Raw genomic sequence first — 55,915 nt, 5'->3', positions numbered from 1 at the left:
CCAGCCGATTCTGATTCAGGATCCTCATTCAAAGAATGGAAACAAGAGCATGCAAAAGAAATTGAAGGCATGAAAGATCAGCTTAGACAAATGCCAAAACCTAAAAAAAGTAAACCAAAAAAAGCTAAAAAAGGTAAAAAGCATTAATATTAAAAACCACAAGTTTGATTGTGGTTTTTTTATTAAATAATTGTACTAAACAAAAAAGCACCACTCAATCAAATGAGTGGTGCTTTTTTGTAGCTGCTGTGGCTGGGCTCGAACCAGCGACATCTTCATTAACAGTGAAGCGTTTCTACCAACTGAACTACACAGCAATAATGAATTACTTAATTTGTTGTTCACAAGTATACACAGTTATGAATTACTTGTCTACTGTTTTAGCAAATTATTTTAAATAAAAAAAGTCCTGCGCCAAATAAACGCAGAACTCAACTCTAATCTATTTTCGCAGCTGTTCGTTAGGGTAAATAATAACCTTTAAAGAATTCGATTTATCCGTTCTTGATTTTTCTAGTGCCGCTTTCGTTTCATCTAATGGATAGAAGTTAGTTAATAGGTTATCAACCTTATCGGTGTTTTTAGCTAAAATCTTTAATCCGGTCTTGTAGTTGTTACAGTATCTAAAGATCCCCATGATGGTGGTTTCGTGATCAGTCATAAACGGAACATCAAGTGGCGTTTGATCAGTTGTCGGAACACCAATGTAGGCGACTTTACCGCCCCGCTGCAGCGCGTGAAGTGAAGTTTGTTCACCTGGAACTGACCCCGAAGCGTCAATGGCATAGTCAACGCCCTTACCATTTGTGATCGTCTTAACTTCATCTAAAACATCCGCATTTTTAATGTTAATGGCATGAGTAGCGCCTAGCTTCTTAGCGGTATCAAGTCGAAGTTGCTCGGTATCACTGACAATGATGGTGTCAGCACCATGAGCCTTGGCGGCTAAGATTGCTAGCAATCCAACTGGTCCCATCCCTGAAATCAAAATGGTGGAACCAACGTCAACGCCCAATTTTTGAGTAGCGTGAACACCAACTGATAACGGCTCATTTAAAGTCGCCTCTTCATAAGAAACGTTTTCCGGAATGTGGTAAACAAAGTCTTGCGGATAGACGATGAATTGAGTCAAATCACCATCAACTGGTGGGGTCGCCATGAATTGCATGTTAGGACAGAGATTATAGTGACCAGTTCGACAAGCCTCACAGTGACCACAGGGAACACCTGGTTCCATCGCAACCCGGTCACCACGTTTAAAGTCGGTCACTTGATCACCTACCGCTACAATCACACCAGAACTTTCGTGTCCTAAGATTAAAGGCTTTTTAACCACAAAATCACCAATGTGACCTTGGTCATAGTAGTGAACATCTGAACCACAGATTCCAACTGCCACAACTTTAATCAAAACATCGGTTGGACCCATCTTCTTTAACTTAGTGTCCTTCATATCAATATCAAACATTTTTTCTAGGACCGCACTTTTAGTGGTCTTAGGCATATTATTTTTGTCATAGTCGGGAATTTTTACATCAGTCATGATTTTCAGTCTCCTTTATTAAAAACTCATTTACCAAAATCATTTTAGGTTAGAAACCTACAACTCCCATTTTTATCATCCCGTTCCCATAATTTTCACCATCATTATCACACCTTGCTCAATGGTTATCAAAGAAAAAGCACAAAAAAATAGACCTCTAATTATCAAAATAAATCAATAACCAGACGTCTAGTAAAAGTTAATTAGTTCAATTATTTAGCAGGTTTTTGCTTCAAAAACTTTTGTAAATCTGCTACTTCTTTTTGTTTTGCTTTACGTTTTTTAGTGTCGATCGGACGACGACCTTGGACACCATTTGGATGACAAATTCTCATGATGAAAAACTCCTTCCAATTAAGTCTAATTCCTTAAATACATCAGCTCTTAGTATTATAATACATAGAACAGGTAAAAATCAAATCAAACTAGAATGGAGACGCAAAAAATGGCTAAAGATTATCCACAAGCAGTAACGATTGCTGGAAGCGATAGCGACGGTAGTGCTGGCGTCCAAGCTGATTTAAACACTTTCTTCGCTCGTCGGGTCTACGGAGCATCGATTATCACGGCATGTGTATCAGGTAATTCATATGGGATTCACGATAGTGTTAACATGCCGACTAGTTTTATTGACCAAGAATTTAAAGACCTAGGTGACGATTTCCACATCTTAGCTGCTAAAACCGGCATGCTATCAGACGCTAACATCATCAACACGGTGGTCAAAGATTATCAGCTCTATGACTTTGGTCCGCTGGTGGTTGATCCGGTGATTACCACCAAATTTGGTACCATGCTTTTAGAAGAGGATGCTTTTGACGCCATGAAAAACCAACTGGTTCCCATGGCAACCGTCCTCACGCCGAACTTTTTTGAAGCGCAAAAGTTGACTGGTTTAGACGTTGATGATCCTGACTTCATGGCAAAATCAGCTCAAGCCATGCAGGACATGGGTGCTAGTAACGTAATTGTCAAGGGACGCCATGACGACCCTAGTCAGACCAAGGTTTCTGACTACGTCTTACTTGAAGACGGCAAACATTTTAATATCGACGGTCCCTACTTCACCACCGACCGTAAAAACGGAACAGGTGATACCCTTTCAGCTGGCATTACCGCTGAACTAGCGAAGGGACACACCGTTGCCGATTCCATTAAGATAGCCAAACAATATGTTGATGGCGCAATCGAAGACGAGATCCAAGTTGGTCATAAATATGGTCCAATCAATCATTGGGCTAGATAATTTAATAATTAATAATTGTAAGACGCAAATTCATCATTTGAGGGATGAGTTTGGGTCTTTTTTGGATTGGACTCAATTTTCATTTGAGGCAAATTAATCATAATGTGGTATGTTCTAATTATCCAAGCTTAAATAATTTTGATTATTAATTTATTGATCAAAAAGGAAAGGAATCTTATGTTTCATGAAGGCAAACAAACCAATAAAATTATTTTTAGACATGGATAACGTGTTAGTTAATACCATCCCTGTTCTAAATCAACGGGCAAAATCATTACCGACGGGAGCTCGTCCTGATCGGATCCCTGGCATCTTTAAGGATCTTGATCCGACCGAAAATGCGATTGAAAGCGTTAATCAACTAGAAAAATACTATGATTTATACATCCTCACTACTGCTCCATGGAGCAATCCAAGTGCTTGGCAGGATAAGGTAGCGTGGATTCAACGTTACTTTGGTCAAGAAAAGGGAAGTCCCTTTTACAAAAAAATCACAATGACTCATGATAAAAGTCTCGTTCACTACGTTGGCGGAATTCTGATCGATGATCGTCCGTATCACGGTGCCAGTGCTTGGAACGACGCCAAAACCAACAGTGTGTGGATCCAATACGGATTTGATAAGCGATTGACTTGGAAGGATGATCTAGTTCCATTCTTGATTAAAATTGCCCAATACGGCAATCAAACTAACCAGCTCATTGATGCCGTCAATCAGGCTAATAATCAGGATCCAAAGTACATGGTTCACGGAAATGTAAGTACGTTTCAAAAAGAAAATTGGGAATAAGGGAGAAGATAAAATGATTACAAACAGTACTGAAATGTTAGACAAAGCTCGAAAAGAACACTATGCCGTTCCGGCATTCAACGTCAACAACCTAGAATGGGCGAAAGCCATCTTAGAAGCATGTGAAGAAGCCAAGTCACCGGTCATTATGCAGGTTACTTCTGGTGCAGCCAACTACATGGGCAGTTTTAGATTGGCCTATGATTTGATTGTGGACATGCACAACGCACTAAACATCACCGTTCCCGTCTCAATCCATCTCGATCACGGAAACTACTACGACTCCATTAAAACCCTTGGAATCAAGTTCACTTCAATCATGTTCGATGGATCTGCCCTCCCGTTAGACGAAAACCTTGAAAAAACCAAGACCCTAATTAAGTTAGCACACGCAGAAGACGTTAGTGTCGAAGCTGAAGTTGGAACCATTGGTGGTGAAGAAGACGGCGTAATTGCTGATGGTGAAATTGCACCAGTTGATTCAGCCGTTAAAATGGCCGAGACTGGGGTCGACATGCTGGCAGTTGGTATCGGTAATATCCACGGTAAGTATCCCAAAGACTGGAAGGGTCTCAACTTTGATCATCTAAAAAAGATCGACCAAGCTCTTTATGATAATACTGGAAGACAAATCCCACTGGTTCTCCATGGTGGTTCCGGGATTCCTGATGACCAAATCAAAAAAGCCATTCAATTAGGTATCTCTAAGATCAACGTCAATACTGAGGGACAATTAGCTTTCCACCAAGCAATGCGTGACTACGTCCACTCCGATAAAGACCTCGAGGGTAAAAATTATGACCCACGAATCTTCTTAAAGGCTGGAACCGACGCACTTAAGAACATGTGCCTGGACCGGATTAGAGTCTTTGGATCAGAAAACAAAGCTTAATTCATACCAATTATCAAAATAATTAATTCATCTGGATTCACATTTATACAAAAATGTGAATCCTTTTTTTATTTCATCAGTCCATTTCATCAACTACATACAATAAAATGAATAAAATTTAACGAACGTTAACCCACGTGATTACTCATTTTCTTACTCAAAGCCGGATATTCTCCAGGATGTTTTTATTGTGAAATTAAATATTGGTAGTATACTAACCGTTAAAGAAAACGTTTTCTTTAATTTATGAACGCTGCCATCATGCGAATCCTAGGAAAATGGCACATTTAATAATTATGTGAAATATGATTTATTTGTGAAAGTAAGAAGTGATAGACAAAATGAAAAAATATATTTTAGTAATTGATGAAGGAACCACCAGTGTTCGCGCTATCATTTACGATAAAAACGCGAATGTGGTATCTAGCGATCAAAAAGAATTAACCATGTATTTTCCGGAACCCGGGTGGGTAGAACAAGATGCTAACGAAATTTGGTTAACCGCCCAAGCCGTGATGGCAACCGCCATTATCAAGGGCCGGATTAATCCGAATGAGATCGCTAGTATCGGAATTACTAACCAACGAGAAACCACCGTGATTTGGGACAAAGAAAGTGGATTGCCCATTCACAAGGCCATCGTGTGGCAATCACGTCAAACTGCCCCACTAGCCAAAACAATGATTGATGCCGGATATAAGAGCATGGTGCAAAAGAAGACCGGTCTAATTATCGATGCGTATTTTTCCGCCACTAAAATCAGATACATTTTGGATCAAGTCTCTGGTGCTCAGGAACGAGCCGAAAATGGTGAACTTCTATTTGGCACGATTGACAGTTGGTTGCTTTGGAAACTAACTGGCGGCGAAGTCCACGCGACCGATTATTCGAACGTTTCTCGAACCATGTTATATAACATCGAAAATCTCGACTGGGATCCCGAATTACTGAACATTCTCAATATTCCTAAAGTCATGCTTCCAGAAGTTAAAGACTCATCAGGGGTCTTTGGTAAAAGTCTTCCGGAAAACTTTTTTGGTGCTTCGGTTCCCATCTCGGGGATTGCAGGCGATCAACAGGCCGCTTTGTTCGGTCACTTAGCGGTTAATTCCGGTGACGTTAAAAACACTTATGGCACCGGTTCCTTTATTGTAATGAACACGGGGAAAAAGCCCAAATATTCACACAACGGCTTATTAACCACGATTGGCTACGGAATTGGTGGTCAAATTACCTACGCTTTGGAGGGATCCGTGTTTATTGCTGGGTCCGCCATCCAGTGGCTAAGGGATCGCATGCAGTTAGTTAAAACGGCTCCCGATACCGAAAACCTCGCCAACAAATCTAATAATCACAATGAGGTTTATGTCGTCCCAGCATTCACTGGATTAGGTGCTCCGTACTGGAATCCAGACGCGCGTGGTGCAGTCTTCGGCTTATCACGTGGAACCACCAAAAATGACTTTGTTAAGGCCACTTTACAGTCCATTGCCTATCAAAGTCGGGACGTTGTGGGTGCCATGGTAAATGATACTAATATGCCAGTCACCAATCTCCACGTTGATGGTGGAGCATCGTTAAATAACTATTTAATGCAATTTCAATCAGATCTCCTAGAAACCTCGGTCGTACGATCAAAAGACATTGAAATGACCGGACGCGGTGCCGCCTATTTAGCCGGACTAGCCATTGGATTCTGGAAGAGTATTGACGAACTTAAAAAACTTCAGCCTGAGCCAACCATTTTCAATCCCAACATGGAAAAAGATGAAGCAGAAAGCTTATATTCAGGCTGGAAACAAGCAGTTAAGGCAACTGAATCATTTAAGCCTCAGGAGAATGAAAATGAATAACTTTTCGTATAAAAACCGAAATCAAGATATTGATCAACTTAAAAATAATGATTTTGACGTCACAATCATTGGTGGTGGCATCACTGGAGCAGGCATTGCCGTTCAGGCCGCTGCTTCGGGCCTCAAAACCGCTTTAATTGACATGCAGGACTTTGCTGAAGGAACCAGTAGTCGTTCGACTAAACTCGTTCATGGCGGAATTCGATACCTCAAGACTTTTGATATCGACGTCGTAAACGACACTGTGAAGGAACGAGCCATTGTCCAGCATATCGCTCCACACATCCCTCGTCCTTCTAAAATGCTACTGCCACTTTACGATAATAAAGACGACACCTTCACCCCTTTAAGCGCAGAAGTCGCCATGGCCATTTACGATCATTTAGCAAACGTTCCAAAAGACAGTCCATTTGCACACCAAACGCTTTCAAAAGCGGATGCAGAGGAAAAATTACCCAACCTAAACCACAATCATTTAGTTGGGATGGGAGTCTATCTTGATTACAAAAATAACGACGCGCGCCTCACAATCGAAAACATTAAACAAGCAGTCAGTGATGGCACCGTCGCGGTTAGTCACGTTAAAGCAGTCAACATCGAAAATGATCACAACCAAAAGATCGTAAACGTGATTGATAGAGAAGATAACACCGAATTTCCAATTAAATCCAAAATTGTCATCAATGCGGCGGGGCCTTGGTACGATGGCATTGTTAAAATGTTTGATTACGATCATAAGCAAAAAATCAGACCCACTAAGGGAGTTCACTTAGTAGTTGATCAAAGCAAACTTAAGGTTCCCCTTCCCGTTTACCTAGACTCTGGCTTAGACGATGGTCGGATGATTTTTATCATTCCAAGATTTGGAAAAACTTACTTTGGAACGACGGATACGGATTACGATGGTGATTACAGTAACCCAACCGTTAATCAAAAGGATGTTGACTATCTCTTAAAGGCCGTTAACCAACACTTCCCAAACGCTAACTTAACGACTAACGATATAGAAGCAAGCTGGGCTGGCATTCGTCCCTTAATTGAATCCGGTGATTATAACGGGAACACCACGCACAAAAACTTAAATGACGACGATCTGCACCACTTGGACACTAAAATCAATCAATACTTTAACCGACAGATTGACCACAACGACATTAACAACTACGTTCATTCAGTAGTTTCAAACGACCAAAGCGCTTCAAGTGTCTCACGTGGATTTGAAATCAAACTGGTCGACGGTGTCATCAACGTTTCTGGCGGTAAATTAACCGATTACCGGCTAATGGGCGAAGACACGATGAAACTTGTTAAAAAAGAACTGGAACAAAAATTTGATCAACCAGTTTCATTGATTGACTCTAAAAATTACCAAATTTCTGGTGGCCACTTCGATTCAAACGACGTTAACGGCAACATTAAAAGTTACGCCGCCACTTTAGTCAACCGCGGCTTAAGCACCAAGGAAGCCATGACGATTGCCAACCTGTTTGGATCAAACACTCCCCTCATTGCTAACTACGTTGCCAGTGGCGTCACTGCACCAGGTTTAACCTTGGCAGAAACAAGTGTCCTCCACTACTCAATCGATCACGAAATGATCAGCCGACCGATCGACTTCTTACTTAGAAGAACGAACTACCTCCTATTTGATTCCGAAAAGACCAATCAAATCGAGATGCCGGTCATCGATGAGATGAGTCGCCAATTGGGTTGGGATCGTGCAACGAAAGAAAATATGACCCGGGAATACTTTAAGATCCGCCACCAGTCTCAATTAAAGAAACTAAAGGAGGCGAGTCTTAATGAGTAATCGAATCCCACTTATTTTAGCAAATTGGAAAATGAACAAAACCAGCAAAGATATTGAAGACTTTCTAAAATCATTAGAGGGTAAGTTGCCTGATAAAGACCTCGTTCAAGTTGGGATTGCGGCTCAAAACGTCTACCTTTATAAAATGGTTCAATTCATTCAATCCCAAAAAGAACCCATCGAAGTCTTTGCCGAAAATTTGCACTGGGCCGACGAGGGTCCGTACACCGGTGAAACGTCCCCGGTTGCATTATCAGACCTTGGAATCAACGGTTCCATCATTGGTCACTATGAACGCCGTAAGATGTTTAAAGAAACGAACGGTACAATTGGATTAAAAATCATGGGCAGCTTTCGCAATCACCTCACTCCGGTAGTGGCAATCTCGGAGGATACCTCAACCTATAATCCTGACGATCTGGAGATGTCACCCTTAACCGAAATTGCCGTTTCATTTGCCGGCATCAACCGAAAGGATGCTGAACATTTAGTCATTGCATACGAACCATCGTGGTCCATTGGTGCCGCCAAAACAGCCTCATTAGCGGAGATTGAACATGCAGCACGGGTGATTCGCACCTCCCTTAAGATTATTTTCGGAAATGACACTGCCGAAAAGATCAGGATTCAATACGGTGGAGCAGTCACCCCAGAAAATGCCAAAGCTATTTTTTCATTACCAAATATCGACGGACTGTTGATTGGAAGAGCCTCATTATCTTCAGATACCTTTCTTAAAATCATCAATGACGTAGCTGAAGTTCAAAGAGGAACCTAATAATGAAATTAAAAATCTTTGGTGAACTGGTTGGAACCGCATTATTAATCTATTTAGGAACAGGCCTCATCATTTTCAGTGGACCATATGCTGACCAATTAGGCCCATCGGTTGGATGGGGGCTCACATTATCCATTCTGGTTTATGCAACCGGACCACTTTCAGGAGCTCACCTAAATCCAGCTGTAACCCTTACCATGTATCTAACTAAAAGAATGCCCGGAAAAGAGGCGATTATTTATGTAATTAGTCAACTTGTCGGCGGTCTTTTAGGTGAAATTTGTGTCGTTTTAACGTATGTCTCACTGCTTAACAAGACCGGTGAGAGTTGGAACAAGGAAGTTAGCACCAATTACTTGGGTGGAACGGTCTTCCCCCACATCTCCGCTCCAATTGCTTTCTTCACCGAAGTTCTACTAACCACCACTTTGTTAATTGTGATCCTAGTATTAAACCATTCTAGGACGAACATGTATGCCATTCAGTCACCAATTGCCGTCGGCTTTACCATCTTTGTTCTGGTAATTGTTGGTGGTAAGTTAACTGGTGCTTCAATGAATCCCGTCCGGTCGCTGTTCCCCGCTATTTTTGCTGGTGGACTAGCATTGAAGTCACTGTGGCTTTATCTAACAGCACCACTTGTCGGTTCGGTTCTGGCAGCCTTAATAAACCAATACATTATTTCAGACCGAAGCGAACGAATTTAGTATTATAAATAAAAAAGCCCCGTAATCGGAGCTTTTCAATTAAACACTACCCACAGGGGCTCGTCTTTAATGACGAGTCCCTTTTGTTGTCAATACCAGCAAAGAGAGCGAATCCTTACCACTTCTCGGGACTCCAACTTCTTCCATCAATCTCATTTTCAGCCTGTTCATTTCTTGCGGCTTGTTCTTTAACTAACTGTTTACATCCATATAACAGTGAACGATTAATAAAGGATGTCTGGGTCTTAATTAATTCATCAATCTTATCAACGGTCCATTCTTCATTATCATCCATACTAGTCTTCCTCCTGATTCCGAATTAGGTTAATTTGTTCCTTTAAGTCATTTAAATTATCTTGACTGGTTTCCACTTCTTTAATAATTAAATCCAAATCTTTTTGATGCGACTTCATACTCCCCTTTGCCAACTTTTTTAGTTGAAAAGCCATCCACGTCTCACGTTCGTTAAAGTTAAAGGGATACTTAGCCGTCAAATACATCTGATAGTCAACCAGCAACTTCTTTTTCTCATCATCCGACAAGTATCCAAATTGCGAAATCACAAGTGGTGTCATAAATTTCATGCCTGCTTGTCTAGCAAGGGCTTCGTACGGCGTCATAATTTGAGAAATACTAAAAGATTGACTAGCGCCCACCGCAAACGATGACTGAGGATAACCCACACTCGTCACGATTCCGAGTTCCTTACCCTTTAAACGGCCATCTTCGTTAGCGTACGTGTAAGCCCGACTTAGGACATCATCCTCCCAAGCTTTAAGCGATGAGGGTGCACTATACCAGTAAAGTGGAAACTGAAAAATGATCCGATCAGCCATATTTAGAAGGTCACGTTCAGCTTGAACGTCAATTGGATCGCTTCCATATATTTCATCTAAGCAGTGCCAAGTGACATCGGTTAAATCGGCTTGACTGGTCTTTAAAAATTCCTGGGTAATTGAGTCCTGAAACTTGGGGTGTGAAACGATTATTAATGTTTTCATACTTTCATCTTCTTTTAATTGATTAATCTAAGTCTATCATATTGACATCGGTAGAATTTATGTTATATTTAAATAGATGTGTGAATGGTTTCGAGTTTCTAAGGTTTCTTGTTTTGTATTATTATGAAATGACTTCCTTTTAAGATTCAAACTAAGCAACACTGAAAAATTTATTGCGCTATGCGCTAGGAGGTTTCATATTATGAAACAAGGTACTGTTAAATGGTTTAATGCTGACAAGGGTTATGGTTTTATTACTACTGATGATGGTGATGTATTCGTACATTACTCAGCTATCAACAAGGATGGTTTCAAGACCCTTGACGAAGGCGAAAAGGTTACTTTGGACGTTGAAGAAGGAGACCGTGGTCCCCAAGCTGCTAACGTTACTCCAATGGACTAATTTTAGCCAAACAAAAAGAGCTCTGCAATTGCAGAGCTCTTTTTTATACATATTTTTAAATTAAAAGTTAGTTAACCTTAAAGTTCATGTACTTCGACGCAAAGATGACCAGTTCTTCAACGGGTTCTTCCATCCCGTCTTCTGTCCACGTCAGTAGAACTTCAGTTAAACCTCCTGAAATCAACGCAATTAGCATTTTCGATGAATTGGCCCGCAACTCCAATATATCGTCATCAACCAAATTCGTAATATATTTTTTTAAGATTTTCAGTAACAAATAAGACAGATCATTATCAACGATGGCATCCATCATCTGCTTATTCTCTTTAATAATCGTAAAGAAAGTCGTAGCAAGACCATTAAAATTCGAGACCTTTTGCGCTAATAAACGATTAATAAAGGTTGAAAAGGTCTCCTGGAATTGACCAACGATGACATCTTCCTTGGTATGGAAGTTACGATAAAACGTCATCCGGGAAACCCCAACGTGTTTGGAGATGTCTTTCACCGTAATCTCTTGATAAGACTTGGTTTGGAGCATCTCAAACATTCCTTCAATTATTCTCTTTTTGGCTGTTTCTTTTTTCGCCATATTTTCACCATTCGACCATAAACATGAGAGATTAACTTGCAAATAAATAAGCGTGAAGAAATTCTCCCCACACTTATTTATTTTTTAACGAGTCAAGTTGCGTTTGCAATTCATGATACTGATTTGATAATTCCATATATTCAGTACTCATTTTATTATATTTATTTTCATACTGAGTAGCTCGATCTAGAGCATTTTTTAGTTCGTCTTGAAACTGGACCACCTGTGATTTCAACTCACTAGTGCTCTTATCTGAAATGTCAGTACCACTTGTCAAAGCTTGAATTTTACTTTTAAGCTCTTTATTACGAGCCAATAGATCTTTGACCTGTTGTTTCAAATCTGAATCAACCATTATACTCACTTCCTAGACAATTGCATTTTAGTTGAAACCACAGCACCATGCAATTAAATTACTAAAATTTACTAAGTTAACGGTTTCAAGATAGGTGCAATCATTGCTCTGGCTGATTTACTCAATTGAAGTTTCTTATTGTGCATTAGCTGATGAACTCGAAAAAGGTTATTTTCACGCTGTTGCCAGTCTTTGACTGGTCGAGCGCCTTGCTTGTTTAATACTTTAATATTCATAAGCAATCCCTCCAAATACAAAATCAACTTAAATGATTAGTTCAAGTTACCAAGAATTATAATACATATTTCAAAATTAGTCATCTCTTGTAATTTATTGCCCATATCAATGGGTTTGTGACGCCCAGCCCTTACAATTCTGTATGCAATAAGTTATAATACAAATATCAAATTAAGAAGGAAGTCTATTCAATGAGTAATTCTACCCAATCAGGCAATGCTGCCGCACCGCAAATGACTTGGTACGGTAAAACATTTAATATATTACTTAAAGTTTTAATGTCGTTTGTTGGTATCACCATGTTATCACTTGGTGCCACGTTACTTCGATCAAGCAAGATTTTAGGTCTTGATCCTTTTACTGCCGTTAATATCGGTATGTCGAACCACCTGCATATGTCACTTGGTTTGTACCAGTTATTAGCTAACTTGGTAATTTTCGTGTTCGTCTTGTTCCTTGACCGTCACATGATCGGAATTGGGACCATCATGAACATGGTGTTGGTTGGATTTGAAATCCAAATCTTCACTCAGTTTTACCAACAAATCTTCCCGTCAGGAATTAACTTCTTCGTAATCGTTGCTAACGCCTTCCTGGGACTCATTTTATTTACGGCTGGTAGTTCAATCTACATGGCCCCTAATCTTGGTGTTGCCCCCTATGATGCCATTGCTCCAATTGTATCATCCCGATTACACATCAAATACAAGACGGCACGTGTGATTCAAGATATCCTCTTCCTAATTGCCGCTGTCCTTGCTGGTGGCCCCGTTGGATTTGCATCAATCATCGTTGCCTTCTTTGCCGGCCCACTAATTTCCTACTGGAACAAACACATTAGTGACCCCATTGTTAACGGCATCGACGACTTCAGTGAACAGCCAACGGTTAAACATGCTGCTAGCACGATTTCTAAAGCGACGTTATCTGGGTACCATTATCTAACCCATGCTTACAACGCCACCTTAAACGTTCAGATGAACTTATCAGGGTACACTAATCAACAGTTAGGGACTCGTCTTCATGACGCTCAAACGAACATGGAAGACTCACAGAAGGCTTATAATGCCTACCGTACTCAATACAGAATGTTGATGGCGGAAATGATGAAACGAAGTAAAAACGGTAACGTCAATCCACAATCAACTGGCAGTACTGCTGATGGTGCTCCTCAGAATTCAAAAGATTCTGATACTAGCAACAATGATTCCAGTGATTCCAAAAAGTAGTTAAATAAGCAAGGGTCCAGTAATAACGGAAACGTTAATTGCTGGACTCTTTTTTACTTACAATCTGATTATTGTTTACGCTTATAATTAGTCATTTTTAATGGCTCAACCCACTTATCAAAGTTATCACCAGTAACGTACCCGGAATCAATGGCCGCTTGTCTGAGATTCGTCTTTCCCTTTAAAGCGGCATTGGCAATCTCAGCTGCTCGATGATAGCCAATGTGTGGCGACAATGCCGTCACCGTCATTAAAGAATTGTGAACCAACTCCTCCATGCGATCTTGGTTGACTTCAATCCCCTTGACCATCAAGTCCGTAAAGTGGCCTAAAATGCCAGTAAGTGACTGAACGGAATCAAGAAAACAATATATGATAATTGGTTTATAGACGTTCATTTCAAAGTTTCCCTGCGTGTTAGCAACTTCAATGGTGGTGTCATTGCCCATGATGCGGGCTACTACCATATCCATGGCTTCCCCCTGGGTCGGGTTAACCTTGCCAGGCATAATCGACGAACCGGGTTCATTGGCAGGAATTTTAATCTCACCGTAACCTGCCCGTGGACCACTTGCCAGAAATTTAATGTCATTAGCAATTTTCATCAGATCAGTTGCAAGCGTCCGGACAGCCCCGTGCGTCATGGTAATGGCAGAGTGGGAAGCTAGTCCATAAAATTTATTCTCAACTTCAAACGGTTCGTGATACTTATCGCCCAAGCTTTGTACCATTTCCTTATCAAAGTCTTCCGTGGTATTAAGTCCCGTTCCGACAGCGGTTCCACCAATTGGTAGACCCAGTAGTGACTTCGAATTGTCCTTCACAAAATCAAGGTCGTGTTGGATGGTACTGGCCCATCCCGACACTTCCTGACCAAACGTCATCGGAGTCGCATCCTGTAAATGAGTGCGCCCAATCTTGACCACATCCCAATACTTTTTCTGTAACTGATGCATAACATCAATCAGGTGTTCCAATTCAGGTAACAGCTGATTGATGGCAACTAAGCTTGCAATATTCATTGCCGTTGGAAACGTATCATTTGAACTCTGGGAATGATTAACATCATCGTTTGGCAAAACACTAACCTCAGGATCGATTTGAGAAGCAACGTGGGCAATTACCTCGTTCACGTTCATGTTAGTCTGAGTTCCCGATCCAGTTTGGTAAATGTGTAACGGGAAGTTTTGCATTAATTGATCATCAGAAAGACTCAATAATTTTTGGGCAGCCTGCTCAATCAACTCACCTTTTTTTCGATCAATGGTGTCTTGTTTGACGCTCACTTCGGAAGCACTGGCTTTAATGTTTATAAGAGCGCGAATCACCAATACTGGTAACTTGGGTCCCACCGGAAAATTATGCCGGCTGCGCTCGGTTTGAGCACCCCACAAAGCATCCTTTGGCACCTTAACGTCTCCAAGCGTGTCACTTTCAATTCGATAATCAGACATTTTGTCATCCCCTAATTAAATATTGGGTACGACCTATCTGCTTAAGACCTGACTCTTTTCTAGTAAACGACTGATGAAGTAAGTCAGAACTCCACTGAATAAGAAGACCGATACAAGCCGGGTTAGAAACAGTAGGAGTAAAAATCCAAGGTGATAATTTGCGTATCCACTCTTGATCATATCCCAAGCAAAAGTAATTACCGTGGTGGTAATCGTCGTACTTATGATTCCTAACCAATCATAATGTTTATATCCCAATACAGCAAATCCTAACTCAGACGATAACCCTTGAATTAATCCAGATAACAAATCAGCAATTCCCCACTGACTGCCAAGGATCATCTCAACGAAGGCTCCCAGTAACTCACCAAGGGTAGCGGAAAATGGGATGCGAATGATAAAAGCTGCTAACGGTCCAGCAAGCGTCCATAATCCAAAGGTGGCTTCGTTTGCCAATGGCTGCAATCCAAATGGTGTAAGTGCCGCAGCTAAAATATTATAAAGAAACGAAGTTCCCCAAAAAATCACTCCACAAAAAGCACCAATTAATGTAACTAAAATAATGTCCTTTAAATGCCATTCTCTTAAAATCTTCATGTGATCTCCTCCAATAAAAAAAGTTCCTGGATCTACTCCGGGAACTTCAACACATGATTAAAAATGACACTTGTAGTGTAGTCGGATCCCTTCGCAGGTCTTAACCTGATCAGGTTCAATGGGTATTATCTCAGCCTTTCGGCACCCCAGAATTATATAATTCAATTTAATAATATACTGATTGAATGGTAAAAGCAATCAAAATCAAAATGGAGTTGCATTAGTGCAACTCCATTTAACCTATTCTAATCCGACCCGCTTGAAAATATCATCAACGTGTCTAAGATGATAATGATAATCAAACGCATCGTTAATCTCTTGGTCAGACAATCGTTCATTAATCTGATCATTGTCTTTAACTAACTTTTCAAATGACTCGTGGTTCTCCCATGACTGAGCAGTCAGCGGTTGAACTAAGTCGTAAGCCGCTTCTCTACTCATACCCTTATCAATTAATTTTAACATTACTCGTTGACTGTAAATTAAGCCGTAAGTTAGATTCATATTTTCTTTCATCCGTTTTGGGAATACGTCCAAATTTGAAAGAATATTGTTGAAACGATGGAGCATGTAATCTAAGAGCGTGGTACTCTCCGGTAAAATGATTCGTTCCGCCGAAGAGTGCGAAATATCACGCTCATGCCACAAAGAAACGTTCTCGTAGGCAGTGGTGATTAGTCCACGCATCGTTCTGGCCAACCCACAAATGTTTTCTGATCCAATTGGGTTCCGTTTATGTGGCATTGCTGAAGAACCCTTTTGACCAGGATTAAAATGCTCTTCTACTTCATGAATCTCAGAACGTTGCAAACCACGGATCTCCGTTGCAAAATTCTCAAGACTGGTGGCAATCAAAGCCAAAGTGGCAATGTATTCGGCATGCAAATCACGAGGTAAGACTTGGCTAGTAATTTCTTGAGCGCGTAGTCCTAATTTATCACATACGTAAGCCTCTACCTGAGGATCGATGTTAGCGAACGTCCCAACGGCTCCGGAAATCTTTCCGGCTTCAACTCCGGCAGCCGCTTCGTTAAATCGTTTTAAGTTGCGTTTCATTTCTGAATACCAACGTGCCATCTTTAAGCCAAAGGTCATTGGTTCTGCCTGAACCCCGTGGGTTCTTCCGATTTCAACCGTATCCTTATATTTCAAGGCCTTTTGCTTAATGGTATCCATTAAAGTTAAAATATCCTGACGAAGGATCTCATCAGCCTGCTTTAGTCTCAATCCCTGAGCGGTATCTACAACGTCAGTGCTGGTAACGCCGTAATGAATCCACTTCTTTTCCGGTCCAAGTGACTCCGAAACATCCCGAGTAAAAGCGACCACATCGTGATGAGTCTCCGATTCAATCTGAGCAATACGATCCACGTCAAAGGTCGCGTTCTTTTTAATGGCGGTAATGTCAGCATCGGGAATCTTACCTAACTTGTTCCAAGCTTCATCAATCGCAATCTCAACTTCAAGCCATGTCTGATACTGATTCTGTTTACTCCAGATTTGTTTCATTGGTGCTCTTGTATAACGCTCAATCATTTCATTCACCTCATTATAATTACAGGATAATCTTACATAATGTTTTCTTTTCAGTCAAATCAACGCCATTACTACTTTATTATAATTCTAATATTCAGTAAAACACGAACATTATTTTTAACAATATTTTGAACGTTCTTGATTTTTCCATATGTGATTGGTAAACTGTTCTTGGTCAAAAAATTCATTTACGAGGTGCTATTTATGTCTGTAACAGTTGTTGTTGGTAGTCAGTGGGGCGATGAGGGCAAGGGAAAGATTGTCGATACCCTAAGTGCTGACGCGGATATCATTGCTAGATATCAGGGCGGTGACAATGCTGGTCACACCATTGTGTACAACAATCAAAATTTTCACGTTCAACTCGTTCCGTCCGGAATTTTCTATTCTGATAAATTGGCAGTAATTGGAAACGGCGTTGTTTTAAACCCGAAGTCTCTATTTAAAGAAGTCGACTATCTAAACGAACATGGTGTTTCTACCGACAACCTCCGTATATCATCTCATGCTCAAGTCATCATGCCGTATCATCCCCTCTTTGACAAACTACAAGAGGAGCACAAACATCATAAGATCGGAACGACCCAGAAGGGAATTGGTCCTGCCTACATGGACAAGGTTGCTAGAGTCGGAATTCGGGTAGCCGACCTCATTGATCCGGCAACTTTCAAGAAACGCTTGCAGGATGTTTTAGCCGAAAAAAACGAAATTTTAGTCAAGCTGTACGATCATGAGCCCCTTGATTTTACGGACATTTACGATGAATACGTAAAATTAGGAGAACGCTTGAAGCCATACGTAACCGAAACTTCCGTTCTTTTAAATGATGAAATCGATCATAACAAAAACGTCCTGTTTGAGGGCGCTCAAGGAATTATGTTAGACGTTGACCATGGGACTTATCCCTACGTCACTTCCTCAAATCCCGTAGCCGGAGGCGCTGCCGTTGGTGCTGGAATTGGGCCCAGCAAGATTGACCGGGTCATTGGAACTTGTAAAGCCTATACATCACGTGTTGGTGAGGGACCATTTCCAACGGAACTATTAGATGAGACGGGTAACTATATCAGAGAAACCGCCCATGAGTACGGAGTTGTGACCAAGCGTCCCAGACGAATCGGTTGGTTTGACAGTGTTGCCCTAAGACATGCTCGTCGTGTTTCTGGTCTAACCCACTTAGCCTTAAACTGTCTGGACGTTTTAGACGGATTAAAAGAAATCAAGATTTGTACCGCTTATGAACTAGACGGTAAGAAAATTACTTATTACCCCGCTAACTTGGATACCCTAGACAAGTGCAAACCGGTCTACGAGACGCTCCCGGGATGGAACGAGGATATTACTAATTGTGATACTTATCAAAAGCTTCCTGAAAACGCCCAAAAGTTTCTTGACCGGGTTTCAGAACTTGTCGGCATCCCATTAGTCACTTTCTCAACTGGTCCTAAACGAGAACAGACCCATCAAATGTAAAAAATAAGACCCTGGATAAAATCCAGGGTCTTTTTATGTCAACTTTTATACATAACGTAATTCTTTGGACGTGTGAGTAAATGGTTCATTTCCATCCTTGGTTAAGTGGATGCAATCTTCAATTCGAACCCCAGCTACGCCAGGAATGTAGATTCCAGGTTCGATTGAAAAACACATTCCCTCTTTCAAAATCATCTGGTTACCCTCCATGATTGAAGGAAATTCATGTTCGCCCATCCCCATGCCGTGACCTAAACGGTGGATGAAGTACTTACCATAACCAGCCTTGTCAATGATATCTCTTGCAACCGCATCCAGATCTTCGGCACGAATACCTGGTTTAGCGGCAGATTGGGCAGCCAACTGAGCCTCCAGACAAACATCATAAATCTCTTTTTGTTTGGCCGGAAGTTTGTCGCCAACCGCTACGGTTCGAGAAGCGTCAGAGATATAACCGTTGTGGACCGTTCCTAAATCAAATAATAACAGGTTATCGTTCTTAATCTTATTCATGTCAGTAGCACCATGGGGTTCCGCCGCGTGAGGTCCAGTCTGAACCAGGGTATCAAAACTCATGTTCATAACACCTCTGATTTTTTCTTGATACTCAATCTCAGCAGCCACCTCGGCCTCCGTCTTACCGGCTTTTGCGGTCTCAAAACCAACTTGAAAGGCAAAGTCGGCTTCTTTTCCAGCAGCGTCTAACTGTTCAATCTCATATGGCGTCTTAATTACCCGCAGTTCACTAACTTCTGGAGCCACGTTAGTGCTAAAGTCAGCCTTCGGAAATTCGGCTTGAAGTTGTTGATAGCGACTAATGACTAAGTTGTCGTCTTCAATCCCAAATCGCTTGGGATCAGGATTTACATCACGAATGTGCTTTGCGATCAGTTTAAAGGGATCTTCATGGTCTAAGTAACCATAAACGGGATACTTCCAACCTGACTCCTTTATGGCCTCCACTTCGAGTTCTGGTGCAAATAGAAATGGCTCCGCATCAGGAAAAATAAAAAGTGCCAACACCCGTTCAACGGGATCACTACCAAAACCAGTAAAGTACTTAATATCCTCAAAATTACTGATGTAAGCAACATCAAGCTTTTTTCGGTTAACGTAGTCTCTCATTTCATTTAATTTAACCATAATAAGACCTCCTGAATTTGCTGCTAATTCTAGCATACAATTAAATTTAATCAACACAAAAAGAGAAACCCAACATTAATTGTCAGATTTCATCTTTCTAATATGTCGGGTCACATTCGGATCCAGATTTAACGTTTGCTGGTTCATTGTCTTTAACAAAAGGTGCCCACGTTCGTCGATTCCCGTCAATTTCCCAGTCATCTCATTATCATGATTGATTAGAGAAACTTGTTCGTTAAGCCACAGCAGTCGCTTAGTATATTGACTAATAATCCGATCGTCGTTCCAATGGTGATAGACCGCGTACAAATGGTCATAAACCGAAGCAATTAGCTGGTTCCTTTTAAGTGGTGGCACCACGTTTAAGCTCCCCACCATTTGGTCACCATTACGTGAAAACGGCATGATCCCAATATCGAGGCCGATGCCCATGATAAAGTTCTCGGGCTCGTTATCTTCGTTACTCTGAATTTCAGTTAAAATCCCACAGACCTTACTGTCATCGTGATACACGTCATTGACCCACTTTAATTGAGTATCGATGTTGTAGACCCGTTTAATGGCGTCCGTAACGGCAACCCCAATCCCCAGCGTTAAAACACCTGGATTATTAAGATACCTGGGCTGGGACTTAAACACCACCGTAAAATAAACCCCGTTGTTTGCAGGGGAATAAAAATGATGGCCATTTTGGCCCTTCCCCTTCGTCTGTTCGTTAGCAATGATCATGCCAGGACGATGCCAGACTTCAACTTGAGCCTCTTCGTTAGTCGACGGCAATTGGTCATAAACCTCAATCTGATCAATTGGATTACTAATTAAGCTGTGAATTACACGTGCATTTAAAATATCGTTCATAATTTACTCACTCACCTGGATAGCAAGAGTCCCAATGTATTTCCATCCCACGTCCAAAAAGTTAATCTGGTACAAATTATCGTTTCTTCTGGCACTTTCCATGTGTGGTAATGAAACCTCAACGGACTTGGGTTTTCCGATCAATCCGACTCCCTGAAGTTTTAAGACCGCTTCCTTGATGGTCCACAATCTTAGGGCTTGCTCACCTTGCCGTTCACCCTTTAAATTCTTTAAGTAATCAAGTTCCGCTGGGGTGAAAGCCTTGGTAATCCTAGTATAGTCATAAGGACGAATCTGTTCTAAGTCAACTCCAATTGGTTGATCAGAAATTACCACCAAAACCGCGTCATGAGAGTGAGCAATATTAAAATGATAACCATTTGGCACAAAATAGGGTTTCCCGTAATGCCCAAAATCAATGTCAACGTTTTTAATGGCGTCTTCGACCGGCATCCCCACTAGTTTGGCTAACAACACCCTTCCGACAAGCGTCTGTTGCTTTTTCGGCTTATCGGTAATTCCTAGATCCTGATAGTATGGTTGAAATGCTTTTGTGGTTATTGAATCACTCAAAAATTTAATCATGATAATTCCTCATTTTCATTTTATTAAACCCAATCGGTCCGGGAGACAAAAAATAAGAGTCTCACTATTTTTAACAGATACAATAGTAACACTCTCATACGTCTCGGTCATTTTCTAAAAATTACGGTACCTATAAAACCGCTTTTTAAGCATCTCATCCTTTGGCATCGCATTTAGTTCTTTAATTTTTTTCACCAAATCACCACGAAAACGTTCAAAACCATCGGCGGTGTTTACTTCAGGAATAATCCGATCAATGATTCCTTCTTTTAATAAGTCATCTGGAGTCAACTTCATGACTGAAGCAGCTTCTTTCATTCGACTAGAATCTTTCCACAAGATTGTAGCGTATCCTTCTGGGGAAAGAACCGAATAAATACTATCCTCAAAAGCCCAGACGCAGTCACCAACAGCTAATGCCAAGGCCCCACCACTGCCACCTTCACCAACAATCACACTTACGTAAGGAACTTTCAGTTGCATTCCCTGCAAGATTAATTGCGCAATCGTGTAGCCAATCCCGTGGTACTCAGCTTCCACTCCTGGATATGCTCCAGGAGTATTAATCAAGGTAACAATTGGGCGATTGAATTTTTCGGCCTGCTTCATCAGCCGCAACGCTTTGCGGTATCCGTCTGGTTCAGCAGAACCAAAGTGCCGTTCGATGTTGGAGTTTAGATCGGAACCTTTTCTAATCCCAATCAACGTCGTCGGAATTTTATCAAGGGTTCCAATCCCAGCGTATACGGCGGGATCATCACCGTAGGCACGATCACCATGCAATTCCATGAAGTCTTCCGTAATCCCGTTAATGAGATCATCAACCCCAATCTTACTAGCAGCTCTAGCGTTTACAACTTTGTCCCATGCAGTTGGTTTACTCATTATTATCACCTACCCGATGCCACTTTAGGATTTTATTAAGCGTCTCCTTTAGATCACGTCGTCTCACGACTCCATCCAAAAACCCATTTTTAAGTAATGTCTCTGACCTTTGAAAACCCTTTGGTGGTCGCTGTTGAATCGTTTTTTCAATCACACGACGTCCCGCAAAACCAATCAAAGCGTGGGGCTCTGACAAAATGATGTCTCCCTGCATCGCAAAACTGGCAGTCACCCCACCAGTAGTAGGATCACAGGGAACACTGACGTACAGTAATCCGGCTTTACTGTGTTCAGCAACCGCTTCAGACACTTTGGACATCTGCATCAGGGAATGAATCCCCTCTTGCATCCGGGCTCCTCCCGATGCGGTGAATACGATCACAGGTAGCTTCCTTTTTGTCGCCGTTTCAAACAATCGTGCCAAAATCTCACCCGTTGCCGTCCCAAGACTAGCCATCACAAATCGCCAATCCATCGCAGCCATCGCTACCTGATTTCCATCAATGGTACCAATCCCAGACAAAACACTCTCATTTAGACCAGTTACCGCACGTGCCTTCTTCAACTTAGCTACGTATTTTTCGTCGTTAAATTTTTTAGAAGCCTTCAAATCAGCATTAATGGGTTCAAAATCATCACACATTAACTCAATGCGTTCCTTAGCTCCAATTCGAAAGGCGTAGTGACAATTGGGACACTCTTTATATCTGCCCAGGTCTTTCTTGTAGAAACTTTTCTGACAGATTGGACATTTAACCCAGATGTGATCGGGGATTTGATCCATTCGCTGACTTAACTCTTTTTGACTAATACTTTCAAACCGTTTGCTTGTCATACTGCTTCATCCATTCTTTTAAGAACGTACTTTCAATGTAATTATTGTTAAAATCACCGGTCAAAAAATGCTGATCAGAGATCAGACCCATCAAGAAATCACGATTTGTAGTAACACCACTAACAACCAATTCTTTCAAAATCTGTTTCATCTCGAAAACGGCTTTGCGTTTAGTTGGTTGGTGCACAATGATTTTGGCAATCATTGAATCATAATATGGTGAAATCATGTCACCAGCTTCCACTCCGGAATCAACCCTGATGGAATCTGATTCAGTTGGAAATTTCATCTGACGCAATTGACCTGGTGCCGGGGCAAAATTATTACTAGGATCTTCTGCATCAATCCGGCACTCAAGTGAATAACCCTTGACCGCACAGTCTTGCTGATTAAATGGCAGATTTTGACCCTCCGCCACTAAAATCTGAGCCTTAATAATCTCTACTCCAGTAACCTCTTCGGTAACGGTGTATTCGACCTGAAGTCTGGTGTTCATCTCCATAAAATAGAAATGATGTTCTTGATCCATCAAGAATTCAAAGGTCCCGGTGTTTGTGTAACCAATCCCTTTGGCGGCCTTCGCCACTATCTCACCCAGTTCTCGGCGCTTGTTGGGCGTAATCTTGGCGCACGGACTTTCTTCGATCACTTTTTGGTGATTACGCTGCATCGAACAGTCTCGTTCCGGAAAGTAGACCACGTGACCATGTTCATCGGCGATGACCTGCATCTCGATGTGTTTTGCGTCACTTAAATCCTTTTCCATGTACAAGCGGTCGTCACCAAATGAAAGTTTGGCTTCTCGCTTGGTATCACTGAAGGCTTTCTTTAGTCCGGTCTCACTAGCAACCCTTCGAATTCCCTTACCACCACCTCCAGCAGCAGCCTTTAGCATCACGGGATAACCAGTTTGTTGGGCGACTTCTTTAGCTTGGTCGTAAGTATCAACAAAGCCATCACTACCCGGAATGGTCGGAACATCATTCTTTTTCATGGCTTCTTTGGCATTTCCCTTGTTTCCCATCAGGTTAATCACCGAAGCGGTGGGTCCAATAAATTTAATTCCGCACTGTTCACATAACTCAGCAAAATCAGCGTTTTCAGACAAAAAGCCATACCCAGGATGGAGCGCATCACATCCACAAAGAACCGCGGAATCAATAATTGCTGCCATGTTTAGGTATGACTCATCTGGAAACGGTCCACCAATACATACGGATTCATCAGCTAATTTTACAAATAAACTATCAGCATCGGCAGTTGAATAAACCGCCACCGCCTTGATGTTCATTTCGTGAAGTGCACGGATGATTTGAACCGCGATTTCGCCGCGGTTTGCCACCAGCACTTTTTTAAACATTAAATCACCTTTTTAAAATAATATGAATTGAGCTTTCTAGTCTTCCTTAATTTCAAAAATTGGTTCATTGTATTCCACCATCGAACCACTTTTTGGTATTCGTTTAACGATGGTCCCACTCACTGGACTTTTAACTTCATTAACCAGCTTCATGGCCTCAATTACACAAACGGTTTCACCCTTTTTAACGTGATCGCCATCTTGTTTAAAATCGGCCTTTTCTGGACTAGGAGCATAATACAAGATCCCAACCATCGGCGCTTTTAATTGATAGTTAGTGGACTCACTACTTTCGTCCATGGTTGACGTGTCCTGTTGAATTTGCTTTTTGGACTCAACAGTTGAAGTACTTGTTTGGTTCAAGCTGGCGTGATCGGGAATCTTTGACAGATAAACTCCACCTTCATCTTGATTAATCTTAATTTCTTGTAAACTTGATTCCTCAAATTTATCAATTAATTTTTCAATATCTTGTTCATTCACTAATCTTCATTCCACTTCTTCATCGCAATTACCGCATTGTGACCCCCAAAGCCAAATGCATTACTAATTGCAGTATTAACGGGCGCTTTTTTGTTATCTTCATCAACCAAATCAACGTGAATCTCAGGATCCTTATGCTTCATTCCAACATTGACTGGCATTTGATCATTTTGAAGGGCAGCAACTAGGGCAACCGCTTCAAGTCCACCAGCGGCACCTAGGGAGTGTCCAACCATTCCCTTAATGGAACTAACTTTGACGTGATCGTTATCTTTAAACAACTTTTCAATTGCCCCAGCCTCAGCCACATCATTAGCGTGCGTACTGGTACCGTGCGCATTAACGTAGTCAAGTTCACTGGTCTTAATGTGACCCTCGTCAATGGCTTGCTTCATGGCTCTAATGGCACCTTTCCCGGAAGGGTTCGGAGCAGTCATATGGTAAGCATCACTGGTAGCACCGTATCCAACTACTTCAGCCAGAATATTAGCACCACGTGCCTTGGCATGGTCGTAATCTTCAAGCACCAAGGTACCAGCACCTTCACCCATGACAAAGCCATTTCTGTCTTTATCAAATGGCATTGAAGCATCTTCCACTTTTTCAGCGGTTGAAAGAGCGGTTAATTTGGCAAATCCAGCAATTCCAATCTCGGTAATGGCAGCTTCAGTTCCACCAGCAATCATCATCTTGGCCTTCCCTTGTTTAATTAATTCAAAGGCGTTTCCAATGGCATTATTAGCTGAGGCACAAGCCGTCACAATGGTTTGAGACGTGTTTTCCGCATCAAAGTACATGGAAACATTTCCAGCTGCCATGTTAGCAATGGCCTTGGGAACAAAAAGTGGTGAAACCCGCTTAGGACCTTTTTCGTGCATCTTGATGATGTCACTCTCAATGGTAGTAAGACCACCAATTCCATTTCCGTACATGACACCAAGGTCCTCAGGTTCGTAATCACCTTGTTTCAGGCCAGCTTGGTCCATGGCCTCTTTAGCACTGTACAAAGCGTATTGTGAAAAAAGATCAATTCGTTTGTAGGCACGTTTATCTAAACGTTTGCTTGGATCAAAGTCTTTAACTTCAGCAGCTACCGTCACACCCGTGTTACTAGCATCAAATTTAGTAATTGGTGCAATGCCCACTTTAGAGTTGAACAAATTGTTGGAAAAGGTTTCGGCATCATTTCCGATGGGAGTGACAGCTCCCATCCCTGTTACAACTACTCGATTACTCAAATGATTTCCTCCTGTTCAAATAAATAATTTCACTGATTATTTATCGTTCTCCGCAATCTTCTTTTGAATATAGTCAACTAATTGTTGAACGGTGTTGATGTCTTCATCACTTTCAATTTCGATGTCATATTCGTTTTCAAGTCCATCAACCACTTCAAAGAAGTCAAGACTATCAATATCAACGTCTTCTTTAAGGTTAGTGTCCATCTTGATGTCTGATGCTGGTACATCAGTTTGTTTTGCAATTAAATCCTTGATTTTGTTAAAAATTTCGTTTTGGTCTGCCATAATTTATCACTCCATAATATTTTTTGTATTTAGTATCTAATTACTACGGTTCCAATGGTTAATCCACCACCAAAACCGGTTAAAACAAGGTTGTCACCACGGTTAATCTGATGCGCCTCTATCATTTCACTAAGTAGCAGTGGCTCACTAGCCGCGGCGGTATTGCCATACTGATCGATATTAACGGGAAACTTTTCCATCGATAAATTCAATTTTTGGGCAATACTTTTAATAATTCGTTCATTTGCTTGATGAACGATAAAGTACTTCACATCACTTAAGTCAATGTTTGCCTTTGAAAGCGCCAGTTTGATGGACTCTGGAACCCTTTGGGTGGCAAAGCGGTACACCTTATGACCATCCATCATGAAATACGGATGGTGCGTATCATCAGCAATGTGTCCAGCCGTTAACGAATTACCAAGTTCACCAACGGTTTTTAGATCACTAGCCAGCACCTCCGACTCACTACCATCGTTAACCGCCAGAATGCCAGCGGCCCCGTCTCCAAACAGGACCGCCGTTGACCGGTCAGACCAGTCAATATACTTGCTTAACTTTTCACCACCAATTAAAATACCTTTTGCATGTGGCTTATTTGCAAGTAAAGCGTTTAAAACGTAAATTCCATAAGCAAATCCAGAACAAGCAGCGTTTAGATCAAAAGCAATCGCATTGTCAGCTTGGAGATTCCCCTGAACCGCTGCCGCAGTTGAAGGCGTCTGAAAGTCTGATGACATGGTAGCAACAATAATGAAATCAACGTCACTTGGAGAAATATTGGCCTGGTTGATGAGCTTTTTGGCAACGTCAGTACACATAAAAGTATTTGTCTCTGATTGAGCGATGTGACGCTCATGAATCCCAGTCCGCCGCTTGATCCACTCATCAGAAGTATCCATGATTTTAGCTAAATCATGATTAGTAACAACATTATTGGGCGTTGACCTTGCCGTTTCTAAGATTGAAAAACTACCCATTTGCGACTCCTATTACCTATTTTATTGTTCTCTTTCTTTGTCACTCACGATAAAGGTCAGCTGAGCGTCACAAGCCTTTTTATCGCCAACGTATGCTACACACGAAACTGAGCCGGCACTTCCTCTAACCTTGTCAATCTTAACCTCAAAGCGTAGAACATCGCCGGGCTCCACCATCTTTCTGAATTTCGCGTTGCGGATGCTACCCATGTAAACTGTTTTGTTCTTAAACTGGGGTGACTTTAAAATCAAAATTGAAGCTACCTGAGCCATTGATTCAATAATCAAAACACCGGGCATAACCGGATTGCCAGGGAAATGTCCTTGGAAATAATTTTCGTTAATCGTAACATTCTTGGTAGCCGTAATTGACTTACCTGGGTCCATCGCATCGACCCGATCAATAAATAAAATCGGATAACGATTAGGAATCAGATCCATAATTTCTTTTGCGTTCATTAAACTCAAATTATTCACCTCTATTAATCTAATTTGATTCAAGTATGGTACTTCGCATAATTACCATGTGTTCATATTCCACAAGTTTTGGTTATTTAGCAATCAAAAACCATTCCAGTTAGAATAATTCCGGCACAAAACCCTGGCACATCAGCTTTTTACAGCAAGTATGTGTCTGGTTACACTTGTTTTAATGTGTAATCATGACCAAACTCCCACCTTTGAGTCAAAAAAATCCCATAGCCGATCAACGACTATGGGATATTTAGATTAATCTTATTTAGGCAAGTAAATGAACACCCTTGTCAACATAGATAATGTCACCAGTAACACCAGTTGATAAATCACTAACTAAGAAAGCAGCAACGTTACCAATCTGATCCGTTGTTACACTTTCACCATCAACGGTGAATGATTGTGACATTTTAAGCAGGTCACGATGACCCTTAATTCCAGTAACGGCCAAAGTCTTAACGGCTCCAGCAGAAATTGCGTTTACCCGGATCTGGTCTTTACCAAGTTCAGAAGCAAGGTAACGCATAGCTGATTCAAGTGACGCCTTCGCGATTCCCATCATGTTGTAATCAGGGATGGCACGCGTTGAGCCCATGTAAGTCAAGGTCAAAATACTACCTGGCTTGTTCATAATCTTGCTGGCATAACGAGTAACCGAGATAAATGAGTACGCACTAATGTCTTCGGCCAAGTTGTAACCATCTTTTTTGGTGTTAATCACACCATTTTGAAGGGTTTCCTTGTCAGCAAACGCAATGGCATGAATAACACCATCAATGTTTCCAAAACGATCATGAATCTCAGAAAAAGCCTTCTGGACGTTTGCGTCCTCGGCCACGTCACATTCAACCAGTGGAAATTCTTCATCCCCAATGGTCTTCTCGATACTCTTCTTTAAACGATCATTTTGGTATGTCAAAATAACTTGGGCACCAAGTGACTTAATTGCTTGGGCACAACCCCAGGCAATACTCTTCTTATTCGCCACACCCATCACAACAACTTTTTTTCCTTTTAATAAATCAGCCATCTTCAAAATCCTCCTAGAACCAAATATCTAATTTACATCATTATATCAAAAAATTAATTCATTTATTAAAAACTTCGGTAACGGGAAAGTCGCCTAGAAACCAAATCATCTTTAGATAATGCATTTAATTCCCTAATTTTTTTAACCAGGTCGCCTCTGAAACGTTCAAAACCATCAACCGTATCAGCTTCTGTAATAATACGATCGATGATTCCCTCGGACAACAAATCCTCTGGCGTCAATTTCATCACTGAGGCAGCTTCTTTCATCCGACTGGGGTCTTTCCACAAAATCGTGGCGTAACCTTCAGGTGAGAGCACCGAATAAATGCTATCCTCAAAGGCCCAGACACAATCACCGACAGCTAGTGCTAAAGCACCACCACTGCCACCTTCTCCAACGATGACACTAATATAAGGAACGGTAAGCTGCATGCCCTTTAAAATGAGTTGGGCAATTGTATAACCAATTCCATGATACTCAGCATCAACGCCAGGATAGGCGCCCGGTGTATTAATCAAGGTGACAATCGGCCGGTTAAACTTCTCGGCTTGCTTCATCAGACGCAAAGCCTTCCGATACCCGTCTGGCTCTGCGGAACCAAAGTGCCGCTCAATGTTGGAGTTTAAGTCTGATCCCTTTCTAATCCCTACAAACGTAGTGGCAATGTTGTCCATGGTGCCAATGCCCCCATAAACAGCCGGATCATCACCATAGGCACGGTCACCATGAAGTTCCATAAAATCATCAGTAATACCGTTGATTAAATCATCAACCCCAATTTTTTTGGCAGCTCTAGCGGCTAGTACCTTATCCCATGCCGTTTTCTTAGCCATTAAGATCACCTACCTGATGCCATTTTAGTAGCTTCCCTAACGTCTTTTTCAATTCAGAACGTTTAATGACATCGTCCAAGAAACCATTTTTAAGTAACGTTTCTGCCCGCTGAAAGTCTTTTGGTGGACGTTGTTGGATCGTTTTCTCAATTACCCGACGTCCAGCAAATCCAATCAAAGCGTGGGGCTCTGACAACAAAATGTCACCTTGCATAGCAAAGCTGGCGGTCACACCACCAGTGGTAGGATCGCCAAGCACACTGATGTAAAGCAATCCAGCCTTACTATGCTCAGCAACTGCCTCAGAGACCTTGGCCATCTGCATTAAGGAATGAATTCCTTCCTGCATTCGCGCACCACCAGAAGCAGTAAAGACAATCACTGGTAGACCCTTCTTAGTAGCCATTTCAAATAAACGAGCCAAGATCTCGCCAGTAGCCGTCCCCAGACTAGCCATAATAAAACGCCAGTCCATTGCGGCAACTGCAACTTTGACACCGTTAATCGTCCCGATTCCTGATAGGACACTTTCGTTTATCCCAGTGACTTCTCTGGCCTTCTTTAGTTTTGCCACGTACTGATCGTCTTTAAATTTTTTGGAAGCCTTTAAATCCGTATTAATGGGTTCAAAGTCGTCGCACATCATCTGGATGCGTTCTTTGGCTCCAATCCGAAAAGCATAGCCACAATTTGGGCATTCCTTGTATTTACCAAGTTTCTTTTTGTAAAAAGTTGTCCCACAATAAGGACACTTTACCCAAATATCATCGGGAATCTGATCCATCCTTTTGACCAGCTCATCAGAATTCAAATTCTCAAAATTACTTTTTGCCATGTTTCTTCATCCATTCTTTTAAGAACGTACTTTCAATATAATTATTGTTGAAGTCACCAGCCAAGAAATGCTTGTCATTTAGTAAAGCAATCAAGAAGTCGCGGTTGGTTTTGACCCCTTCAATGTGAAACTCATTAAGAACCCGACGCATCTTATGGACGGCTTGTTTCTTAGTGGGTAAATGAACAATGATTTTGGCAATCATCGAATCGTAGTACGGTGAAATAACATCATTTTGTCCGATGCCAGAGTCCACTCGAACTCCCTTTGTACCATAGGTCTGGTGTAAACTCGTAATCTTACCAGGCGATGGGGCAAAATTATTGCTGGGATCTTCTGCATCAATTCGACATTCCAAAGCGTAGCCTTTTACGCCACAATCAGCCTGCGCAAAGGGTAATTTTTCACCTTCTGCAACTAAGATCTGAGCTTTAATGATTTCAACATCGGCAACTTCTTCGGTAATGGTGTACTCGACCTGCAGTCGAGTATTCATTTCCATAAAGTAGAAGTTGTGATCTTGATCCATTAAGAACTCATATGTACCTGTATTCGTATACTGGATTCCCTTGGTAGCATTTACAACAATTTGACCAAGTTCTTTACGCTTTGTCGGAGTGATTTCGGAACATGGACTTTCTTCAATGACCTTCTGATGATTACGTTGAAGTGAACAATCGCGTTCTGGGAAATAAACAATGTTGCCATGCTCATCGGCAATGACTTGCATCTCAATGTGCTTAGCGTCATTTAGGTCCTTCTCCATGTACAATCGATCATCGCCAAAGGAAAGTTTAGCCTCTCGTTTCGTATCCTGAAAAGCCTTAGCCAGTTCATCGTCATCAACAACTTTTCGAATTCCTTTTCCACCACCACCGGCAGCAGCCTTTAACATTACCGGATAACCAATTTGATGAGCGACTTCTTTGGCTTGTTCCACGGAGTCAATAAAGCCATCACTGCCGGGAATCGTTGGCACACCACTTTTTTTCATGGCTTCCTTGGCATTTCCCTTGTTACCCATCAAATTTATGACCTTAGCACTTGGACCGATAAACTTAATGCCACACTGATTGCAAAGTTCCGCAAAATCAGCGTTTTCAGACAAAAAGCCATATCCCGGGTGCAAAGCATCGCAACCAGTAAGTACCGCTGCATCAACAATTGCTGCCATATTGAGATATGACTCGTCTGGAAATGGTCCACCGATACAGACTGACTCATCGGCCAATTTTACGAATAAACTATCAGCGTCAGCAGTTGAATACACTGCCACCGCTTTAATATTCATGTCATGAAGCGCACGGATAATCTGGACTGCAATCTCGCCCCGATTAGCCACCAGTACCTTTTTAAACATTAAATCACCTTTCACTCACTATGATTCAACCGCAAACATCAACGTTGCATTAGCGATTTCCTGTCCGTCTCTAGTGACAACTCCTTTGCCAATTCCAATATTATGTTTAACCTTTAACAAATCGACCTTTAAATGCAAAACATCGCCTGGTCGAAAATCATCTTTAAATTCAGCTTGTTTGATTCCACCAAAAAAAGCGTTCTTACCCTGATATTCGGGCATTGACAATAGCGCTACCACTCCCGTTTGAGCCATTGATTCTAAAACCAACGGACGTGGCAGCGTGGGATGATTACCTTGATTTGCAAAGTACCATTCGTTTCCTGCCAACATCTTAGTGGCCTCGGCTCCCTCTCCCGGGGTAATGGTGTCAATCTTATCGATCATCTGAATTGGGGGACGTTGAGGAATGTAATCATTAACATTTAATGCCATAACTAATCCTCCTTAATCTCATAAACGGGTTCGTTATATTCAACCATGGAGCCATTATCCACTAAACGTTTCACGATGGTTCCACTCACTGGGCTTTTAACTTCATTGACCATCTTCATGGCCTCAATGATACAAACCGTCTCACCCTTTTGAACGCGATCACCATCTTTTTTGAAGTCAGGCTTTTCTGGACTAGGCGCAAAATACAATATTCCTACCATTGGTGCCTTCAGTTGATAATTATCACTGGTTGGCGCATTTAACTGCAGTTTTTCCTGCTTTTCATCCGCTTTATCTTCCGTCGTTTTTTCAACGTGAGTGACCGGTTTGAAATGACTGTCAATCTTGGAAAAATAAAGTTGTTGACCGTTTTCGTCAATTTTTAATTCTTGTAAGTTGGACTTATCAAATTTAGTTATTAATTTTTCAATGTCTTTTTCATTCATTATTGATTCCACTTCTTTATCGCAATGACCGCGTTATGACCACCAAATCCAAATGAATTACTAATGGCGGTATTGACCGGTCTTTTAGCATTCTCTTTATCCACTAGCCTGATATGACTTTCTGGATCCTGGTTATTCACCCCAACGTTCACTGGCATTTGACTGTGCTTCATGGCTCCAAGAATTGCCACGGCCTCAATGGCTCCAGCAGCTCCAAGGGCATGACCAGTCATCCCTTTGGTTGAACTAACCAAGACGTGGTCATTATCTTTAAACAACTTGCTAATGGCCTTTGACTCAGAAACATCATTAGATTGAGTTGCTGTTCCATGGGCATTAATGTAATCAAGGTCGGAAGTCTTAATGTCAGCCTCATCCAACGCTTGTTGCATGGCCCCAATGGCTCCTTCTCCATCTGGATCCGGAGCAGTCAGGTTGTAGGCGTCACTCGTTTGACCGTAACCAACGATTTCACCCAAAATATGTGCACCACGTGCTTTAGCGTGATCGTAATCTTCAAGGACTAGGGTGCCAGCACCAGCGCCCATCACGAAACCATCCCGGTCTTTATCAAATGGCATGGAAGCGTGGGCAGGATCTTCACTTGAAGACAAAGCTGTCAGAGCCGCAAAGGCTGAAATCCCAACCGGCGTAATTGCTGCTTCTGATCCACCAGCAATCATCATTTTAGCCTTGCCAGCTTTAATATATTCATAAGCATCGCCAATCGCGTTCGTTCCAGTTGCACAGGCTGTTACCACAGCTTTACTGGTGTTTTTAGCGCCAAAGTAGATGGAAATATTGCCAGCCGCCATATTAATAATGGTCTCCGGAATAAATAACGGAGAAAGACGTCTAGGACCCTTTTTGTACATCTTTAGAACCTGCGTCTCAATGGTACTAATACCACCAATCCCAGATCCGTAGATGACGCCAAGATCCTTTCCATCATATTCTCCTCGTTTTAACCCAGCTTGATCCATTGCCTCTACAGCACTGTATAGTGCGTATTGCGCAAATGGATCTACTCGATGATAGTCTCGTTTAGCTAAGCGTTTGCTTGGATCAAAGTCTTTCACACCAGCCGCCACATGTGCTTTAATCTCAGATGTGTCAAAATTAGTGATTTTTTCGATTCCAACCTTTGAAGCCAACAAATTATCAATAAAAGTCTCAGCATCGTTCCCGATCGGGGTTACTGCACCCATGCCCGTAACAACAACTCTATTACCCAATTGAATCCTCCCTTAAATAAACGGAACTACATTGTGAGTCCGCCATCAACAGTGATTACCTGTCCGGTAATGTATTGACTATTAATCAAAAACTCGATTGTTTCGGCTACTTCTTCAGCATTTCCAAAACGATGAAGTGGAATGGTGTCCTCCCACTTCGAAATGATTTTGTCACTCAATTTGGCCGTCATGTCGGTCTTGATCATGCCAGGAGCAACGGCGTTACAACGAACCCCTCTAAGTGATCCCTCTTGGGCCGTCGTCTTTGTTAAACCAACAATTCCTGATTTGCTTGCCGAATAATTAGCCTGTCCCATGTTTCCGTGAAGTCCCGAAATACTGGAAGTGTTGATGATGACACCAGCTCGTTTTTTCTGCATTGTCTTTAGGGCATACTTAGTCATGTTAAACGTTCCAACAAGGTTGGTGTCTAACACGGCCTTAAAATCCTCTTCGCTCATCCGCGTTAAGAGCTTGTCTCTAGTAATCCCAGCATTATTAATCAACACATCGAGATGATCATGCTCATCTAAAATCTGGTTGACCATCGACTCTGCGTCTTCTTCTTTTGAAACGTCGCCAATCAGGATCTCAATCTCAGTATCAAACTGTGACTTTAAATCCTTTACTTCGTCATCACTTAATTCTCGATGAGAATTTACAATCACAAAATTATGTGGATTTTTTGCTAATCGTTTGGCGGTTGCCAGACCAATTCCCTTAGTAGCACCAGTAATTAAAACCGTGCTTTTATCATTTTTCGTTGTCATGAATTAGTCCTCCAAACCAAGTTTTGCTTGTAAATCATTCAATTTTTTCAAACTGTCGACGCTATAAGCATCAACATCTTTAAGTGTCTTTTTCGCAAATTTAGTCAGTGTGTTCCCCGGTCCAATCTCAATCAGCGTATCCACTCCGTAGTTTTTAACCATGAATTCTAGATCCGCTTTAAAGTGGGTTGGATTGACCAACTGCCGGGTCAACGTATCGGCGAGGTTATCCTTATTAAACAGGCCAACGTCAGTGTTGCTGATCACTGGAATCTCGGGTGTCTTGAAGGTAACGTTCTCCATTCGCTTTGAAAGCAAATCACTCGCTAGTTGCATCAGCGGAGTATGTGAAGAAACGGCCACCTTCAAAGGAACGACCCGTTTAGCTCCCCGGTTCTTAAGTTCTGCACTAGCTGTTTTGACCCCAGTCTCGGTCCCACCAATCACAGTTTGTTCACTGGTATTGAAATTAGCTGGGTAAGCTCCATCAACTTTGTCCGTTACGTCAACCACCACTTTGGGCTCAACCTTTAACACAGCAGCCATTGACCCCGGATTTTGCTGTCCTGCTTCATCCATGTAGTGACTTCGGTCACGCACTAATTTTAATCCTGATTGAAAAGATAGTGCTTTAGCGGATACTAAAGCACTATACTCACCTAAACTAAGACCCATCATTGCTTGTGCTTTGGGCAGTTTACCCGCTAAAATCTGGTAAATTCCATAACTCAAAGTCAGGATGGCAATCTGCGTATTTTCAGGATCGTCAAAAACCTTCGGATCGGATAGATCAAGATTTAAAGTATGCGACGCGGTATCGACCACGTTTTGATAGGTATCATTATTTTGATACAAGTCAGATCCCATGTTAGCAAACTGTTGTCCCTGTCCACTGAATAAATAACCGATTTTCAAAATTTAAAACACTCCTAAAATAAAAAACACTTTATTATTTATCGTTCTTTTCGTCAATTTGCTTTGCAACATAATCAACTAAGTCAGAAACCGTCTCCATGCCCTCGTCACTATCAATTTCGATGTCGTAGGCATCTTCTAGGGCATCAACAATTTCAAAGATATCTAGTGAATCTAAGTCCAAATTATCTTTGAAGTTAGCGTCCATTTTAATGTCATCGGGGTTGATATCAGTTTGGTCGGTAACAACCGCTTTAATCTTGTCAAAAATCTGATTCTTATCTGCTTTTTCAGCCATAAATAATCACTCCATTTAATAAAATTTATTTGTCCTCAATAATTAATTATAACAGTTCCAGTAGTTAATCCGCCACCAAAACCGACAAGGGCAACTTTGTTTCCTCTTTGAATTTTACCGCTTGTAAGCAAATCTGCCAATAGCAGTGGTTCACTAGCTGCCGCCGTATTGCCGTATTCATCAATATCAATTGGAAACCGACTTTTCGGCAAATCAAGCCTTCTAACAACACTAGTAATAATTCTGGCATTAGCCTGGTGCATAACAAAAACATCAATATCATCTAGATCTAAATGAGCATCCGCAAGTGCCGCATTAATCGAGTTTGGAACCTTTTTTAACGCAAAATTAAAGACCTTGTGACCGTCCATCTTAAAAAACTGGTTTTCTTGGTTGGTACTTTTCCCAAACGGTGTAACGCAAGGAAAATGTCCCGCCGTCAAAGATGATCCTAAATCACCATAGGTCTGAAGTGACTCTCCTAAGACCTTCGAATCAGAAGCAGGATCATTTTGAACTAAGATTCCAGCGGCCCCGTCACCAAAAAGCACGGCGGTTGATCGATCCGACCAGTCCAAAAACTTACTCAGTACTTCTGCACCAATCAAAATCCCACAACTACCGTTCTTTTTTGCTAACAACGAATTAAGAATTGAAGTTCCAAACGCAAAACCCGTACATGCGGCGTCAATGTCAAACGCCACCGCATTAGTGGCACCAATCGCACCCTGAACACTGGCAGCCGTTGACGGGGTCTGATAATCAGATGACATGGTAGCTACAATCACATAATCTAAGCTTTCGGGGTCAATCCCAGAACTTTTCAAAAGCTTTTCAGCAACTTCCACACTCATTGACGTTGTAGATTCATTAACCGCAATGTGCCGACTTGAAATTCCCGTTCGTCTTTTTATCCATTCATCAGAGGTGTCCATAATCTTAGCCAGGTCGTCATTAGTGACGATCTTTTCGGGAACACTTTTGGCGCTTGAAATAATTTTAAAAGCACTCACTACTTATCACCTACTTAATCGACCCGGTCAGCTAACGAAAACTCGAGCGTGGCCGAACAAGCTTTATCATCATCAACCTCACTGTCAGCAACCATCGTATAGGTTCCATCGTTAACTTCTTTTAAATCAACGTGAACCTTCAAAGTGTCGCCAGGTCGAACCATATGTCTAAACTTCACATTTTTGGTTTTATTAAGCTTAGTAACCTTACTTTTAGGATCAACATCAAGCGATTTCAAAATGAGGATTGACGCCACCTGCGATAAGGTCTCAACAATTAAAACTCCTGGCATTAGTGGAAATCCGGGAAAATGACCCTGAAAATAGTTTTCATTAGCGGTGACGTTCTTTACGGCATCGATTGACTCGCCCGGAGTTATCTGATCCACTCTGTCCACAAATAAAGTTGGGTTACGGTTTGGAAGAATTTCCATTATTTTATCAATGCTTAACTGTTCCATATTTTCATCTCACAAAATTTAGTTTTACGTTACAAATGTGACGTTTGGTAACATCTTAACGTTTATTCAAACTGAGTGCCTCGCTACTTACTAACAGGATCTTATCCTTTGAATTATACCCAATCGCCCATCGATTTCCGTATCGATCTCCGGGAATTCCTGGGAACTTATCGGCCTCATCATTATCCATATCTTGAAGATAATCATAGGATTCTGGGATGGGAGCCGAGTAACGATCAATTCCAACACCATCAACATAATACATCCGCCAGTGATTGGTGTCATTTATGAAATGATGCTCTTGATCATAGGAACCGGGCATAACCTCAACGCTGTACTCAAGGTAATCGGGGTTGACCAGAACAGTATGCCCATTATCCATTATTGCGGAATAATAGGTGCCATAGTCCACCAAATCTGGATAACGATGACGTTCAATCTTTTGCCGTGGCGCTAGCTCAATATCTGTCCCATCAATCACTCTCTGCTTATTAGGATGTCGTTTTTCATCGATTTCAGTTTGAAATTTTTTCAAAAATTCATTGGCTGAACCATGCAATTTGGAAATGCCATCCGAAATCCGATTTTTTCTAACCATGATACTGTCCCTCCTTAATTTTTTTACACTTGATTTTACCACATTGAAGACTAAATTCTAACGTTTGGGCACCAAGGTATCGTATACTTACTTATAGTACAAGAGATCCAATAATCAATGAAGGTAGGTAAGAAAAATGGAATTGAAGCTTGAACGAATCTACACCAAGCCCGTCGATAAGGATGGATACCGAATCTTAGTTGATCGCCTCTGGCCTCGTGGAATCTCGAAGGTTAATGCCGATCTAGATATTTGGTTCAAATCAATCGCTCCAAGCACTGAACTAAGAAAGTGGTTTGGTCACGACCCAGCCAAGTTTGAGGAATTCAAACAAAAGTATTTGGATGAACTAAAAAATAATCCACAAATGCCTGGATTTGTATCATTAGTCTCTACCCATTTAAAGTCGGGCAACGTAATTTTATTATACGGAGCAAAAGATACCAAGCATAATCAAGCGGTAATTATCTATCACTATTTGCTTGCCCAACCTGAGATTAAAGCAGAACTCAATCAGTAATGGAGGAATTTAACATGAAAACAGTAGAAATTGGCAAATCAGACGTAACGACCGTCCCACTAGGCTTAGGTACCAATGCCGTTGGTGGTCACAACTTATTCCCAAACTTAAGTGACCAAACCGGAATCGAAATCGTTAAAACAGCATTAGACTCTGGTATTACCCTGTTAGATACCGCCTTTGCTTACGGCATGGGCGAATCAGAGAAACTAATCGGTGAAGCCATCAAAGGATATGATCGTTCTAAGATCCAGATCGCTACCAAGGGCTGTCAAAAGGTCCAAAGCGACGGAAGTGTTGTCATTGATGACTCACCTGAATACTTAAAACAATGTGTTGAAGATAGTTTGAAACGACTTCAAACGGACTATGTTGATATCTTCTACATCCACTTCCCGGATGACCACACCCCATTAAATGAATCAGTGGCTGCTTTAAACGAAATGAAAAAGGCCGGTAAGATTCGTGCCATTGGAGTTTCAAACATGTCAATGAAACAATTAAAGCAGGCTAACCTTGACGGACTGGTTGACATCGACGAAGAAGAATACAACTTGATTGATCGTTCAGCCGAAAAGGAAAGATTCCCATACCTAAAGGAACACGATATTTCATTTGTTCCATTCTTCCCACTTGCATCTGGACTCTTGACCGGTAAGTACAGCAAAGAGACCAAGTTCCCAGAGAATGATATCAGACACGACAATCCCGACTTTAAGGGCAAAGAGTTCAAAAAGATCGTTGAAAAAGTTGACCAACTAAAGCCAATTGCCGAAAAGCATGACGCTACCGTTGCTCAAATCGTCATTGCTTGGTACATCAAAAATCCTGACATCACGGTTGTTATTCCTGGTGCCAAAAAGCCCGAACAGGTCAAAAGCAACGCTAAGGCGTTGGACATTGAACTTAGCCACTCTGAGTACGATCAAATTAATACCCTATTTAAGTAGAAATAGAGAAATGAAAAGCGTTCATCAAATGATGAACGCTTTTTTTTACGCTTATTTACTTTTAATTTCACGGTAAAAAATAATTTGGGCCGCTGAATTCCAAAAACTAATGAAAATCATTGGAATATATACAATTACAGAAACCACCGCAGCTAAAATAGAATTACCCTTCACAACGGTTGTAACGGCTGTCATCAAAACGGTTAATACGAAATACATACAGAAAAATAATAATTGCAGATAAAAGAAGTTCCACTTATAGCCCTTCGTTGTTTGCCAAGCATCGGTAAATGCTTGAGTAATCCCAACTTCTTTTCCGCCCTCAATCTCATCTTGATACGAATACATCCAAAGACCCCATCCAACTGACAAGATGACACCAGGAACAATCAACAAGAGGGTTGCAAAGGCCTCTGCAAGTGCCATTAAAAGCCCAATCAGAATGATTACCGGCCAGTTGTATTTGCGATTAAAAGCCACAAAAGCATTCTTAAACTTAAAGCTATCATTTTGAATACTCTTGGCGTATCCCATTGCCAGGGAGGCAGAAAATAAGATTCCCACTAGACCAACGATTAATTCAAAGATTGAGAAAGGGGCTCTTTGCATTCCCTGAAGCTTGAACAACATCGTTGGATCCGAAAAAGCCCCCACGATTCCAGCTGGGATGCCCATTAAAAACATCATCCACCAGTTCTTCTTCACGATTCCCCACGACTTTGTCATTGCATTTGCAATCATATGTATTCCTCCAATTTTTGTTACTAAAATTATCACACGCCTCGTTTGTTTTGACAACGTAAAAAAAGAGAAGCAAACAGCTTCTCTTTTTAATACTAACTATTAACTATTTAATTTCTTCGTAGAATTTGATGTTAGCCATTGAGAACCATACCATGTAAAAGATTGAAATTGCGATGGCCAGCACCGTCAAGATAACTTCCAAAACAATTGCAAAGAAGGTCCATGTCAACATTGAGGCAAAGATCCACCAGAGCAGTGCACCTACTAAGATAATTACCGCGTAGGTCACTACGGCAATGATTAAGTTCAAGACTTTCAAACCGATCAGACCCCAACGATTACCAGTCATGAGTTTCCATGAAGCTGAAAAACCATCCATTAAATGAACTTTTTTACCAGCTCGTTGAGCATCAAAGTAGGTTAAGTAAATGAACGCTAACCCGGTGGCAACGAAGATCCAAGCAATCCCAACTAATGCCAAAATCACAATTCCAACAATGATTAAAGCAACCACTTGAGCGGTAGTAGTGTTGAAACCAAAGACTTGAGGAACAAATGAAGCACTAATAACACCAGCGGAGGCAACAAATAATGCCCCAAAAATGAAACTAATCAAATCCATAAAGGCTGCATACAGTGCTGCCACTAACCAAGTGTTACCTTGTTTAAATGCCACAAAGGCATCCTCAAATTTAAACGTATCAGTCTCATCACCAGTCAAGTATCCCATTGCTGCTGATTCAAATAATACAATCCCAATAATTCCAACGATGATCGAGATTAACCAGATACTAAAACTTGCGCCCAAACTATAACTTAAACTCAAAGCCTCAGAATTTTGCAAGCTGCTAACCACTCCACCAAGAACAGCGGATATTAAGATCGCAGGAACAACCATTGCTAACAAAATCCAAAAATGCTTTTTGGTTACGTTAAGGGCACTTTTAATTGCTTTAATAATCATAATAATTCTCCCCTTGTTAATTTGTCTTACAACTTTATTATAACGAAATCTTAATAAAAACGCTATCAGTCGCAATCATAGCCAATAAAAAAAGAGAAGCATAAACTTCTCTTTTGATTAAATTAGTCATCCCATTGGTCAACAGTGTCAACTGGGGCATCAGGATTTCCGTTCCAACGGAAGTCACCGTACCAAATTGAACGCTTGTCAACGTTAAGGCTATTAATTAGGCGAATATCATCGTCGTCAAGCTCAAAATCAAAGATATCAGCATTGGCTTTAATGTATTTTTCATGAGCTGACTTTGGAATTGAGATAATGCCACGTTGCATGTCCCAACGAATGATGATTTGTGCGGTTGATTTACCGTACTTTTCAGCAACTTTCTTAACAAGTGGATTGTTTAAAGCAGCTCCACCACCAAGTGGTGACCATGCTTCAAGCTTAATGTCATTTAAGTCACAGTACTCTTTAATGTCAGCTTCTTGTTCTAATGGATGAAATTCCATTTGGTTGACAGCTGGCTTTACGGAAGCGTGCTTCATCAAGTCTCTTAGACGACGAATGTTGAAGTTTGAAACTCCAATGGCACGTGCTTTACCTTCATGGTAAATCTTTTCAAGGGCACGCCAGGTTTCCTTGTACTTGCCATTAACTGGCCAATGAATCAGTAGTAAGTCAACGTATGGAGTTTGAAGACGCTTTAATTGTCCTTCAAAAGCTTCAAGGGTTGAATCATATCCTTGGTCACCATTAAATACTTTAGTTGTTAGAAAAACATCTTCACGTTTTAATCCGTTATCAGCCAGACCCTTCTTCAGACCCTCACCAACACCGGCTTCATTTCCATATTGTTTGGCGGTATCGATTGCTCGATAACCATCATTTAGTGCCCATTCAACGGATTGAGCGGCGGTTTTGTTATCACTCTTCCATACACCCATTCCTAATTGGGGCATTTCAACGCCATTATTTAAACGTACTTTTGATTCTAAATCTCTACTCATACTTAACACCTCCATAAACTAATTGTAGGATATCACGTTATTTATTTCATGAATTTTGTTTGTTATTTTTAGTGAGCGTCACGGTAAAATCAAGTGTTCCCTTGTTCACGACGTCCAAGATGTACTGAAATAACATCATAATCCAAGAAAAAGCCAACGTGAACGAAGTGATCTCAAACGCAGTTAGTGAAAAGTAGTGCACAACTTGAAAAAGGATACTGGCCAGTACCAGTAGTAATCCAATCAAATACGACGTTTTCAGGAAGTTTTTAGAAATTCCTGGCCAAAGCCAGCGAATTCCGGCAATCAGAATAATAATAATCCAAACTAACGACCAACCAAACTGAGTGTGCCAAAAATGCATCCACGGAATCTGAATGTCATTGGGAATAATCCCAATTGCGGCCACGTTAAACGCCATTAACGTCAAAAGGATGCGTAAAATCCACGTTTGGATGGTTGGTTTTTGCACTGATTTTAACGAAACAAACAAGAAATCAATCACGGCCCACATCAATAAAGCAGAAAAGATAATGGTCAAGTTAAACTGCCAACTGTCGGTCGCTCGACTCGTCCCCAAAAAACTAAGGTTATGGCGCCACCAGTAACGATGACTATTTGACGACATGGAGATCAAAACGCCAGAAACAATGATTAGGTTTAAAAGATCAACTAATAAAGTCGGGGTTAAAGCAACTGCCACACTAATCATGACGTAGTTCACAATTCCCTCTAAAATGGCAATGATGATGGTCGCAGTATACACATCAAAAGTAGCACCTTTAAAAGCAATTCCCAGGATCCAAAATACCCCCAGCAATCCCACCAATAAACTGGCGGTGAAGGATAGCACGATCGTTGGGAAGTTTCGCCAGTAAATATTACGATAAATGGTATTTTGTGGATTCTTACGACTTTTAATGAGAAAAATCGTAAACAGTAAAGCCCCAAAAATCAGTCCCAATATAATGGTGCCACTGGCAATCGAATATTTACCACTGATGGGAACGATCCGAAAGTGCCGATATTTAAAAAAGATTAGTGCGATTAACGCGGTAATCACCGCCGGAATCAGCGACCACCAGATCGAAACGTTCCACGAATTCGGGGTGCCATCGTTAACTTTGTCGACCGTCATTCCCTGTCTTCGCAGCGTCAAGTTAAGTTTGGCTCCTGGCCTAATATGTAGCCGTTCAACGACCTGATTTGGGATTGCAATTTTATACTTTGGTTCCGTCATTATGATTCCTCGTTCGTTATGAATTTGAAAATAGTTTCATTCCTCTATTATAACGGACCCAGGAATAATTATTAAAAAAAGAAGCAGAATTCTATGAATTCCGCTTCTTAAATTAGTTAATTGATAATTTTAATTTATTTGTCATCACCAGTGAAATCGAAAACAACACGGCCAACAATCTTACCAGCCTTCATGTCATCAATGACGTTATTGATGTTTTCTAACTTGTCGGTTCTAACGATTGGTTTAACCTTACCTTCAGCACCGAATTGGAAGGTTTCTCTAAGATCTTGTCTAGTTCCAACTAGTGAACCGGCGACTTTAATCCCGTCAAGAACGGTCTTATCGATGTTAAGTGCCATGTCACCCTTTGGAAGAGCAACCGCAACTAAAGTTCCATCGGGACGCAAAGCGTTAACTGATTGGGTAAAGGCATCCTTGTTAACGGCAGTAACGATTGAATCGTAAACCCCACCAACTTTATCTTGAACTTGTTGGGCAACGTCACCATCATGTCTGTTAATCAAAACATCGGCACCGTTTTCTTTAGCGGCTTTCAGCTTCTTAGGATCTCCATCAACAACTACGACTGGAGCACCAAAGACGTTTTTAGCAAGTTGAACTCCCAGGTTACCTAATCCACCGGCACCAACGATTTCAACCCACTTGCCGGGTCTCGTGTCACCAATCTTTAAAGCCTTGTAAGTGGTAACACCAGCACAAGTTAATGAAGTTGCTTCAACGGGATCCAAACCTTCGGGGACCTTAACGGCATACTTAGCATCAACAATACATTCTTCTGCCATGGCACCGTTAACAGTGAAACCAGAGTTTTTAACGTTACGACATAAGGTCTCATTACCAGTAACACAGTATTCACAAGTGCCATCAGCTGAGTAGAACCAAGCAATGGAAACTCGGTCGCCAACTTTTAAGTCGGTAACATCGTCAGCAACTTGGGTAACACGTCCAACACCTTCGTGACCAATGATTCGGCCAGGAACTTCACCGAAGTCACCAGAGGCAACGTGGAGGTCAGTATGACAGAGTCCACAATACTCAACTTTAACTAATGCTTCACCCTCGTGAATTGGACGAAGTTTAACATCTTTAACATCAACGTATCCATCTGAATTATCTCTAACAACTGCTGCTTTTACCATATTAATTCTCCTATTCCTATGATTTATAGTCGTCTATCTATCAACAATTCCTATCATATAGTTAAAATTTTCACGTGTCAATAAGGAATTGTAAGCGATAACAGATTGTAATATATCCTTAAAAAAGGAAGAATTAAAAAAGTGATTTATTTCCATGCCCAGGGGTCTTGGTGCCATTTATTAAGTCGCTCGTACTGAGTATTTTCGATTTGACCATTGTTAAGCATTTGCTTAATTAGTTCAGGATAAGTTAACAGCGGAACAAATCTTAAATCGGCCTTGTCAAAATTATCGTCGGCATCACTAAAACCATAAGAGAAGATGGAAACCACCCCATCAACTTGATGGCCGTCATTTTGAACTGCCTGAGCCGCCTTAATCACACTGCCGCCAGTTGAAATTAAATCATCAATGAGCACAATGTGATCATCTGGGCCTACTTTTCCTTCAATCTGTTTACTAGTCCCATGATCCTTTGGCTTGGATCTAACGTAGATCATCGGTAACTTCATTTCTTCAGCTACCCAAGATGCATGCGGGATTCCAGCCGTTGCCACTCCGCCAATGACCGTGACGTTCGGAAAATTAGTCTGAATTAACTGACTAAGTGCCTGATAAATCTTTTTTCTTAGTTCTGGATACGAAATTGTTAAACGTAGATCGGTATAAATTGGCGACTTAATCCCACTGGCAAACGTAAAGGGGCGTCTTGGATTCAGTTGAACGATTTGGTCGTTAACCAGGTCCTTTAAAATTTCAGTTGTACTATTCATAACTAATCTGTCCCTTTCCTTAAATTCCATTCATCATTGTATTTTTGATAAGCCCGATAGGGATGTTCATTCTGCGTAATGGGACGTCCTACCACAATGGCAGACGCACCATCACGTCGCGCTTGTTCTGGTGTTGCCACCCGTTTTTGATCTTCACTGGCGTCGTCCTTACTTCTGATTCCAGGCACAACGTAATCAAAATCATCACCAACTTGTTTCACTAAGTCAGGCAGTTCCTTAGCGGAGGTAATGACCCCCTCGCAACCAGAACTTTTAGCTAACTTAGCTAGAGAAACCACCTGCTCATTCATGCTCAAAGAACAATTTTGTTCGTTAGCGAGTCCTTTTTGCGAAATAGAAGTTAATTCGGTCACCCCTAATAACTCGGGAACCTGATTATGAGACTGATTACTGCCATCAACCAATCCCCTTTTGGCAGCCTTCATCATTTCACTTCCACCAAGCGTGTGCACAGTCACGTAGTCAACCCCAAGTTGAGCAAGCTGAAACATGCCCGCGTATACAGTATTAGGAATGTCCATTAACTTCAGGTCTAAAAAGATTGAACACCCCTTGTTTTTGATTTCTTTGACCGTCTCAGGACCGTATCGATAGAAAAGTTCCATGCCAATCTTGACCGTCAACTGACTTGGGTACGCAAATTGATCCAAAAACGTATTTACGTCCATCTGCGTCGGAAAGTCCAGCGCAATCATCATTGTCTTCTTCATTTTCTTACCTCGCAAAAAAGGACCAATCACAGACAAGTGTCAGAGAATGGTCCTTTAAAATTAAATTTATATCAGTTAATAAACATAATCTTGGTTTCTCTGAACCAACTTAATTAATTATTACTCTAAATATAGGGAATATCGGTGGGGCCGTCAAGGTAAAAGTTCATCTTGTCAAAACAATTTTACTATGTAATAATCACTAACAGCGTCAAATAAACAAGACCAGCGAGTCTTAATTTGGAGGAAATTATGGATAAAATAAGCAATAATACTGAGCACAGCCATGCATCAATGAGCAAGAACCAGAAACTAGTCTTATTATCGTCTAGTTCTGGTTTTGGCCTTGAAAACATGGATGTGCTTTTTCTGTCTTTTACAATGAGTTCGATCATCGCATCTCTACACATCTCAGCCGGAGCGGCCGGGTTAATTGGAACCATCACCAACTGGGGAATGCTGCTTGGTGGCGTGATCTTTGGATTTCTTGGTGACCGTTTTGGTCGAGTCAAGACGTTTACCTACACCATCTTCATCTTTGCGTTTGCGACCGCTCTGATGGGATTTGCCAACAACATCTACCTCATCTACTTTCTAAGACTATTGACCGGGATTGGAGCTGGTGGTGAATACGGACTCGGGATTACTTTACTAGCTGAAGCATTCCCAAAGAATAAGTTAGGAAAAATGTCATCAATTGCATCTGTCGGCGGGCAAGTCGGTGCCTTACTTGCAGCAATCTTGGCCGCCTTTGTTATTCCACACCTTGGCTGGCATGCGTTATACCTATTCGGTCTCATTCCGATTATCCTAATATTCTTCGTTAGACGCCACTTACACGAGTCGGACGAGTTTCTTGAATCAAAGCAGGAACAGACCATTTCAACTGGCGAAGCAATTAAAAAATACATGTTTTCAGACTTTAAGACCGCCTATCAAAGTGTCGGTTTAATGATTATGACAACTGTTCAGATCGCTGGATACTTTGGGTTAATGAACTGGCTTCCAACCATCGTTCAAAAACAAAGCGGCTTAAACGTCGCGGGATCCTCACTGTGGATGATTTCCACCATTATTGGGATGAGCGTTGGCATGATGGTGTTTGGCACGATCCTTGACCACATCGGCCCCCGGCTTTCATTTGGGATCTTCCTGATTGCCTCATCAATCATGGTTTACTTATTGGTACTAGCCCACACGACGATTGCTTTACTAGTGATTGGTGCCATCGTTGGCTTCTTCTCAAACGGGATGTACGGCGGCTATGGTGCGGTAGTTAGTCAACTCTATCCTACTGAGGTTAGAAGTAGCGCTAACAACATCATCGTGGGTGTTGGTCGAGCAGTTGGTGGGATGTCATCGGTCATTATCGGGATTTTAATGGATCAGTACAACCTGTACGTAGTGATGATTTTCCTCTCTATTTTATATTTAATCAGCTTTGTCACCATGATCAGCATCCCTGGCATTAAAAAATTAAGTAAAAACACTAAATTAAGTGCAAATAACTAACATTTTTAAGCCAAAAGAACTAAAATAGACATGAATAAATGAAAAAGGGGATATATAACATGGCTGATGATTTTGAAACACCACGTGTATTAGACGAAAAGATGTCAGAAGTATTTGATTGGAGCGATGACTCAATCCCAGTACGTGATGCATTATGGGATCACTACATGGAAGATAACAGTCATGATACCATGAAGACTGAATCTGATATGGAAAAGTACTTAAACATGAGCGATGACGATGTTAAAGCTGATGCTGAAAAGTTACTTAAGAAATAGTTTTTGATTCTTAGAACTCATTATCAATTGATGGGTTCTTTTTTTATACAAAAAGAGATGACTGAATTGTCATCTCTTTTATTTAGGATTAATTGTTAACGATTCGTTTTATTCTACGCCCTTGGTTGAAGATATCATGTCTAGTTTTTTTAATCTGCTCCTAATCATTATAATTGTGGATAAGACAGCTAAAACAACAATCAACGAAGCTAGAACAATACTAGTAATAGAAATAAACGGATAATAAATTATCTGACTGGTATTAAAAGTAGTTACGTACTTGGATAGGAACCAGTATCCAAACGGAATCCCCAAAAACCAACCAACTACCGTAATTGTTAAACTCTCAATAATCGTTAAATTTCGGATCTGTTTACGAGAGAATCCTAGTATCTCAAGAGTGGCATAACTTCTTGACCTTTCTGTAAAGCTTAGAGATCCCAAATTATAAAGAATTACAATGGTCAAAAGGATCCCAAAGATTTGAATCATTAAGAAAATACTACTCAAATTATTGACCATACTTTTAGCATTACTTTTTTGTTCTTTCAAACTAACAATCTGACTAACATCTGGACTCTTCTTAATTGAATTTGAAATGTCTTGATGATTTGTCAAAATTGACGTTGGTTGAAATTTCAACCCATTACTGGTCCACGTCTGTTTAGTTACATACATTCCTTGTGGTGCATTTGATTTAACGATGCCCTTTACCTTCAACTTCAATTTATTCGTACTTAACGACGGCTTGATAAAAACAGTATCGTTTTTCTTAACGTTAGCAGTTTTAGCAATTCCCTCAGCTAGATATATACCACCATCCTTAATTCTTTGTCCACCATCAGTTTTAAGATTGATTTGAGATCCAGAACCCAAGACAGTAAGGGGGCGATCAAATTTCCCATTTGGACTTAAATTAGCGTAAGACGTTTCAATCTTCTGCCCGTTAGTTTTGTTAACAATTCGATTAATCTCTGTCTCATTAGTCTTTTGGTTTAAATTAATCTTTTTAGCGTAGTTATATTCATGTCCATACGTTTGGTTAACCTGATTGTCCATTGAATTTTTCGTACCAAATCCAGTCATCACCAAAGCTAGTCCACCAATAACGCCGATTAATCCCATCAGCATTTGAATTTTATTACCAAGATTATCTCTAATTGACCAACGATTACCAATAGGAATTTTATTCCAAATTCGAGGAAATCTTTCGAGAAAGACTCGTTTACCATTTTTAGCAGTACTACCCTTCCTAAATGCCTGGGCTGGTGTTAATCCATGATTCACTTGCGCCGCTAGTAGTGCTGAAAAAATACATATAATCATTACTCCCACAGCAACGTAGATCGGTGCGGTAGTATAGACAATTTGCCATGACGGAAGCGAAAACATAGATTTCTGTGAATTCATTACAAATGTTGAAAGTGCTGGAGCTACTATCAAACCTGCAATTGCACCAATTCCTCCAACAAAAAGACCATACATTGAGTAATACATGGACAATACTATATTGGAATATCCTAATGACTGTAAAGTTGCCATGTCCCTTTGTTGCTGATCAATTATTTTTCTAATAGTGGTATACATGGCCAAGACCGCTAATAGAATAAAGATAATTGAAAATAGAATTGAAAGATTACGAATTTGTTTTACTCGATCAACAGCTGTTGAAATTCCAACATCGGATTTTTGAGTTTGCAAAGTGATAAATTTACTACCAATGATGTCTCTAATTTTACTTTCAGTTTTAGAATTATCACTGTCTTTAATATCGACAATATTATTTAAGGCTGGCAATTTAAATTTATTAAGCAATGTCTTTTCACTAATGATTCCATACCCATAGTCTTGTTCTTGAGGAGATATGAAATCATTGGTTCCGGTATAATACATCTTGTTCGGAGAATTTATCATACCGGCCACTTTTAATTTAATGGGTTGATTATTGAAATTAACAGTGACTTGTTTTCCCTTCTTTAACCCATTCTTTTTAGCAAACTTCTCATTCAAATAAATACCATTAGTATTTTTATTTATCTTCTTACCATTAGTTTGAAATGTACGAGAAATTTCTTGGGTTCCGGGAGTATCAATCTCTAAATAACGTTTATCTCCTTTTAATTGTGCCGTGGTACTAATTTCTGTTTTAGCCGATGTCTTTGAAACACTTGGAATTGACTTAATTGTATTTAGTTCTTTATTGCTCAAGCCTGTCGATTGTAATGTCGACGTAGCCAAATGAGTTTCACTCGTATACTGATTAATATTTTGTTTCATACCATTCCAGGTGCCCTCTAAACCGGTATAAAAAAGAACACTTAGAAACGCCATCAAAAAAACGGAAAAGAATTGAGTCCAATTTTTCACAACCGTGCGGGTTAATTTCTTAAATAAAAACTTCATCCCCAATCAACCTCCTCAACTTCAAGCGGAGTTGGATTGTCAACGATCTTATCTATTTTGCCATCATTAATATTGATAACTCGATCAGCAATTGGAGCAACTAATGGATTATGGGTGACGATCACCACGGCCGTATTTTCATTCTTACTACCCTTTAGAATTTTAAAAACTCGTTTTGAGGTTTCAGTATCAAGTGCACCAGTAGGTTCGTCACAAAGAAGTACTCTAGGATCTTTAGCCAAGGCTCTCGCAATCGAAACACGTTGCATTTCACCTCCAGATAACTGATCAGGAAAATTATTTCTTTGTTTTAAAAGACCAACCTTTTTCAAATATTCTTCTGACACTTTCTTGTACTTCCTGTTTTTTAATTGTGCCGAAATTGCCACATTTTCAAATGCCGTAAGATTAGAAATTAAATTATAAAATTGAAACACAAATCCGACAACATCTCTTCGATAAACTGTCAATTGCTTATCCGACTCTGTGTTAATAAGATCATCATTATATAAAACTTTACCTGACGTTGGTTTATCCATCCCACCTAAGATATTTAAAGTTGTACTTTTACCAGACCCACTTGGTCCCAAAATCACCGTAACCTTATTCGACTTGATATCAAAACTAACATCGTCTAAAGCATGAGTTGTTTCAGATCCATTTTGATAACTCTTACTAACATGTTTTAAGCTGAGCATAAGCGGTACCCCCATGATTAATTATTAAAAGTATGAAAAGATTTTATTTACACCTTTGATTTGTAGGTGTTATTTGTATAATATATTCATAAGTTTAAAAATAAAAGTAGGGTAATTTTTTAAAGTATCAGCAAAAAAGTAAACTGGAGGCGCTTATGGAAAACAATAACATCATCGATGACTGTCCTATTCAACCAGTTGTGGACATCATTAGTGGAAAATGGACCTCATACATTCTCTGGGAAATTTATAATGGAAATAATCATTATGGAGGTATCACGCGGGCATTACCTGGAATTAGTACCAGAACATTATCAACAAGATTAAAAATGTTAGAAGACAAGCAAATCGTTACGCGTAAAGTCTTTAATACAAACCCTCCCACTGTCGAATATAATTTAACTAAACGTGGAATGGATTTAGCACCTATTTTAAAGTCAATGAAGGAATGGTCAGAACGATATAAAAAATAGAAGCAGAATGACTTTTGAGAGTCATTCTGCTTCTTTTAATACTATTAAATTATCAACGATCGGCAACCAGCTTATATCCCCGCATTGGTACCGTCTTAATTTTTCCTTTTAGTCCAACTTGGTCTAACTTGCGTCGAAGTAAACTAATGTCGTCTTCAATAGCATCCTCATCAATAAAACTTCCGTTCGCCCACAGAAACGTCATCAATTCCTTTTTGGACACTAACTTATTCTTATGCTCAATGAAAAGGACCATTAGTGAGGTCTCAGTTGGAGTTAGCTTAATTGACTGCGTATTACTGCTTAGTTCTCCCACTGCCGGATTTAAAGTGAACCCATCAAAACTAAAACCATTACTTTTATCTGCCAAATTCTCATCTCCCATCTTATTTATTAAAATTGTCACAAAAAAAGGAAGCTACCAGGGTAGCCTCCTTAATTCGAGCTTATTAATCGTTGTCGTCCAAATCGTCGACAACCTTTTTGTAATCTTTCATAAATTTATCGTAAGCAGCAGAATCGAACTTGTCGAACTTACCAACTTCATGAAGGGTACGTTTAATTTCATGAATGGCACGGTGTTCCTCTAACCAACGATGAACTTTGTGGCCCTCTTGTGATTCAGTGCCTTCCTTGTCCAAAGTTTTTTGGAGTTCGTTCATAATTTCTGAAATCTTATCTAATGCTTTTGTTTCTTTACTTTCGTCTGACATAACAATCTCTCCCCTTTATTTAAGTATGACATTATTATATCTTGAAACGGTGGGCGTTCAAACCAATATGCTCAAGGGTTTAAGAAAGTTATAAGAGTTCTTCTTGATTCTTGTGTCGCTGGACGTACTGCAGGATGTAAACGGCCAAAATAACCAGAACGGCACCAAGAACTTCAATCCAACTGATGTGGGTGTGTAAAAAGATCACACTCAAGATAAAGGTGGCTACCGGTTGAATGGCGTCTAGTAAACTGATAACTTCTGAAGAAGTAAAACGTGAAGCGTAGATTAGTGATGAGAATGTCAGTAAGGTTCCAAAGAGGATGATTCCACAAACACCAAGGACTCCACCCATTCCTAGGTGAGGCACGTTGGTCCAAACGGGATGATTGATGTTAAAGGCTAAACTGGCAATCAAAGTTCCCCAACCAAGAACCACGATTGGTGAATTGTCGTGAGCCAGTGGTCTTGGAAGCACCACGTACAAAGCGGCAGTAATTCCAGAAATAATCCCCCAGAAAAACGAGTCAAAGGGAATGGATAATTGCGAAATGTCGCCCTTAGTAATTGAAAGAAAAACTCCAGCTAATGCCAAAACAAAGACCACGATGTCCATCTTCATGGGTTTTTTGTGCATGAACAGAAAGCCACCCAGTAGGATGAATAGTGGCGACAGGTACTGCAAAATCGTGGTGGCAGCGGCGTTACCAGTCTGAATACTAACGTAGAAACTTCCCATGTTGGCAGCTAAACCGAATAAACCATATAAGACCAGCCACATGATTGATTTCCAAGAACGGAAAACACTGAAAATGCCCTTTCCGTAAATAATGGCACTGACTAGTAACAATACAATGGCAGCTCCGGTAGTCCGCGCTGACAGGAACCACGCAGCCGGAATCCCAACGTTTTGTGAAACATACTGCGTAATAACGCCAGCAACACCCCATGAAGTTGAAGCAAACGCCGCTAAACTAATTCCCTTAACGGTGTTACTCATCTTACCCGTTTTACTTTTCATATTCTCTCCTCACAGTCTACTCTTGATCTAAGTGTGACCTTGCCTCATCAATCAGCCTCAAATCAACGTAATCATTTAAAAAACGTTCCATCGGTGTATACAAATGTCGTTTTTTAAAAGATACACTAAAATCCGCCACAATGGCAACCCTTAATTTATTTTCCGTCAAAAAAACCTGACCAATGCGTTGAAAATGTCCTTTAGTGTGTTTCCCGATTCGCCAGGTGTGAAGTTTAAAATCACCCTGCTCATCCTTCTTAATTACATAATTACCGGAGTCATCCAGTTTAACTGGAACCCCGGTAAAGCGAATTACTTTATATTTATCTGTCATGATCTTGGCTAAAGCTTCTGTTGTTTAATATTGCGACGTTTGGAGTCCTGCAAGATGTAGATGGCAAGAATGACCAAGGCGGATCCGACAATTTCCATTAAACTAATCTTGGTGTGTAAGAAGATAACACTCAAGATGAAGGTTACTACTGGCTGAACGGCATCAACTAAACTAACGTCTTCAGATGAAGCAAAGTGTAAACTGTGTAGCAAACATGCAAATGGGATCACGGTTCCAATGATGACAATCGCACCAATTCCAATGATCGCGCCCATCGTTAAGTGAGGCACACCAACCCAAACTGGTTGGTGAATGTTAAAGACCAATCCGGCAATCAAAGTTCCCCATCCAAGCACTACAATTGGTGAATTCTCTTCCATCAAGGGACGCGGAATGACAACGTAACATGCGGCCGTAATTCCTGAAACAATTCCCCAAAGTAACGCTGGCAATGGAATGGCTAACTGATTAATGTCACCCTTGGTAATGGCCAAAAAGACACCCACAAGTGCCAACAGGAACACGATTAAATCAATCTTATAGGGACGTTTATGAAAGAATAAAAAGCCCCCCAGTAAAATAAACAGTGGTGATAGGTACTGCAGGATGGTGGCTGAGGCAGCGTTTCCGTCCTGAACACTAAGGTAAAACGACATCAGGTTGGCACCTAAACCAATGATTCCATATGCCACAATACAAATAATCGATTTCCAGTCCTTAAAAACATGGAATATTTTTTTCCCATACATAATCGAACCAATTGCTAAAAGTAAAATTCCAGAAAAAATAGTTCTAACGGACAAGAACCATGAGGCCGGAATGGCGGCATTTTGTGAGACAAACTGCAAGACAACTCCTGAGACACCCCAAAAAGTTGATGCGAGGGTTGCCCACGCAATGCCCTTTAATACTTTACTTTTTCCGATGCTAGTCTTTTCTTCACTCATATTTTCACCCTAACTCGGTTTAAACCGATTCATTTTGATACACATTAATAAGTTAATTTTAGGCGTTCAGTAAAGGGCGGTCAATAGTTCATGTCATTTTAACTGACATAAAAAAAGTGAAACCAAGAAATCTTGGTTTCACTTTTAAGTTAAAGTCTAATCTTCGTTTTTATCTCGTTTAAAACTCATTGGCTGATACGTTAACCGAATGGCAGCTGGTAACAGGATTGGCAAAATAATTACTAGAATAATTAAACCAATGATAACCCCGATGGCCACCTGAATCAGTGTCAAAATTCCTGATGGAATTAGTGCGGCAAATGTACCACCCAAAATCACGGCAGCCGATAATACTACTACCCCAATATAGTTAGCTGAATTAACGATTCGTTCAGCAGGCGTTCCGTCCTTATTCTCTCTGTACCTCATCATCAAGAAGATACTGTAATCGACCCCTAATGCAATCAACATAATAAAGGTGAAGAACGGCGTGTTCCAAGTCAACATACTCTGTCCGAGGAAAACATCCGAGAAGATCCGTGTCAACGTCAGTGAAGTGAAGTACGTCAAAATCAGCGTGCCCTCAATGTAAAGTGGTTGTAAGATCGAACGGGTTACAAACATCAGTGCAATCAGGATTCCGACTAACATGATGACAGCCGTTCTAAAGAAGTCTTGTGATGCAATATCGTGGGTATCAGACATGGTTGCCGTCTCTCCCCCAATCGCAACGGTCGCATCATTTAGACTGGTTCCCTTAAGCGATTGTTTAACTTGATTTTGAACGTTTTTAACCAAGTTCATCGACTTGGCGTTTGATGGATTATCTTTTAAGACAAAGGTGATGCTTGTAATCTTGTCATTAGAAGAGACGTAGTTGTTTAAGGCTTGCTTGAAGGTATCACTTTGAAGCACTTGATTAGGAATGTAGAAGGTGTTCGCAGCCGCAGCTGAGTTCTGTAAACCAGTCAAGTATTCATTTGACTGCTGCATGCCCTTATTAATCTTACTTAGGCCATCATTTGCTTGCGACAATTGGGCTTGAACTCCTTGCAACTGTTGACCCATTGCCTGAGCATTAGCACCAATATTTTGAGTGTCAGAAGCAATGCCGGCTAATTCATTTTGAAGACCTGACATAGAAGCGGCCTGTTGCATTTGAACTTTAGAACTAACACTTTGCAGGCCGGAAGCAACAATTTGTAACTGCTGAGGACTCATTGGGGACCCCATAGCGGTAGCTTGTTGCTGCATCTGGGCGATGACTTCTTGACCAGAAGTTTGACCGGGAGCGGTACTTGCTCCACTAGCGCCTTGAATGGTCTTTAAATGATCTCCAATTGATTGGGCCGATGCCCCGATCGCCTTTAATTGATCGGCATTAAACGAGCCACTGTTAGCCCCACTCTGAAGCTGGGTTAAACCAGCATTCGCCTGTTGCATCTTACTGTTCAAAGTCCCAAGCTGATCGTTTAAGTAGAGTTGATTAATCGGTTCGCCACTTGGCTGAGTGACCGAAGCAACCGTCTTAATCTCCTTATTTTTCTCCAATTGACGAGTAATCCGATCAATTTCCATCATTGACTT

At 40.9% G+C, this 55,915-nt stretch carries 65 protein-coding genes, 1 tRNA gene and 1 riboswitch (2 of these 67 cut by a window edge); of the genes, 16 read left to right on the top strand and 50 right to left on the bottom strand.

What is annotated here, in order from left to right; all coding sequences use genetic code 11:
- A protein-coding gene (locus AC6UDD_RS01125; protein ID WP_500693453.1) for a hypothetical protein crosses the window boundary here: on the top strand, positions 1-147 show its end. It extends 294 nt beyond the left edge of the window; the window shows 147 of its 441 coding nt (coding positions 295-441); its start codon lies off the left edge, out of view; its stop codon occupies positions 145-147.
- A 96-nt stretch (positions 148-243) separates the two neighbouring features.
- Here the strand turns inward: AC6UDD_RS01125 and AC6UDD_RS01120 are convergent.
- The 3 genes from AC6UDD_RS01120 to AC6UDD_RS01110 form a co-directional block, all read right to left on the bottom strand.
- Positions 244-317 (bottom strand) — tRNA-Asn (locus tag AC6UDD_RS01120).
- Between the two features lie 125 nt (positions 318-442).
- Entirely contained in the window at positions 443-1,543 is a 1,101-nt protein-coding gene (locus tag AC6UDD_RS01115) for an NAD(P)-dependent alcohol dehydrogenase (protein WP_500717712.1), read from the bottom strand.
- 212 nt (positions 1,544-1,755) lie between these two features.
- The gene (locus AC6UDD_RS01110) at positions 1,756-1,878 is read right to left on the bottom strand and encodes a hypothetical protein (protein ID WP_010022570.1); all 123 of its coding nucleotides are present in this window, start codon (positions 1,876-1,878) and stop codon (positions 1,756-1,758) included.
- Between the two features lie 110 nt (positions 1,879-1,988).
- Between AC6UDD_RS01110 and thiD the strand changes: the two genes are divergently transcribed.
- The 7 genes from thiD (at position 1,989) to AC6UDD_RS01075 (ending at position 9,619) form a co-directional block, all read left to right on the top strand.
- On the top strand, positions 1,989-2,789 hold the full coding sequence (thiD, locus tag AC6UDD_RS01105; protein ID WP_500717710.1) for a bifunctional hydroxymethylpyrimidine kinase/phosphomethylpyrimidine kinase: 801 nt from the start codon (positions 1,989-1,991) through the stop codon (positions 2,787-2,789).
- Between the two features lie 220 nt (positions 2,790-3,009).
- Positions 3,010-3,579 carry a 5' nucleotidase, NT5C type gene (locus AC6UDD_RS01100; RefSeq protein WP_500717708.1) on the top strand — a complete coding sequence of 190 codons (570 nt, stop codon included), beginning with the start codon at positions 3,010-3,012 and terminating at the stop codon, positions 3,577-3,579.
- 13 nt (positions 3,580-3,592) lie between these two features.
- A complete protein-coding gene (gene fba, locus AC6UDD_RS01095; protein ID WP_500717705.1) occupies positions 3,593-4,471 on the top strand; it encodes a class II fructose-1,6-bisphosphate aldolase in 879 nt (292 codons plus the stop codon).
- 341 nt (positions 4,472-4,812) lie between these two features.
- Positions 4,813-6,324 (top strand): glycerol kinase GlpK, encoded by a 1,512-nt coding sequence (gene glpK / locus AC6UDD_RS01090; protein WP_500717702.1) that lies wholly within the window; start codon positions 4,813-4,815, stop codon positions 6,322-6,324.
- A complete protein-coding gene (locus tag AC6UDD_RS01085) occupies positions 6,317-8,134 on the top strand; it encodes an FAD-dependent oxidoreductase (RefSeq protein ID WP_500718091.1) in 1,818 nt (605 codons plus the stop codon). The genes glpK and AC6UDD_RS01085 overlap by 8 nt, the downstream gene beginning before the upstream one ends.
- A complete protein-coding gene (gene tpiA / locus AC6UDD_RS01080; protein ID WP_500717699.1) occupies positions 8,127-8,912 on the top strand; it encodes a triose-phosphate isomerase in 786 nt (261 codons plus the stop codon). Before AC6UDD_RS01085 ends, tpiA begins: the two co-directional genes overlap by 8 nt.
- 2 nt (positions 8,913-8,914) lie before the next feature.
- Positions 8,915-9,619 carry an MIP/aquaporin family protein gene (locus AC6UDD_RS01075; RefSeq protein WP_500708078.1) on the top strand — a complete coding sequence of 235 codons (705 nt, stop codon included), beginning with the start codon at positions 8,915-8,917 and terminating at the stop codon, positions 9,617-9,619.
- Positions 9,620-9,734: 115 nt separating this feature from the next.
- Here AC6UDD_RS01075 and AC6UDD_RS01070 read toward each other — a convergent pair whose 3' ends face one another.
- A complete protein-coding gene (locus tag AC6UDD_RS01070) occupies positions 9,735-9,914 on the bottom strand; it encodes a hypothetical protein (protein WP_500717696.1) in 180 nt (59 codons plus the stop codon).
- A gap of 1 nt (position 9,915) precedes the next feature.
- On the bottom strand, positions 9,916-10,620 hold the full coding sequence (locus AC6UDD_RS01065; protein ID WP_500717694.1) for an NAD(P)H-dependent oxidoreductase: 705 nt from the start codon (positions 10,618-10,620) through the stop codon (positions 9,916-9,918).
- 202 nt (positions 10,621-10,822) lie between these two features.
- Between AC6UDD_RS01065 and AC6UDD_RS01060 the strand changes: the two genes are divergently transcribed.
- Positions 10,823-11,023, top strand: a complete 201-nt coding sequence (locus AC6UDD_RS01060; protein ID WP_010022560.1) for a cold-shock protein — start codon at positions 10,823-10,825, stop codon at positions 11,021-11,023.
- A gap of 67 nt (positions 11,024-11,090) precedes the next feature.
- Here the strand turns inward: AC6UDD_RS01060 and AC6UDD_RS01055 are convergent, their stop codons facing one another.
- From AC6UDD_RS01055 to AC6UDD_RS01045, 3 genes are all read right to left on the bottom strand, one after another.
- On the bottom strand, positions 11,091-11,615 hold the full coding sequence (locus tag AC6UDD_RS01055) for a TetR/AcrR family transcriptional regulator (RefSeq protein WP_500717690.1): 525 nt from the start codon (positions 11,613-11,615) through the stop codon (positions 11,091-11,093).
- A gap of 73 nt (positions 11,616-11,688) precedes the next feature.
- Positions 11,689-11,970, bottom strand: coding sequence for a hypothetical protein (locus AC6UDD_RS01050; protein WP_500717686.1), 282 nt, complete (start codon positions 11,968-11,970; stop codon positions 11,689-11,691).
- A 71-nt stretch (positions 11,971-12,041) separates the two neighbouring features.
- Positions 12,042-12,206: a hypothetical protein gene (locus AC6UDD_RS01045; protein ID WP_500717684.1), complete on the bottom strand. Its 165-nt coding sequence runs from the start codon at positions 12,204-12,206 to the stop codon at positions 12,042-12,044.
- A 192-nt stretch (positions 12,207-12,398) separates the two neighbouring features.
- On the opposite strand from AC6UDD_RS01045, the gene AC6UDD_RS01040 reads away from it, so the two are divergent.
- Positions 12,399-13,436: a YczE/YyaS/YitT family protein gene (locus AC6UDD_RS01040; protein WP_500717682.1), complete on the top strand. Its 1,038-nt coding sequence runs from the start codon at positions 12,399-12,401 to the stop codon at positions 13,434-13,436.
- A 68-nt stretch (positions 13,437-13,504) separates the two neighbouring features.
- On the opposite strand, the gene AC6UDD_RS01035 is transcribed toward AC6UDD_RS01040, so the two are convergent.
- The 3 genes from AC6UDD_RS01035 to purB form a co-directional block, all read right to left on the bottom strand.
- Positions 13,505-14,890 carry a class II fumarate hydratase gene (locus AC6UDD_RS01035; protein WP_500717680.1) on the bottom strand — a complete coding sequence of 462 codons (1,386 nt, stop codon included), beginning with the start codon at positions 14,888-14,890 and terminating at the stop codon, positions 13,505-13,507.
- A gap of 33 nt (positions 14,891-14,923) precedes the next feature.
- Entirely contained in the window at positions 14,924-15,487 is a 564-nt protein-coding gene (locus tag AC6UDD_RS01030; protein ID WP_500717678.1) for an ECF transporter S component, read from the bottom strand.
- A gap of 67 nt (positions 15,488-15,554) precedes the next feature.
- Positions 15,555-15,646: riboswitch (TPP riboswitch) on the bottom strand.
- Between the two features lie 81 nt (positions 15,647-15,727).
- A complete protein-coding gene (gene purB, locus AC6UDD_RS01025; protein ID WP_500717675.1) occupies positions 15,728-17,023 on the bottom strand; it encodes an adenylosuccinate lyase in 1,296 nt (431 codons plus the stop codon).
- 204 nt (positions 17,024-17,227) lie between these two features.
- Between purB and AC6UDD_RS01020 the strand changes: the two genes are divergently transcribed.
- On the top strand, positions 17,228-18,496 hold the full coding sequence (locus AC6UDD_RS01020; RefSeq protein ID WP_500717672.1) for an adenylosuccinate synthase: 1,269 nt from the start codon (positions 17,228-17,230) through the stop codon (positions 18,494-18,496).
- A 45-nt stretch (positions 18,497-18,541) separates the two neighbouring features.
- On the opposite strand, the gene AC6UDD_RS01015 is transcribed toward AC6UDD_RS01020, so the two are convergent.
- From AC6UDD_RS01015 to AC6UDD_RS00900, 24 genes are all read right to left on the bottom strand, one after another.
- Positions 18,542-19,639: a M24 family metallopeptidase gene (locus tag AC6UDD_RS01015; protein WP_500717668.1), complete on the bottom strand. Its 1,098-nt coding sequence runs from the start codon at positions 19,637-19,639 to the stop codon at positions 18,542-18,544.
- A gap of 75 nt (positions 19,640-19,714) precedes the next feature.
- On the bottom strand, positions 19,715-20,497 hold the full coding sequence (locus AC6UDD_RS01010) for a biotin--[acetyl-CoA-carboxylase] ligase (protein ID WP_500717666.1): 783 nt from the start codon (positions 20,495-20,497) through the stop codon (positions 19,715-19,717).
- 3 nt (positions 20,498-20,500) lie between these two features.
- Complete coding sequence (locus AC6UDD_RS01005) at positions 20,501-21,082, bottom strand: 4'-phosphopantetheinyl transferase family protein (RefSeq protein ID WP_500717661.1); 582 nt, start codon at positions 21,080-21,082, stop codon at positions 20,501-20,503.
- 114 nt (positions 21,083-21,196) lie between these two features.
- On the bottom strand, positions 21,197-21,967 hold the full coding sequence (gene accA, locus AC6UDD_RS01000; protein ID WP_500717658.1) for a carboxyltransferase subunit alpha: 771 nt from the start codon (positions 21,965-21,967) through the stop codon (positions 21,197-21,199).
- Positions 21,960-22,802, bottom strand: coding sequence for an acetyl-CoA carboxylase carboxyltransferase subunit beta (locus AC6UDD_RS00995; RefSeq protein ID WP_500717656.1), 843 nt, complete (start codon positions 22,800-22,802; stop codon positions 21,960-21,962). Before AC6UDD_RS00995 ends, accA (AC6UDD_RS01000) begins: the two co-directional genes overlap by 8 nt.
- On the bottom strand, positions 22,783-24,162 hold the full coding sequence (locus AC6UDD_RS00990; protein ID WP_500717654.1) for an acetyl-CoA carboxylase biotin carboxylase subunit: 1,380 nt from the start codon (positions 24,160-24,162) through the stop codon (positions 22,783-22,785). The genes AC6UDD_RS00995 and AC6UDD_RS00990 overlap by 20 nt, the downstream gene beginning before the upstream one ends.
- 36 nt (positions 24,163-24,198) lie before the next feature.
- Positions 24,199-24,645 carry an acetyl-CoA carboxylase biotin carboxyl carrier protein gene (locus tag AC6UDD_RS00985; RefSeq protein WP_500717650.1) on the bottom strand — a complete coding sequence of 149 codons (447 nt, stop codon included), beginning with the start codon at positions 24,643-24,645 and terminating at the stop codon, positions 24,199-24,201.
- On the bottom strand, positions 24,645-25,883 hold the full coding sequence (fabF, locus tag AC6UDD_RS00980) for a beta-ketoacyl-ACP synthase II (RefSeq protein ID WP_500717646.1): 1,239 nt from the start codon (positions 25,881-25,883) through the stop codon (positions 24,645-24,647). Before fabF (AC6UDD_RS00980) ends, AC6UDD_RS00985 begins: the two co-directional genes overlap by 1 nt.
- Positions 25,884-25,919: 36 nt before the next feature.
- The gene (locus AC6UDD_RS00975) at positions 25,920-26,171 is read right to left on the bottom strand and encodes an acyl carrier protein (protein WP_500693426.1); all 252 of its coding nucleotides are present in this window, start codon (positions 26,169-26,171) and stop codon (positions 25,920-25,922) included.
- 29 nt (positions 26,172-26,200) lie between these two features.
- Positions 26,201-27,151 (bottom strand): beta-ketoacyl-ACP synthase III, encoded by a 951-nt coding sequence (locus AC6UDD_RS00970; RefSeq protein WP_500717643.1) that lies wholly within the window; start codon positions 27,149-27,151, stop codon positions 26,201-26,203.
- 21 nt (positions 27,152-27,172) lie between these two features.
- Positions 27,173-27,619 (bottom strand): 3-hydroxyacyl-ACP dehydratase FabZ, encoded by a 447-nt coding sequence (fabZ, locus tag AC6UDD_RS00965; RefSeq protein ID WP_500717640.1) that lies wholly within the window; start codon positions 27,617-27,619, stop codon positions 27,173-27,175.
- A gap of 271 nt (positions 27,620-27,890) precedes the next feature.
- Positions 27,891-28,655: an enoyl-ACP reductase FabI gene (fabI, locus tag AC6UDD_RS00960; RefSeq protein WP_500717638.1), complete on the bottom strand. Its 765-nt coding sequence runs from the start codon at positions 28,653-28,655 to the stop codon at positions 27,891-27,893.
- 65 nt (positions 28,656-28,720) lie between these two features.
- Positions 28,721-29,491, bottom strand: a complete 771-nt coding sequence (accA, locus tag AC6UDD_RS00955; RefSeq protein WP_500717636.1) for a carboxyltransferase subunit alpha — start codon at positions 29,489-29,491, stop codon at positions 28,721-28,723.
- On the bottom strand, positions 29,484-30,326 hold the full coding sequence (locus AC6UDD_RS00950; protein WP_500717634.1) for an acetyl-CoA carboxylase carboxyltransferase subunit beta: 843 nt from the start codon (positions 30,324-30,326) through the stop codon (positions 29,484-29,486). Before AC6UDD_RS00950 ends, accA (AC6UDD_RS00955) begins: the two co-directional genes overlap by 8 nt.
- Positions 30,313-31,686, bottom strand: a complete 1,374-nt coding sequence (accC, locus tag AC6UDD_RS00945; protein WP_500717632.1) for an acetyl-CoA carboxylase biotin carboxylase subunit — start codon at positions 31,684-31,686, stop codon at positions 30,313-30,315. The genes AC6UDD_RS00950 and accC overlap by 14 nt, the downstream gene beginning before the upstream one ends.
- A gap of 18 nt (positions 31,687-31,704) precedes the next feature.
- The gene (locus AC6UDD_RS00940; RefSeq protein ID WP_500717628.1) at positions 31,705-32,121 is read right to left on the bottom strand and encodes a 3-hydroxyacyl-ACP dehydratase FabZ family protein; all 417 of its coding nucleotides are present in this window, start codon (positions 32,119-32,121) and stop codon (positions 31,705-31,707) included.
- Between the two features lie 2 nt (positions 32,122-32,123).
- Entirely contained in the window at positions 32,124-32,567 is a 444-nt protein-coding gene (locus tag AC6UDD_RS00935) for an acetyl-CoA carboxylase biotin carboxyl carrier protein (RefSeq protein WP_500717625.1), read from the bottom strand.
- Positions 32,567-33,802: a beta-ketoacyl-ACP synthase II gene (gene fabF, locus AC6UDD_RS00930; protein ID WP_500717622.1), complete on the bottom strand. Its 1,236-nt coding sequence runs from the start codon at positions 33,800-33,802 to the stop codon at positions 32,567-32,569. Before fabF (AC6UDD_RS00930) ends, AC6UDD_RS00935 begins: the two co-directional genes overlap by 1 nt.
- A 26-nt stretch (positions 33,803-33,828) precedes the next feature.
- Positions 33,829-34,572 (bottom strand): 3-oxoacyl-ACP reductase FabG, encoded by a 744-nt coding sequence (fabG, locus tag AC6UDD_RS00925; RefSeq protein ID WP_500717619.1) that lies wholly within the window; start codon positions 34,570-34,572, stop codon positions 33,829-33,831.
- A 3-nt stretch (positions 34,573-34,575) separates the two neighbouring features.
- The gene (locus tag AC6UDD_RS00920) at positions 34,576-35,487 is read right to left on the bottom strand and encodes an ACP S-malonyltransferase (protein ID WP_500717617.1); all 912 of its coding nucleotides are present in this window, start codon (positions 35,485-35,487) and stop codon (positions 34,576-34,578) included.
- A 34-nt stretch (positions 35,488-35,521) separates the two neighbouring features.
- A complete protein-coding gene (locus AC6UDD_RS00915) occupies positions 35,522-35,785 on the bottom strand; it encodes an acyl carrier protein (protein WP_500693414.1) in 264 nt (87 codons plus the stop codon).
- A gap of 35 nt (positions 35,786-35,820) precedes the next feature.
- Positions 35,821-36,798 carry a beta-ketoacyl-ACP synthase III gene (locus AC6UDD_RS00910; RefSeq protein ID WP_500717614.1) on the bottom strand — a complete coding sequence of 326 codons (978 nt, stop codon included), beginning with the start codon at positions 36,796-36,798 and terminating at the stop codon, positions 35,821-35,823.
- 14 nt (positions 36,799-36,812) lie between these two features.
- The gene (fabZ, locus tag AC6UDD_RS00905; protein ID WP_500717610.1) at positions 36,813-37,259 is read right to left on the bottom strand and encodes a 3-hydroxyacyl-ACP dehydratase FabZ; all 447 of its coding nucleotides are present in this window, start codon (positions 37,257-37,259) and stop codon (positions 36,813-36,815) included.
- 55 nt (positions 37,260-37,314) lie between these two features.
- Positions 37,315-37,857 (bottom strand): hypothetical protein, encoded by a 543-nt coding sequence (locus AC6UDD_RS00900; protein WP_500693411.1) that lies wholly within the window; start codon positions 37,855-37,857, stop codon positions 37,315-37,317.
- A 136-nt stretch (positions 37,858-37,993) separates the two neighbouring features.
- On the opposite strand from AC6UDD_RS00900, the gene AC6UDD_RS00895 reads away from it, so the two are divergent.
- Entirely contained in the window at positions 37,994-38,377 is a 384-nt protein-coding gene (locus AC6UDD_RS00895) for a DUF488 domain-containing protein (RefSeq protein WP_500717607.1), read from the top strand.
- Between the two features lie 14 nt (positions 38,378-38,391).
- Entirely contained in the window at positions 38,392-39,327 is a 936-nt protein-coding gene (locus AC6UDD_RS00890) for an aldo/keto reductase (RefSeq protein ID WP_500717604.1), read from the top strand.
- A 51-nt stretch (positions 39,328-39,378) separates the two neighbouring features.
- Here the strand turns inward: AC6UDD_RS00890 and AC6UDD_RS00885 are convergent, their stop codons facing one another.
- From AC6UDD_RS00885 to pyrF, 7 genes are all read right to left on the bottom strand, one after another.
- A complete protein-coding gene (locus tag AC6UDD_RS00885; RefSeq protein ID WP_500717601.1) occupies positions 39,379-40,068 on the bottom strand; it encodes a hypothetical protein in 690 nt (229 codons plus the stop codon).
- A 106-nt stretch (positions 40,069-40,174) separates the two neighbouring features.
- Positions 40,175-41,035, bottom strand: coding sequence for a hypothetical protein (locus AC6UDD_RS00880; RefSeq protein WP_500717599.1), 861 nt, complete (start codon positions 41,033-41,035; stop codon positions 40,175-40,177).
- A gap of 122 nt (positions 41,036-41,157) precedes the next feature.
- Positions 41,158-42,042 carry an aldo/keto reductase gene (locus tag AC6UDD_RS00875; protein WP_500710686.1) on the bottom strand — a complete coding sequence of 295 codons (885 nt, stop codon included), beginning with the start codon at positions 42,040-42,042 and terminating at the stop codon, positions 41,158-41,160.
- Positions 42,043-42,088: 46 nt separating this feature from the next.
- Positions 42,089-43,282, bottom strand: a complete 1,194-nt coding sequence (locus AC6UDD_RS00870; protein WP_500717597.1) for a DUF998 domain-containing protein — start codon at positions 43,280-43,282, stop codon at positions 42,089-42,091.
- Positions 43,283-43,416: 134 nt separating this feature from the next.
- The gene (gene adhP, locus AC6UDD_RS00865) at positions 43,417-44,445 is read right to left on the bottom strand and encodes an alcohol dehydrogenase AdhP (RefSeq protein WP_500717595.1); all 1,029 of its coding nucleotides are present in this window, start codon (positions 44,443-44,445) and stop codon (positions 43,417-43,419) included.
- 146 nt (positions 44,446-44,591) lie between these two features.
- The gene (gene pyrE / locus AC6UDD_RS00860; RefSeq protein WP_500717593.1) at positions 44,592-45,218 is read right to left on the bottom strand and encodes an orotate phosphoribosyltransferase; all 627 of its coding nucleotides are present in this window, start codon (positions 45,216-45,218) and stop codon (positions 44,592-44,594) included.
- A 2-nt stretch (positions 45,219-45,220) separates the two neighbouring features.
- Entirely contained in the window at positions 45,221-45,949 is a 729-nt protein-coding gene (gene pyrF, locus AC6UDD_RS00855) for an orotidine-5'-phosphate decarboxylase (RefSeq protein WP_500717590.1), read from the bottom strand.
- Positions 45,950-46,201: 252 nt separating this feature from the next.
- On the opposite strand from pyrF, the gene AC6UDD_RS00850 reads away from it, so the two are divergent.
- Both AC6UDD_RS00850 and AC6UDD_RS00845 read left to right on the top strand, forming a co-directional pair.
- The gene (locus AC6UDD_RS00850; RefSeq protein ID WP_500717588.1) at positions 46,202-47,461 is read left to right on the top strand and encodes an MFS transporter; all 1,260 of its coding nucleotides are present in this window, start codon (positions 46,202-46,204) and stop codon (positions 47,459-47,461) included.
- 59 nt (positions 47,462-47,520) lie between these two features.
- Positions 47,521-47,739 carry a P8 family protein gene (locus AC6UDD_RS00845; protein ID WP_500695363.1) on the top strand — a complete coding sequence of 73 codons (219 nt, stop codon included), beginning with the start codon at positions 47,521-47,523 and terminating at the stop codon, positions 47,737-47,739.
- Between the two features lie 108 nt (positions 47,740-47,847).
- Here the strand turns inward: AC6UDD_RS00845 and AC6UDD_RS00840 are convergent, their stop codons facing one another.
- On the bottom strand, positions 47,848-50,142 hold the full coding sequence (locus tag AC6UDD_RS00840; RefSeq protein WP_500717586.1) for an ABC transporter permease: 2,295 nt from the start codon (positions 50,140-50,142) through the stop codon (positions 47,848-47,850).
- Entirely contained in the window at positions 50,139-50,840 is a 702-nt protein-coding gene (locus tag AC6UDD_RS00835) for an ABC transporter ATP-binding protein (protein WP_500717582.1), read from the bottom strand. Before AC6UDD_RS00835 ends, AC6UDD_RS00840 begins: the two co-directional genes overlap by 4 nt.
- A gap of 155 nt (positions 50,841-50,995) precedes the next feature.
- Here AC6UDD_RS00835 and AC6UDD_RS00830 point away from each other — a divergent pair, with 155 nt between their 5' ends.
- A complete protein-coding gene (locus tag AC6UDD_RS00830) occupies positions 50,996-51,313 on the top strand; it encodes a winged helix-turn-helix transcriptional regulator (RefSeq protein WP_500717578.1) in 318 nt (105 codons plus the stop codon).
- Positions 51,314-51,365: 52 nt separating this feature from the next.
- Here the strand turns inward: AC6UDD_RS00830 and AC6UDD_RS00825 are convergent, their stop codons facing one another.
- From AC6UDD_RS00825 to AC6UDD_RS00800, 6 genes are all read right to left on the bottom strand, one after another.
- A complete protein-coding gene (locus AC6UDD_RS00825; protein ID WP_500717576.1) occupies positions 51,366-51,683 on the bottom strand; it encodes a winged helix-turn-helix domain-containing protein in 318 nt (105 codons plus the stop codon).
- 79 nt (positions 51,684-51,762) lie between these two features.
- On the bottom strand, positions 51,763-52,026 hold the full coding sequence (locus AC6UDD_RS00820; protein WP_500693395.1) for a hypothetical protein: 264 nt from the start codon (positions 52,024-52,026) through the stop codon (positions 51,763-51,765).
- 88 nt (positions 52,027-52,114) lie between these two features.
- Positions 52,115-53,047, bottom strand: a complete 933-nt coding sequence (locus AC6UDD_RS00815; RefSeq protein WP_500717573.1) for a DMT family transporter — start codon at positions 53,045-53,047, stop codon at positions 52,115-52,117.
- A 16-nt stretch (positions 53,048-53,063) separates the two neighbouring features.
- Entirely contained in the window at positions 53,064-53,381 is a 318-nt protein-coding gene (locus tag AC6UDD_RS00810; protein WP_500717571.1) for a DUF7671 family protein, read from the bottom strand.
- An 8-nt stretch (positions 53,382-53,389) separates the two neighbouring features.
- Positions 53,390-54,328 (bottom strand): DMT family transporter, encoded by a 939-nt coding sequence (locus tag AC6UDD_RS00805; RefSeq protein WP_500717568.1) that lies wholly within the window; start codon positions 54,326-54,328, stop codon positions 53,390-53,392.
- A 156-nt stretch (positions 54,329-54,484) separates the two neighbouring features.
- A protein-coding gene (locus AC6UDD_RS00800; protein ID WP_500717565.1) for an MMPL family transporter crosses the window boundary here: on the bottom strand, positions 54,485-55,915 show its 3' portion. Its footprint extends 1,299 nt past the window's final position; the window shows 1,431 of its 2,730 coding nt (coding positions 1,300-2,730); the start codon falls outside the window, past its right edge; it ends in the stop codon at positions 54,485-54,487.

The organism is Fructilactobacillus sp. X2R1C3 (assembly GCF_059901425.1).
The sequence above is the reverse complement of the archived record's forward strand: the minus strand, read 5'-3'. Positions and strand labels throughout refer to the sequence as shown.

Excerpts from the sequence above, each read along its gene's own strand:
- AC6UDD_RS00820 (WP_500693395.1), bottom strand. The coding sequence starts at position 52,026 with ATGTCAGACGAAAGTAAAGAAACAAAAGCATTAGATAAGATTTCAGAA.
- AC6UDD_RS00890 (WP_500717604.1), top strand. The coding sequence starts at position 38,392 with ATGAAAACAGTAGAAATTGGCAAATCAGACGTAACGACCGTCCCACTA.
- AC6UDD_RS00830 (WP_500717578.1), top strand. The coding sequence starts at position 50,996 with ATGGAAAACAATAACATCATCGATGACTGTCCTATTCAACCAGTTGTG.
- fabG (WP_500717619.1), bottom strand. The coding sequence starts at position 34,572 with ATGACAACGAAAAATGATAAAAGCACGGTTTTAATTACTGGTGCTACT.
- AC6UDD_RS00810 (WP_500717571.1), bottom strand. The coding sequence starts at position 53,381 with ATGACAGATAAATATAAAGTAATTCGCTTTACCGGGGTTCCAGTTAAA.
- AC6UDD_RS00885 (WP_500717601.1), bottom strand. The coding sequence starts at position 40,068 with ATGATTGCAAATGCAATGACAAAGTCGTGGGGAATCGTGAAGAAGAAC.
- AC6UDD_RS00870 (WP_500717597.1), bottom strand. The coding sequence starts at position 43,282 with ATGACGGAACCAAAGTATAAAATTGCAATCCCAAATCAGGTCGTTGAA.
- fabI (WP_500717638.1), bottom strand. The coding sequence starts at position 28,655 with ATGGCTGATTTATTAAAAGGAAAAAAAGTTGTTGTGATGGGTGTGGCG.
- AC6UDD_RS01060 (WP_010022560.1), top strand. The coding sequence starts at position 10,823 with ATGAAACAAGGTACTGTTAAATGGTTTAATGCTGACAAGGGTTATGGT.
- AC6UDD_RS01020 (WP_500717672.1), top strand. The coding sequence starts at position 17,228 with ATGTCTGTAACAGTTGTTGTTGGTAGTCAGTGGGGCGATGAGGGCAAG.
- AC6UDD_RS00950 (WP_500717634.1), bottom strand. The coding sequence starts at position 30,326 with ATGGCAAAAAGTAATTTTGAGAATTTGAATTCTGATGAGCTGGTCAAA.
- AC6UDD_RS01110 (WP_010022570.1), bottom strand. The coding sequence starts at position 1,878 with ATGAGAATTTGTCATCCAAATGGTGTCCAAGGTCGTCGTCCGATCGAC.
- AC6UDD_RS00995 (WP_500717656.1), bottom strand. The coding sequence starts at position 22,802 with ATGACAAGCAAACGGTTTGAAAGTATTAGTCAAAAAGAGTTAAGTCAG.
- AC6UDD_RS01070 (WP_500717696.1), bottom strand. The coding sequence starts at position 9,914 with ATGGATGATAATGAAGAATGGACCGTTGATAAGATTGATGAATTAATT.
- AC6UDD_RS01035 (WP_500717680.1), bottom strand. The coding sequence starts at position 14,890 with ATGTCTGATTATCGAATTGAAAGTGACACGCTTGGAGACGTTAAGGTG.
- AC6UDD_RS00975 (WP_500693426.1), bottom strand. The coding sequence starts at position 26,171 with ATGGCAGACCAAAACGAAATTTTTAACAAAATCAAGGATTTAATTGCA.
- AC6UDD_RS00935 (WP_500717625.1), bottom strand. The coding sequence starts at position 32,567 with ATGAATGAAAAAGACATTGAAAAATTAATAACTAAATTTGATAAGTCC.
- AC6UDD_RS01085 (WP_500718091.1), top strand. The coding sequence starts at position 6,317 with ATGAATAACTTTTCGTATAAAAACCGAAATCAAGATATTGATCAACTT.
- thiD (WP_500717710.1), top strand. The coding sequence starts at position 1,989 with ATGGCTAAAGATTATCCACAAGCAGTAACGATTGCTGGAAGCGATAGC.
- AC6UDD_RS00815 (WP_500717573.1), bottom strand. The coding sequence starts at position 53,047 with ATGAAAAGTAAAACGGGTAAGATGAGTAACACCGTTAAGGGAATTAGT.
- tpiA (WP_500717699.1), top strand. The coding sequence starts at position 8,127 with ATGAGTAATCGAATCCCACTTATTTTAGCAAATTGGAAAATGAACAAA.
- AC6UDD_RS00835 (WP_500717582.1), bottom strand. The coding sequence starts at position 50,840 with ATGCTCAGCTTAAAACATGTTAGTAAGAGTTATCAAAATGGATCTGAA.
- pyrE (WP_500717593.1), bottom strand. The coding sequence starts at position 45,218 with ATGAATAGTACAACTGAAATTTTAAAGGACCTGGTTAACGACCAAATC.
- accA (WP_500717636.1), bottom strand. The coding sequence starts at position 29,491 with ATGGCTAAGAAAACGGCATGGGATAAGGTACTAGCCGCTAGAGCTGCC.
- AC6UDD_RS00845 (WP_500695363.1), top strand. The coding sequence starts at position 47,521 with ATGGCTGATGATTTTGAAACACCACGTGTATTAGACGAAAAGATGTCA.
- AC6UDD_RS00990 (WP_500717654.1), bottom strand. The coding sequence starts at position 24,162 with ATGTTTAAAAAAGTGCTGGTGGCAAACCGCGGCGAAATCGCGGTTCAA.
- AC6UDD_RS00900 (WP_500693411.1), bottom strand. The coding sequence starts at position 37,857 with ATGGTTAGAAAAAATCGGATTTCGGATGGCATTTCCAAATTGCATGGT.
- AC6UDD_RS01015 (WP_500717668.1), bottom strand. The coding sequence starts at position 19,639 with ATGGTTAAATTAAATGAAATGAGAGACTACGTTAACCGAAAAAAGCTT.
- AC6UDD_RS01040 (WP_500717682.1), top strand. The coding sequence starts at position 12,399 with ATGAGTAATTCTACCCAATCAGGCAATGCTGCCGCACCGCAAATGACT.
- pyrF (WP_500717590.1), bottom strand. The coding sequence starts at position 45,949 with ATGAAGAAGACAATGATGATTGCGCTGGACTTTCCGACGCAGATGGAC.
- AC6UDD_RS00895 (WP_500717607.1), top strand. The coding sequence starts at position 37,994 with ATGGAATTGAAGCTTGAACGAATCTACACCAAGCCCGTCGATAAGGAT.
- purB (WP_500717675.1), bottom strand. The coding sequence starts at position 17,023 with ATGATTGAGCGTTATACAAGAGCACCAATGAAACAAATCTGGAGTAAA.
- AC6UDD_RS01010 (WP_500717666.1), bottom strand. The coding sequence starts at position 20,497 with ATGAACGATATTTTAAATGCACGTGTAATTCACAGCTTAATTAGTAAT.
- fabZ (WP_500717610.1), bottom strand. The coding sequence starts at position 37,259 with ATGGAACAGTTAAGCATTGATAAAATAATGGAAATTCTTCCAAACCGT.
- AC6UDD_RS01050 (WP_500717686.1), bottom strand. The coding sequence starts at position 11,970 with ATGGTTGATTCAGATTTGAAACAACAGGTCAAAGATCTATTGGCTCGT.
- glpK (WP_500717702.1), top strand. The coding sequence starts at position 4,813 with ATGAAAAAATATATTTTAGTAATTGATGAAGGAACCACCAGTGTTCGC.
- AC6UDD_RS01100 (WP_500717708.1), top strand. The coding sequence starts at position 3,010 with ATGGATAACGTGTTAGTTAATACCATCCCTGTTCTAAATCAACGGGCA.
- AC6UDD_RS01005 (WP_500717661.1), bottom strand. The coding sequence starts at position 21,082 with ATGATTAAATTTTTGAGTGATTCAATAACCACAAAAGCATTTCAACCA.
- adhP (WP_500717595.1), bottom strand. The coding sequence starts at position 44,445 with ATGGTAAAAGCAGCAGTTGTTAGAGATAATTCAGATGGATACGTTGAT.
- AC6UDD_RS01115 (WP_500717712.1), bottom strand. The coding sequence starts at position 1,543 with ATGACTGATGTAAAAATTCCCGACTATGACAAAAATAATATGCCTAAG.
- accA (WP_500717658.1), bottom strand. The coding sequence starts at position 21,967 with ATGAGTAAACCAACTGCATGGGACAAAGTTGTAAACGCTAGAGCTGCT.
- AC6UDD_RS01030 (WP_500717678.1), bottom strand. The coding sequence starts at position 15,487 with ATGAAGATTTTAAGAGAATGGCATTTAAAGGACATTATTTTAGTTACA.
- AC6UDD_RS00970 (WP_500717643.1), bottom strand. The coding sequence starts at position 27,151 with ATGGGTAGTTTTTCAATCTTAGAAACGGCAAGGTCAACGCCCAATAAT.
- AC6UDD_RS00840 (WP_500717586.1), bottom strand. The coding sequence starts at position 50,142 with ATGAAGTTTTTATTTAAGAAATTAACCCGCACGGTTGTGAAAAATTGG.
- AC6UDD_RS00915 (WP_500693414.1), bottom strand. The coding sequence starts at position 35,785 with ATGGCTGAAAAAGCAGATAAGAATCAGATTTTTGACAAGATTAAAGCG.
- AC6UDD_RS00880 (WP_500717599.1), bottom strand. The coding sequence starts at position 41,035 with ATGATTATTAAAGCAATTAAAAGTGCCCTTAACGTAACCAAAAAGCAT.
- AC6UDD_RS00940 (WP_500717628.1), bottom strand. The coding sequence starts at position 32,121 with ATGGCATTAAATGTTAATGATTACATTCCTCAACGTCCCCCAATTCAG.
- AC6UDD_RS00850 (WP_500717588.1), top strand. The coding sequence starts at position 46,202 with ATGGATAAAATAAGCAATAATACTGAGCACAGCCATGCATCAATGAGC.
- AC6UDD_RS00805 (WP_500717568.1), bottom strand. The coding sequence starts at position 54,328 with ATGAGTGAAGAAAAGACTAGCATCGGAAAAAGTAAAGTATTAAAGGGC.
- AC6UDD_RS01075 (WP_500708078.1), top strand. The coding sequence starts at position 8,915 with ATGAAATTAAAAATCTTTGGTGAACTGGTTGGAACCGCATTATTAATC.
- AC6UDD_RS01065 (WP_500717694.1), bottom strand. The coding sequence starts at position 10,620 with ATGAAAACATTAATAATCGTTTCACACCCCAAGTTTCAGGACTCAATT.
- accC (WP_500717632.1), bottom strand. The coding sequence starts at position 31,686 with ATGTTTAAAAAGGTACTGGTGGCTAATCGGGGCGAGATTGCAGTCCAG.
- AC6UDD_RS01045 (WP_500717684.1), bottom strand. The coding sequence starts at position 12,206 with ATGAATATTAAAGTATTAAACAAGCAAGGCGCTCGACCAGTCAAAGAC.
- AC6UDD_RS00875 (WP_500710686.1), bottom strand. The coding sequence starts at position 42,042 with ATGAGTAGAGATTTAGAATCAAAAGTACGTTTAAATAATGGCGTTGAA.
- fba (WP_500717705.1), top strand. The coding sequence starts at position 3,593 with ATGATTACAAACAGTACTGAAATGTTAGACAAAGCTCGAAAAGAACAC.
- AC6UDD_RS01055 (WP_500717690.1), bottom strand. The coding sequence starts at position 11,615 with ATGGCGAAAAAAGAAACAGCCAAAAAGAGAATAATTGAAGGAATGTTT.